Origin of the sequence: Ancylobacter vacuolatus (assembly GCF_030813595.1) — a bacterium.
Lineage (GTDB): Bacteria > Pseudomonadota > Alphaproteobacteria > Rhizobiales > Xanthobacteraceae > Ancylobacter > Ancylobacter vacuolatus.
This window is the reverse complement of the sequence record NZ_JAUSUH010000012.1, coordinates 1-57,136: the sequence shown is the minus strand read 5'-3', so window position 1 is coordinate 57,136 and position 57,136 is coordinate 1. Positions and strand designations below refer to the sequence as shown.

Below are 57,136 nucleotides of genomic sequence, written 5' to 3'. Positions count from 1 at the left end.
TGGGTCTCGCCCTCCGCATGGAGATCTGCGAAGCCGATGGCTACACGCCCAACAAGGCGCTGGTGGACCGCATGGTGGAGGTCGCGCTGGCGGGGGATCTGGTGGTCGGCGGCAAGCGCCAGGGCCTCGTGCTCGATATTGGCGGCTACCACAAGAATGTCCTCACCCTGGCGCCCTCGCTTCTCATCACGCGGGAGGAGATCGACCTCGCTATCAAACTGCTGGACGCGCTGCTCATTCGCGTGACCCGAGACTGAATCATGCGGCTGTGCGTCCTCGATCTCGACGGCTCCGTGGCCGCGCAGCCGCCCCTTCTCGCGCGCGTCGCCGCCGGCATGGCGTGCCACGCGGACCTGCGCGATCTCGCGCCACGCCTGCGCCTCGCCGCGTCCCGTTCCGCCATCCGGGCCTTCTTGGAGCGGCTGGAGCAGGTAATGGACAGCGGCCCCGGGCCGGAGGTGATATTCTATGGCTCCGGCGATTTTCATCATCTGACGGCAGCCTTCCTGCTGCGACGGAAAATGCCGGTAACCGTCATCCATTTGGACAATCACCCGGACTGGGTGACCTTCCCGGCCACCTTCAACTGCGGGGCCTGGGTGAACCGGGCGCTCGAAAACGCCAACGTCGCCAAGGTCATCACCATAGGTCCGTGCAGCGATGACCTCGCATGGCCGCAATTGAAGGGCGCCAATCTCGCCGCCATCGCCGCACGCCGGCTGGAGGTGTACCCGTGGCGCCATCCGCCGTCCCGGCTGGTGCCGGCGCTGCCGCGCCCGAAGGGGCTACCGGCTGTGGGGCATCGTCTGCACTGGCACACGGTTGGTGGCGCCGCCTGGACCGGCTTCGTGGCCGACCTCAGCCGCCGCATTCCCACCCGCGACGTCTGGATCACCATCGACAAGGACGTGTTCGCTCCCGACGAGGTGGTGACAAACTGGGACCAGGGCGAGATGCGCCTCGCGCATGCCATGGCCCTTGTGCGGGAGGTGGCCGAGAGACACGCCATCATTGGCGTTGATGTATGCGGCGACTACTCGCCGCCACGGCTCGGCGATCCCTGGCGGCGGGTGCTGGCGTTCCTCGACCGCTCCTGCCGCCCGCTCGTGACCCAGCCCCATGAGGCGCTGAACGCTGATGCCAATGCCCAGCTGCTGCGCCTGTTCGACGACGTGCTCGCCTGAGCGCTCTCCTGTTGCACGCCTCCGCCTTTCCCTCGCGCCTACAGGTCCCCCCCATGCAGAGCCTCCCCGCCCCATCGGAACATGACATTCTCTATGAAGGTGGCTCGACCGGGGTCCTGCTGATCCACGGACTGGGCGGCACCCCCATCGAGCTGAAGCGCGTGGCGCGGGCCGTGCACGCGGCAGGCCATACCGCCCTCTGCTGCACCCTTGCCGGCCATTGCGGCAGCGAGAGCGACCTGCTGGCGACGCGATGGCAGGATTGGTCCGCCAGTGTCGATGCCGCCTACCAGCGCCTGTCGCAGCGCTGTGACCGCATCGTCGTCGGCGGCCTCTCGCTCGGCGCCGTGCTGGCGCTGCATCTGGCGGCCGAGCGTCCCCGGCAGGTGCACGGGCTGGCGCTGTATGCTCCTACCCTGTGGTACGATGGCTGGTCCATTCCCTGGTACCGCTTCCTGCTGCGGCTCGCCGTCTACACGCCCTTCGGTGCCCGCTACCGCTTCATGGAGCGCGAGCCCTACGGCATCCGCGACGAGCGGATCCGGGCGCATCTCGTGGCTGCCATGAACAGCGGCGACAGCAGCGCAGCCGGCCTCGCGGGCACGCCGGGTCCGGCGGTGCGCGAACTCTTGCGCCTGGTGGCGAAGGTCGTCCCGGAATTGCCCGGCATCAGCGTGCCGACACTGCTGGTGCACGCGCGCAACGATGACGTGAGCAGCCTGCGCAACAGCACCTATATCGCCAGTCGGCTGGGTGGCGCGGTCGACCTCACCGTGCTGGAGGACAGCTACCACATCGTGACTCTCGACCGGCAGCGGAACATCGCCATCGCCCGCACGCTCGACCTTCTGGAGCGGGTGCGGGCGCCGCAGGGGGCGGACGTAATGCAGCGGCAATATCGGCAGGGCATGCCGGCGCCCAAGCCTGCCGGCCGGCTGGTGCGGCTGCGGGCGGGCGTTCATCGCATCGCGTCGCAGTCGCGGCTCTGACGTCTCCGGTATATCGGCAAGAGGAACGGGCGCTCATGTGGTCTGTGCCAACGCCCATCCGGCTCGGTCGAGGGCCTGCGGGAAGCGTGTGCTTGCGGTCGCCGCGCCGCGGGTTGGCGGCTGCCGGCGCTGTGCTTCTCGGAGGGCTTCTTCTGGCAGGCTGCGCTTCTTCCGGGTTCGACCCCTCCGATGTGACGGCCGATGTCTCTGCCTATGCAAACACCGGGGTGCCCGCTGTCCCGCGTGACCTCACCGCTTGGTGGCGGACCTTCCACGATCCCGTTCTCGACCATCTGGTGGAGCGGGCGGCGGCGGACAATCTCACGCTCGCCCAGGCGCGCGCCCGCCTTGTCGCCGGCCGCGCGCAGGCTTCGGCCGCGCATTCCCTGTTCCTGCCCACGCTTGGCGCTGGCGGCACCGCCGTGGCCGCGACGCCCAAGATCGACAACAGCGATCCGCTGCGCCGGCCCTTGATGGCGGGGTTCGACATGAGCTGGGACGTGGGGCTGTTCGGCCTCTCGGAAAACACGGCTCGCTCCGCCGATGCGGGGGAGGCGGTTCTCGCCGCGGATGTCGAGGCTGTACAGGTGGCGATGACGGCGGAAGTGGCCAGCGCCTATATCAGCCTGCGCGCGGTCCAGCAGCAGCAGGCCCTCGCGGCCGCGCTGGTTTCCGCGCAGCGCCGGCGCATGCAGGGGGGAGCCGCGCTGGTGCACTCGGGCCTCGCCACCTCCGCTGCCCAGATGGAGGTTGCTGCGACTGTGGCGGAAGCTGAAGCGGAGCAGGCAAGCCTTGAGGCCCGCGCCAGCGCGCTTCGCCAGCAGATCGCGACCTTGCTAGGCACCTCGACACCCGATCCAGCCTTGCTCCGTGCCGGGGACCAGCCGCAATCGACGCAGGCGCCAAACGCAAGCCGGCCCAATGATCTGCTTCGAGCAAGGCCGGACGTGCGCGCGGCGGAGCAGAAGGTGCTGGAGGCGGCGGCGGAGATAGGTATCGCGCAAGCTGGACTCTATCCACGTCTGCGGCTGGTGGGCACGATCGGTGTGGGTGCCCCCTTCACCAACTCGCCCTTCGGCGTGGCCGGGGGACCGGTGCTCGAAATTCCCCTGCTCGACTATGGCCGCCGGCTGGCGGCGGTGAGAGCGCGGCAGGCTCTCTATGACGAGGCGGTGGCGGCCTATCAGCAGAGCGTGCTGCTTGCCTATCAGGAGGCGGTGACCGCCCAGGCCCAGTGGCGCGCGAGCCGCGCCGCCACCGTCCAGCAGCGCAGCGCGCTGAAGGCTTCCGAGCGCAAGGCGCGCGAGATGCACGTGCTGAACGGGGAAGGGCTGGCGGATCGCGGCCAGGTGGCGGAGGCCGACGCCGGTGTGCTGGACCGCCGGCGTCGGCTGGTGCTGGCCCGCGAGACCGAGGCTCTCTCGCTTGCCGCCTTCTACAAGGCCATCGGCGGGGCGTCGGCTTCTGCCGCCGTTGCGGGGCCGCGCTGATGGCTGTGCCCCTGGCCCGCAGAATCCTTGTGTATGAATGGCGCCGGTTCCTGCCGGCCACCATTTCGGTGGCCTTTTCCGGCGTTCTCATGATCGTTCAGGGGGCGCTGCTGCTCGGCATTGTCAGCGCCAACGCGCTTTATGTCACCCAGTCCGGTGCCGACCTCTGGATCGGCTTTCCGGGGACGCAGAGCGCAGATCTCGGGCGCGCCATCGATCCCGGCATCGCCGCGAACCTGTACATGGACCCGCGCATCGCCCGGGTCGAAGCCCTGCTGCTCGGCGCTGGCGACTGGCGCGGCGCCCGGGGCGGCGGCACCAGCGTCACCCTGGTGGGCATCGACCCGCGCCCGGATGGGGTGGGCCTGAGCAAAGCGATGTCGCCGCCGGTGCGCGTTCTGCTCCAGGAGCCGGGTGCGGTGCTGGTGGACGAAACCGATCTCGACAAGCTGGCGACGGATATCGGCCAGAAGGCCGAGATCAATGGCCATCTGGTCCGCGTCGTGGGAACCACGCGCAACCTGCGCGCCATGGGCGGGGTCAATGTGGTGGCCTCCCTGGGTACGGCGCGGATGCTGGACAGCGCGATTTCCGCCTCTGACAGCGTGACCTATTATCTGGCGAAGGTGCCGGAGCCCCGGAACATTTCGGCGGTGCATGCCCATCTGTCGTCCATCCCGGGAAGCGCCGGCTTCGAGATCTGGACCGCCGGGGAACTGGCCGGCCTCTCGGTGCGCTACTGGCTGCTGGAATCCGGGGCGGGCATCGGCTTCGTCTTTGCCACCGTCATTGCGATGCTGGTAGGCACGCTCATCACGAGCCAGACGCTGATGGCGGCCGTGGCCGCCTCCATCACCCAATATGCCACCCTGCGGGCGCTGGGGGTCTCGTTTCCCGAGTTGCGCAAGATCGTGATCGAGCAATCCGGCTGGGTCGGTGCGGTGGGTCTCGGCATGGGGCTGGTGTGCAGTCTTCTGGCTGCCGCGCTGGCACGGCTGAACGACATCCCTTTCGAGCTGCGGGCGGGCATGATGCTGTTCTCCGCCGCCGTGGTCCTCTCGGTGGCGCTTGTCGCCGGCCTGCTGGCCCTGCGCCGGCTGCGCCACGCCGACCCCGCCGCCCTGTTGCGCTGAACCATGGAGGCGAATCTGAGCGCGCGGATGCTTTCCAAATCCTACACGGTGCAAAACATCCGCACCGATGCCCTGCGGGACGTCTCGCTGGACCTGTGGGCCGGAGAGCTTTCGCTCATCATCGGGCCATCCGGGTGCGGCAAGAGTACATTGCTCTCGCTGATGAGCGGGTTGAGCCGCCCGGACAGCGGCACCGTGTATGCCGCCGGCGTTGAGCTGAGCGCGCTCAGCGATGCCGAGCGCGACGCGTTTCGCCTCGCCCATTGTGGCTTCGTCTTCCAGGGGTTCAATCTGTTCCCGGCCCTGACCGCGCTGGAGCAGGTGCAGATCCCGCTCGACTATCTGAAGGTGCCGCAGGATCGGGCGGCCCGGCGGGCCGCCGAGGCTCTCGACATGGTGGGCCTGTGGCATCGTCGGCACCTGCGGCCGGCAGAACTCTCCGGTGGCGAGAAGCAGCGGGTGGCTATTGCGCGCGCGCTGGTCAAGCGACCGTCGCTCCTGTTCGCGGACGAGCCCACCAGCGCCCTCGACAGCACCAATGGCGGCACCGTCACCGACCTGTTGCGGCGGATCGCCCATGCCACCGGCGCGGTCGTCGCCTGCGTGTCGCATGACCCACGCCTGATCGCACGCGCGGACCGCGTGCTGGAAATGGAGGACGGGCGCCTGCTGCGGGACCGTCGCCCGGCTCATTCCGAACCCATGGAGCCCCTATGATGCGCAGTTGGTCTCTCATTGCTGCCGGAACGCTGGGCCTCCTGCTGTTCTTCTCCCTCGGGGCCGGACTGGCGGCCTTGCTGTCCCCCGCCGCCGGAGAATCGGACCCTGCGGCCATTCTGTCTCAGTCTCCGGTGATCGCGGTGGGGCGCGGGCGGGTGGAGGTGGACGGCGGCCTCTCCCGCGTCCTCGCAGCGCGTGACGGGATCGTGCGCGAGGTGCGGGTCACGGAAGGCCAGCCGGTCAAGGCTGGCGATGTACTGGCCGTGCTGGACGAACGCGCGGCCGACTTTGCCGTTCAGGCCGCCGTGGCGGAGCAAGCGGAAGCTCAGGCGCGTTTATCGGCCGCCCAGGCCCGGCGCGACGGACAGGCCCGTCAGGTGGAACGGTTGCGCCGCGCCGCGAAAGCCCAGGCCATCACCCCTCAGGCTCTGGACGAAGCCGAAGCCGCGCTGGCGGCGGGAACGGCTGACGTGCGATTGACCGAGGCGGCGGTTGCCGCTGCCACGACCAGACTGGGCATCGCGCGCTTCGAGCTCGACCAGCGCCAGATCCGCGCCGCTCTGGACGGCGAGGTGGTGCGCCGCGCGGTGAAGCGCGGGGATACGGTCTTGGCTGCGGCCCTCACCGAGATGTTCGTCATCCTGCCGGATGCGCCCTTGGTGGTGCGGGCGGAGATCCAGGAGCAGTTTGTCCGCCAGATCAGGGCCGGTCTTGAGGCCGAGATCGTGTCGGAGAGTGATGAACGCGTGACCACTGTTGGGCGGGTGCTGCGGGTGGGGCAGTTCCTCGATACCCGTCGCTCCAATGAGAATGTGGCCGAGCGGGTGGACGTGCGCGTGGCCGACTGCATCGTTTCCCTGGATGCCAGCGACGCGTTTCTGGTGGGGCAGCGTGTATATGTGCGGTTCAAGCGCCCCTCGTCGTGACGCGGCCGGGGGGGCAACCAGGCGCAGGAGCCAGCAGATCGCGTTCGACCGTTTGGAAGCGCCATCCGAACCGATGGCGGGCGCGATCCACGCGACCTCCACACAACCTGCACGCAGCCTCGATCTTCGATGGATAAGGTCTCACCGAAACGGGTGTCGGCAGGGAGCCGGCCGAACAAGGATAGCTGCATGACCGAAGTGCTCCGAATACGCCGCAGTGTCCGATATCCGGTGTCGATCCGCATCCTGCACTGGCTGCGAGCAGTTCTGATCCTGGGGTTGATCGCGTGTGGCTGGTATATGACCGGCCGCGCCGAATACGATCCCACCGCCGGCATCTTGTATCCCAACCATAAGCAATTCGGAATCCTGGTCTGGCTACTGGCGCTGCTGCATCTCACGCTGCGCTGGCGGTACCGTGCGGTGCTGCCACATGAGCCAGAGGCTCTGAAACCTTGGGAAAAATGGCTCTCCCACGGCATTCACCGGATGCTTGTCGCTTTGACGCTCCTCACTCCGCTGCTGGGCTACGCCATGTCGAGCAGCTTCCCGGACAGCGACGGCGTGCCGTTCTTCTTCCTCTCGCATGTGCCGGAGATCCTGCCGAAGAGCGATGCGGCCTTCGCGGTGTTTCAGGCGCTGCACGAGTACAGCGCCTATCTCCTGCTGGCCCTCATCGTTCTGCACGTAGCGGGCACCCTGAAGCACCGGCTTGAGGACAAGGGCGGAGAGACCGACGTTCTCCCACGCATGCTTTGAAATGCGCCGCGGTTCCCCGCAGCGCACCCGTTACGCATCGTGTGCTGCGGGAGAACGATTTGCCTTCACAAAAATCATCTCGAACAGCGCGCCGCCCCCCGGCGCGCCACGGTAGCGAAGTCGACCGCCATGCGCCTCCACGATCGCGCGCACCACTGACAGGCCGAGTCCGTTGCCGCTCATGTCCGGCGAGCGGGCCGGCTCGCCCCGCACGAAAGGATCGAAGACACGGGTCGTCATCCCGGGCGAAAGTCCCGGCCCCTCATCGGCGACACCCAACCGGATTTCCCCGTCCTCCTCAGCCAGCGAGATCGTTATCGTGCCCCGAACCGAATAGCGCCGCGCGTTGGTGACGAGAGCCAGCAGGGCCTGGCGGATGCGTGTTGCATCGGCGTCAACGACGACGTCGGCGAGATCGAGATCAAGTTGGAAGCCGCTGGTGCTCAGGTCGTGCGCCATCAGCTCGGCCATCTGCTCGATTTCCGGTGCGAGACGAATGGGCTGGATGCGCAGGTCCAGATGACCGCTGTCGGCGAGCGTCACGGTCCGCAGATCCTCCACCAGCCGGGCCAGCCCATCCACCTGCAGAACCAGTGCAGAAAGCGAGCTTTCGTCCGGCTCGAACACTCCATCGATCATGCCCTTCAGGCGCCCCTTCAGAATGGTGAGCGGCGTGCGCAACTCGTGTGCGATGGTCGCGTTCCACAGGGCCATGTCGGCGGCCATGTCCTGCAGGCGCTGCGCCATCGTGTTGAAGTCGTCGATCAGGGCGGCCGTCTCGCCAAGGGCGCGATCGCCGACCCGCGCGCGGGCGGTCAGGTCACCCGCCGTGATGCGTCGTGCGTTCTCGGCAAGCGACTCCAGGGGCTCCAGGATCCGGCGCGCGAGACGGAAGGAAATCAGGGCCGCGATGGGCAGTGTAATGATGATCACCCCGCCGACGATCAGGAGATCGGTCAGCGTCAGCGACCCGTCGGCGTCCGGCATAGGGTAGAACGCGACGATCGCCGTGTAAGCAAGATAGGTCCCAAAGAAGACCAGAAGTCCGGCCGTCACGGTGATCGCCGACATGGCGATGAGAATCTGCCGGCTCAATCCGGTACGGGGGGCCATCATGTCATGCCGTCAGCCGGTAGCCCACGCCGCGCACGCCGGGCAGCAAGCCCACAGCGCCAGCCTGCTCGAGCTTCTTGCGCAGCTTGCTGAGGTGGCTGTCCACAGTGCGGTCGAGCGCGTTTGAACCTGGCAGGCACGCATCGACCAGTTCGCTTCTGGTGAAGACCTTCGCCGGGTTTCGGGCCATGTGAGCGAGGATGCGGAACTCGGAGAGCGTCAAGACGAGCGGGATCGCCTCGGCGCCGGCGCCCAGGCTTGCCTGATAGGCATCGAGGTCGATCGTGAGATCGCCGACCCGCAGGACGCCCGCCGCCGTTGCAAGTCCCGAGCGGCGAAGGACGGCCTTCGCGCGTGCCACGACCTCGATCGGATTGAAGGGTTTCACGACATAGTCGTCCGCCCCGATGCGCAGCCCCTGAATACGGTCAATGTCCTGGTCGAGGGCGGTGATCATGATGGCGGGCGTGCTTCCGCGGCGTCGCAACTCGGCCAGCACCTCCCATCCGTCGAGGCGGGGCATCGTAACGTCGAGAAGGACAAGGTCCGGCTTCAGAGCGAGATGCAGGTCGAGTGCCGTGCGGCCATCTCGTGCCCGAACCGTCCGGAATCCTTCGCGCACGAGGTAGGCGTCGAGGATCGCGGCGATCTCGTCGTCGTCTTCAGCAATCAGAACGAGGGCTGTCATGGGTGTCTCCTAACACGATGGATGTCATCCGCAGCCACGTGCGTCGAGCGGTCTCGCTGCCTCTCCATCAAGTCGCAACATTGCCTCCACACGGCATCGACACGGCGGATCGATAGAGGCGGGGTCGCCCGGAGCGACAGGACCGCTTTGACGGATGACCGTGATGATGCGTCTTCGCCCATCCCTGATACTTGTTCTCATCGCCGCCACGGCGATGGTTCTCGTCGCCTGCTCGGATGGGGCCGTAAACCCGAGATCCGATGCCGCCGAAGGGCGCGTGGAAGCAAACGTCGGCGCCATCCGCGTCTCCGTCCTGAAGGTGCAGCCGCGTCAGGTGGTCGTCTACGACGAACTGCCCGGTCGGGTATCGGCTCGCCGAACAGCCGAGATACGTCCGCAAGTAAACGGTATCGTGCGGAAGGTGATCTTCACGGAAGGGGCGGAGGTTTCCGCGGACCAGCCCTTGTTCCAGATCGATCCCGCGCCGTTCGCGGCCGATGTCGAGGCCGCCTCGGCCGTGCTGGCGCGGGCTGAGGCCGATCTCGTCAATGCCACGGTCAAGCATGAACGGGTCACGGCGCTGGCGGCGTCACAGGCCACGAGCGCCGCAGCGCTCGGCGACGCGAAGGCGGCGCAGGCGCAAGCACGCGCAAGTGTCGCCGAGGCAAGGGCCAATGTGACCCGCCGCGAACTCGAACTGTCCTATGCGACAGTGCGAAGCCCTATCGCCGGTCGAATCGGTCAGGCCCTCACCACCGAAGGCAGCTTGGCTTCCGTCGGCGCCTCGACCGCCCTCGCCGTGGTCCAGCAGATCGACAGCGTCTATCTCGATGTCCGTCAGTCCTCCATCCGTCGGGAGCAACTGGAGGAAAGGCTCGATCCTGGCCGCAGCGAGCATGCCGACGTCCTTCCGGTCGGGATTCTGACGATCACGGGAAAGCCCTACGAGTTTCCGGGCAAGATATTGTTTTCCGACAGTACTGTGGATCCCGGCACGGGCAGTATTGCCATGCGCGTGGAGGTGCCGAACCCGCATCGGCAGTTGCTGCCGGGCATGTATCTGCGCGCCAGAGTGCCCAGCGCCATCTACCCCGATGCTTTGACGGTGCCGCAGCAGGCCGTGCGTCGCGACCCGTCGGGACAGGCCCAGCTCACGGTGATCGGGAGCGACAACGCCGCCGGCATCCGCGATGTCGAACTGGGGCCGCTTGTGGAACGGCAATATGTCGTGCTGTCAGGCCTGAGGCCAGGCGAGACCGTAGTGGTCGAGGGGCAGGATCGCACAGCGGCCGGCCAGCCGCTGGAGCTCGTTCCCTACCAGCGCCCCTCGCCCAAGTCCGAAAGCTGAGGAGCCCGGTCCATGCCCCAGTTCTTCATAGCGCGCCCCGTCTTCGCCTGGGTCATCGCGATCTTCATCGTGATGGCCGGCCTCGCCGCGATCCCTCAGCTTCCGGTCTCGCGCTTTCCGGTGATCGCGCCGCCGAGCATCAGCATTAGCGTCACCTATACCGGCGCCAGCTCCCAGACGATCAACGACAGCGTGACGGCGCCGATCGAGCGCGAACTGACAGCCCTGAAGAACGTCCTCTATTTCGAATCGTCCTCCGACTCGACCGGCAACGCCAGCATCACGGTCACGTTCAAGCCCGGCACTGACCCCGAGCTCGCCCAGATCGATGTCCAGAACCGCCTCAAGGCCGTCGAGCAGCGCCTGCCCGAGCCTGTCCGGCGCGCGGGCCTCTCCGTGGAGGGCGTCACGTCGGGCTTCCTGATGATCGTATCCCTGCGTTCCGAGCGCGGCAGCGCCGCTTCGCTGGTGCTTGACGACTATCTCGCCCGCCGCCTCGTCCCGGAGCTGAAGCGCGTGGCCGGCGTCGGCCGCGTGCAGTCCTTCGGCTCGGAGGCGGCCATGCGTGTGTGGATCGATCCGGCACGGCTGATCTCCTATTCGATCTCGATGGCCGAGATCGTGCAGGCCATCCAGTCCCAGAACGTTCAGGTGGCGCCGGGCCGGCTCGGCGAGGCACCCAGGGTCCCCGGTCAGTCGATCAGCGTGCCGCTCGGGCTCGACGGGCAGTTGAAAACGCCCGAGGAATTCTCCGCCATCGTGCTGCGCTCCAACCCCGATGGCTCGAAGCTGACGCTCGGCGACGTGGCCAAGGTCGAGATCGGCGCCCAGACTATGGGCTTCTCGATCTTCGAGGGCGGAAAGCCGGCCACTGCCGCGGCCATTCAGCTCGCGCCCGGCGCCAATGCCGTCAGCACGTCGGAAGCTGTCCGCGCGCGCCTTGCGGAACTCGCCGTATCGATGCCGGAAGGCGTCGCCTATGCCGTCTCCTACGATACGGCGCCCTTCGTGAAGCTCTCGATCGCAAAGGTGGTGCAGACTCTCGCCGAGGCCATGGTCCTCGTGTTCCTGATAATGCTGCTTTTCCTTCAGAACATCCGCTACACGCTGATCCCCGCGATCGTCGCGCCGATCGCGCTCCTCGGCACCTTTGCCGTGATGTGGGTGATCGGCTACTCGATCAATGTATTGACGATGTTCGGCATGGTGCTGGCGATCGGCATCATCGTCGACGACGCGATCGTCGTCGTCGAGAACGTCGAGCGGCTGATGGTGACCGAAGGCCTGTCGCCGCGCGCGGCAACCCGCCGCGCCATGCGCGAGATCACGGGCGCGGTCATCGGCATCACTCTGGTTCTCACGGCCGTTTTCCTGCCGATGGGCCTCGCCGACGGCTCGGTCGGCGCGATCTACCGCCAGTTCACGGTCTCGCTCGTGGTCTCGATCCTGCTCTCGGCCTTCCTGGCCCTCAGCCTGACGCCCGCGCTCTGTGCCACGATCCTGAGGCCGGCCGCGCCTCATCACGAGCGCAAGGGTTTCTTTGCCTGGTTCAATCGCAGCTTCGAAAGGCTGACCGGGAGGTACACGTCTTGGACGGCATGGCTCGTGAGGCGGACCGGCCGCGTCATGCTGGTCTACGGCGTCCTCGTTGGCGCACTGGCGCTCGGCTACAGCACGCTGCCGACCGCTTTCGTTCCGTCGGAAGACCAGGGAACGTTCATGACCTCTTTTACACTGCCGGCCGACGCGTCGGCCGAGCGCACCCAGGCCCTCGTCGAACGCTTCGACCGTCACGCCGCGACGCGCCCGGACATCACCAGCAATCTCTCCATCATCGGCTTCGGCTTCTCCGGCTCCGGCTCCAACATGGCGATGTCCTTCACCACGCTGCGGGATTTCGAGGCGCGGAGCGGCAGCACCGACATTGAAATCGCTGCGGCCGAAAAGGCGATGCAGGAGGCGACGGAAGGCGAGATCGTGGTCACGAAGCCGCCGGCCATCGACGAGCTGGGCACCACGTCCGGCCTCGCGCTGCGTCTGGTGGACCGCGCGGGCCGCGACGCTGAGGCATTGCGGGATGCAGCAGAGAAACTCGTTACCCTTGCCGGGCAGAGCCGGCTTCTCCGGAACGTCCGTGTCGATGGGCTGCCGAACGGGCCCGCCGTGAACCTGCGCGTCGACCGGCAGAAGGCCGGCGCGCTCGGTGTCTCCTTTTCGGCGATCAGCGACATGCTCGCCTCCGCCATGGGCTCGACCTATGTCAACGACTTTCCCCGCGCCGGCGGCCTTCAGCAGGTTATTCTGCAGGCGCAGGCGAAGGACCGCATGCAGGTCGAAGACGTCCTGAAGCTGCATGTGCGCAACGACAAGGGCGGCATGGTTTCCCTGTCCGAGATGGTGACGCCCGAATGGTCTGTCGGCCCGCTGCAGCTCAATCGCTACAATGGATATCCCTCGCTCAGCATTTCTGGAGACGTTGCGCCCGGCGTGTCGACCGGCAAGGCGATGGACGAGATCGAGCAGTTGGCCGCGCAGCTTCCTGCCGGCTTCGCCGTCGAATGGACGGGCCAGTCCTTCCAGGAGCGCGAGTCCGGCGCGCAGGCGCCGCTTCTGGCCGCGCTCTCTTTCGTCGTCGTGTTCCTCGTGCTCGCCGCCCTCTACGAGAGCTGGGCCATTCCGCTCTCGGTGATGCTCGTCGTTCCGCTCGGGATTCTGGGCGCCGTCGCGGCGGTGCATCTCCGGGGCCTGGAGAACGACGTGTTCTTCAAGGTCGGCCTGATCACCCTGATCGGCCTCTCGGCCAAGAATGCGGTGCTGATCGTGGAGTTCGCCCGCAAGCTGGTGGCGGAGGGGCGGTCGATCGGCGACGCGGCCGTCGAGGCGGCGCGCCTGCGGCTTCGGCCCATCATCATGACATCGCTCGCCTTCACGCTCGGCATCGTGCCTCTGGTCATCGCCAAAGGACCGAGCTCCGAGACCCAGAACGCGCTCGGCACAGGCCTTTTCGGCGGCATGATTTCGGCCACCGTCCTCGCCGTGCTCTTCGTGCCCGTCTTCTTCGTCCTCATCATGGGGCTCGCCGGCCGCAGGGCGCGGGCTGAAGGCGAGGCGAACCCCGCGGGCGCTCAAGCCTAGCTGACAGTCCCCCCTGGTGAACTGAACAGCCGAGCCGGATCGGGCTGGCCCGGCCGTCACCCCCTTCCATTGGAATTGACCGATGACTGCCGAACTCAACAAGAGCCGGGTCACCCTCGATATCGCAACTGAGGCCGACCTTCCCCGCTTCCGCAAAGATCTTCAGGACGCCTTCGCGATCGCAGTGGTTGAAGATTTGGGATCGGTCGGCGAGGGGCCCATTCCTTCCGACGACGATGTGAATGCGTCCTTCGAGGCGCCAAACGCCGTGGTGCTCCGTGTCCTCGAGGACGGACGATGGGTCGGCGGTGCGGTCGTTTCCATCGACGCCGCGACGCAGATCAATTCACTCGACTTCTTCTTCATCCAAGCCGGCGAGATCGGCCGGGGCCTCGGCCGGAAGGCGTGGACGGCGATCGAGCAGTATTATCCCGATACGAAGGTCTGGATCACCCACACGCCGTATTTCGAAAAGCGCAACATCCACTTCTACGTCAATGTCTGCGGTTTCAGCATCGTCGAATACTTCAACAATCGCCACCCTGATCTGAACCATCCCTCGGGCCCGGACCTGCCCGAGGACGGTGGAATGTTCCGCTTCGAAAAGCGCGTCTGACCTCCCGGCGCGGTTCAGCCCTCCAGCGTGGCCCTGCCGGCCAGCCACGCTGGAGTGGGCGACAGGCGTGATCGCCTGCCGCTCAGGCCTCGCTGCGTATCTGCCGGCGCAGCTCATCCGCCAGCGGATGCAGCCGGTCCGGGGCCACCGCTCCGATGAGGCTGTAGCCCAGGCCGTCATCGGCCCAGGCGAAGCCGTTGAGGGCGCCTTCGGCGTGAGGCGACATCGGCAGGGCCGGATCGGCCTTCATCGGGCGCGCCAGCATCACGAGGCGCGTTCCGCGATCATCGTCAAACATGAACAGCGCAGCAGGACCGTGCTCGGTCGGCACCACGCGCCCGCCCATCAGGCGATAGCCCGCCGCCGTCAGGTCCGGAATGCCGATCGGACGACCGATGCGCTTGGCGGTCCAGGCCGCAAGCACGTCGCGATCGCTGGCACGGATTTCGACCGGCCGCACCTGGTCGGGCACATAGGTCGCATAGCTCGCCGCCGCCTCGCGGGCGAGCGCCTGGACACCTTCGGAGGTCGGGGGCCTCATGTCGCGCAGCGACCAGCCGCCGGCGGCGCCCACCGACAGAAGCAGCACCGCCGCGGCGGCTATCGCCCAGCGCGGCGCCTGCCGGGGAAGGCGGCGTTCCGCGATCATGCGCGAGAGGTCGAGCTCCGTCGGCACCGGCTCGTCCATGACAGGCGCGAAGGCGTCGCGCAGCATGTCGCGCTGCTCGCCATAGACCGCGATGCGTCGGGCAATGTGCGGATGTGCGTCGAGATAGGTGCTCACCTCGGCGCGGCGTTCGGGAGTGAGCGTGCCGTCGACGAAACCGTTCAGGTCGTCTTCGGTGATCGGAAGAGGGTTCATTTCACGCTCCGGAGATGGGGCGACGGACGGGATGCCCGGGGCTCGGCGGACATCAGCTTCGCAAGGCGTTCGCGGGCACGCGACAGGCGCGACATGACCGTGCCGATCGGCACGCCTAGCACCTGCGCCGCGTCGGCATAGGAGAGTTCCTCGACCGTGACCAGCAGAAGCACGGTCCGCTGTTCATCCGGCAATTGCGCCAGCGCGGTAACGAGGTCTCGATGGCGTAGCCCGTCCTCCTGTCGCGCCTCGGAGGCGAAGCTCGCCGGATCGGCGTCGTCGAGCCCGATATGGATCGGGCGCTGCGTGGTCCGGCGCAGCCGCGTCATGGCGAGATTGTGCAGGATGGTGAAGATCCAGGCTCGAGGGTCTTCGCCCGGCCGCCGCTGATGCCAGCGGCTGATGGTACGCTCCAGACAATCCTGCACCAGATCGTCCGCCGCCGTCCGCTCGCGCATCAGCGCGCGCGCATATCGCCGCAATGCGGGGATCAGCGGCTCGATAAGGCGCACCATCTCGTGGTTCACGGTGTCTCCTTTCGAGGAGAGGCAGGCCTCCCCCATGAGCGACTGTCCTGGCGGAGGCGGTGGCGCGTCAATCCAGCGTCTGGCGCTGGACGACGGCGCCCGGCTGCGCGACCGTGCCCTCCGCGATGACGAGATAGCGGCGCTGGGCCTCGGCCTCGTTCTGCACGATCTGGCGGATCGGCCCGGCGGCGTTGACGATCGCCGAGCCGGCGGGATTGGTCATGAATGCCGAGAGCGGCTCGATCGTGCCGGTGCCGTCGGGCTGGCTGGCCAGCGCCAATATATGCGGCGTCTTCGGCGCAAGGCCGGTCACTGACGCCTGCAGGACCTGGATCAGCCCCTGGTCGAACAGCGTGATGCTGGTCGGGGGCGTGTCGGCGGCCTTGCCATCCTTGGTCAGGCTGAGATGGGCCGCCTGTCCGGCGACGCCGAGCGGCTGGAGGTTCTGCGTGCCCTCGCCCTCCGGCACGGCGCCGGGCACATAGTTGACCGCCTGCGGCGCCTGACCGATGGGAATGGTGGCAATCACCTTGTTGGTCAGTGTGTCGATCGCGGCCAGCGCATCGGCGTTCTCCAGCCCGACATAGACGCGCGAACCGTCGCCGGACGGCCAGAGGCCGTGCGGCAGCTTGCCGACAGGAATGGTCGCGACCAGCGAGAAGTCGTCGGTGCGGAACACCTTGACCGCGTTGAGCCCGCCCACCGTGACATAGGCGAAGGTGCCATTGGCGTTCCGCGCGAAATTGACGTGGTTGGTGAGGGGGCCGGTGTCGATCGTCTTGATCACCTCGAAGGGCGGCTGCGCATTGAACACCTGCGTCTTGCCGATGTCCTTCAGCGTGAGCCAGACCTGCTTGCCGTCCGGCGTCGCGGCGATGTTCGGACAGAACGGGCTCGCCTGCTTCACATGGCCGACAATCGCGTGGTCGGCGACCGAGATGACCACCGTCTCGGGCATGAAGGAGGAGCAGACATAGCCGTATGAGCCGTCAGGCGAGAAGATCTGCATGCCCGGGCCGTTCGGCACCTTGATGCGCGTCTTCTCCTCATAGGTGGCGCTGTCGAGCACGGCGATATAGTCCTCGCCGCGCACCGTTACCCATATCTCCTTGCCGTCCGGGGTGAAGAACACCTCGTGCGGCGAGCGGCCGACATAGGTCGTGTGCTTCACCGCATTGGTGGCGGTGTCGATGAAGGTGACGGCGTTCGAGCCGATCGACACCACCGCGAGCGTCTTCGCGTCCGGCGCGAAGCCCATGCCGTGCACCAGCACCTGCCCCTTGTAGAGCGGGCTGAAATTCATCGGCTGCGGCTCGCCCAGCCGGATGATGCCGAGCAGCTTGTTGGAGGCGGGATCGGTGACGGAGATGGTGTTCGAGAACTGCTCGGCGGCATAGACGCGGTCGCGGCTGCTCAGCGGGATGTCCGGGGCGGCGGCGGCGAACGGCGCCTGTCCGGCAAAGGCAGGCACCGCACAGGAGAGCATGGCGCTGGCGAGCAGGCCACTCAGGAAGGAATTGTTCATGGAACGGCTCCTACTTCACCGGGGCCGGCATGGCCGGCATCGTCATGTGGCGGGCGGATAGCGGGCTGGGCGACAAGGTGCTTTGGGGCATGGCGGAATGGTCATGGGCCGCGCCGGTCTCTGGTTGGGTCGGAGCCGGCGCGGAAGGCGGCAAGGGCTGGCCGAGCGCAAGCCGCATCGCGGCGATCTCCTGCTGTTGCTCGATGACGATCTCCTGCGCGAGGCGGCGCAGCTGGGGGTTCTGGCCGTAGCGCAGATAGGCGACGGCCATGTCGATGGCGCCCTGATGGTGCGGGATCATCATCGCCGTGAAGTCGGCGTCGATGTCGCCGGTCGGCGTCACCTCCATGTCCGCCATCATCTTGTCCATGGCGGCGGCATTCTCGGCGAGAAACGGCGATTCGGCGCTGGTTGTGGAAGGCTTAGCGGCGCCATGGCTGTGGTCGCCCGCCCCGGCCGCGCTGCCAGCCAGGCAGAGCGCGACCAGCACGCCGAAACGGGACAGGTGTCGTTGTCGCATGGGCTCTGCTCCTTTGCGTAGGATGACGCCTTCGGAAGGTGGGACTCGCAGCCGGCGCGATTATTCCGCCCGGGCGCGAATTTTCTCCGGCCCTTCGCCCTCGCCCCCGACGCCACCCCATCCGACGCGAAAATCGGAACGTGAGCCCTGTCCGGCGGAATAAAGCGGCGCGGCACGAGTCTCCCGGTGCAGGCCCCATTGGAGATCGAGGCACATGCGCCTTTCAACCCTCGCCGCAACATTCGTCTTTATCGCCGCTTCCGGCTCGGCTGCGCTGGCGGGATCTGCCGAAGATCTCGCCAGGTCGCGCATCGCCGCCATTGCCGGCGGCGACCTCGCGGCCGTGTCTGCGGCCTACGGGCCCGGCGCGACCCTGCACTGGGTCGGCGGCCCGCTCGACGGCACCTATAGCCAGCCGGCCAAGATCAAGGAGGTCTGGTCGAAGTTCTTCGCCGTCCAGGGCGCCCAGAAGGCGACCATCGCCGCGGCGGGGGAGGCAGCCAATCCCAAGGGCGGCACGGTCACGGCCGACATCACCTTCGCCGGCAAGAACACGGTCAAGGTGCGCTACGTGCTGCTCTATCGCGCCGACAGGCTGGTCGACGAAATCTGGCAGGTCAATCCAGCCGCGACGTATTGAGCGGGCTGATCGCGCAGGGGTGGCGATCATGGCCCCCCTGCGCGGACGTGCATCCATCCGTTTCTCTCGAAGAAGCCCCGGGATCCCTGCCCGCAGCGTCGCCACGACGATCGGTAGCCACAACCACTATTGCGACGACGGCTGAGCCGACAGCGCTCGCGCCAGCCTGTCCACCATCCCCGCGCGATGCCGATGGTCTTGCCCCCGCTCGGCACAGGGAAGGCTTGGCCCGACTGCCGCGCTGCATTGGCTTGGCTGGCAAGAACGAGAAGCGTTGCCGATCCCGGACAGAGGCCGCCCTGCGGACCTGCCCGCAAACCATCCAACCCAACCAAAGGAACTACGTCATGGCACTGACCCAGCTCTCGCTTTCGCTCGCCGGCACTCTGCTGATCGCCCTGGCCGCCACCGTGCCGGCCCGTGCCGCCAACCCGGTCAAGAACGTCGTCATCGTTCATGGCGCCCTGGCCGACGGCTCGGGCTGGCGCAAGGTTCACGACCTGCTGATCGGCAAGGGGTTCAACGTCACCATCGTGCAGCCCCCGATGACGACGCTCGACGCTGACGTGACGGCGGCAAAGCGGATCCTCGATCTCCAGGACGGCCCCTCGATTCTCGTCGGTCACAGCTATGGCGGAATGATCATCACCGAGGCCGGCAATGCCGATAACGTTGCCGGCCTGGTCTATATCGCCGCCTTCCAGCCGGATGCCGGCGAGACCCTTCTGGACCTCGCGGGGCAGACGCCCGCTGCGACGACGGGCATCAAGGCGACGGCCGACGCGTTCCTTTATCTCGACCCCAAGGTCTACGCCGCCGATTTCGCCGCCGATGTGCCCGCGGCGGAGGCCAAGTTCATGGCGCATTCGCAGGTCTTCCCGTCCAAGGTGGCGTTCGAGACCAGGATCACGCAGCCGGCGTGGAAGACCAAGAAGAGCTGGGCCCTCATCGCGACCGCCGATCGCGCGATCAATCCTGAGCTGATGCGTACGATGGCCAATCGCGCCGGCAGCACCGCGGTCGAGGTCGAGGGCAGCCATGCGGTGTTCATGTCGCGGCCTCAGGCCGTGGCGGATCTAATCGAGAAGGCCGCCAAGGCGTCCGCCATGTGAGAGCCTGCTGCCCCCGGTGCTGTCGGGGGCAGCACGTTCGGCGCAGAGACAGGCCAACGCGCAGCCATTGCAGGCAGCTTGGATCGTATCTCGGTGATCAATGGCGCGGCCGGCCTGCTGATCAGTCGCAATCACGCCGATGGCGGCCTTCCCCGCTCTCCGGGGCCAACGCTGGCACGCACTGACAGGGTGGACCGGCAAGGCACACGCCCAGGCCGAACGGCCGAGAATTCGACACCACAGCCGGCGTGAGCCGCGCCTGGCCACAGGCCGGGCGATGGCGGCGCACGGGCCGGCGCGGTCACGAGCGGGCCTCCGTCGTCAAGGCAGCGACGCCTTGTGGCCTCGCTTCGCGGCCGGCCGGGCCGATGTAGCACAAAGGCTATATTTGATTGATTTGATAAATTTGATACCACGTCGCTGTTCAAAGGAGTTTGCGACATGAGCGAGATGGACAGGGACGACGCGCTGGACTTCGCCAGACGGGCCGCCGAGAACCAGCACCGGCTGCGGGAACGACCTCCGGCGCAGTACAATTTCATCGTCTGCGGCGCCGGCTCTTCCGGCTCGGTCGTGGCGAGGCGCCTGGCCGAGAACCCCGATGTGGACGTGCTCCTCGTCGAGGCGGGGGGAGATGACGACGCGGAGACGGTGCTCGACCCGTCGCAGTGGCCGCTCAATCTCGGCAGCGCGCGTGACTGGGGCTTTCAGGCGACGCCCAATCCCCATCTCGACGGCCGAACTCTGTCGATGTCGATGGGCAAGGGTCTGGGCGGCGGGTCCAGCATCAATGTGATGGTGTGGGCGCGTGGGCATCGCAGCGACTGGGATTTCTTTGCCAAGGAGAGCGGCGATCCCGCCTGGGGCTACCCGGCGGTGCTCGATATCTATCGTGGAATCGAGAACTGGCAGGGCAAACCCGATCCGCATTATCGCGGCACATCGGGCCCGGTGTGGGTGCAGCCGGCGCGCGATCCCAGCCCGGTCGCGCTCGCCCTGCTCGATGCCGCGACAGAAATCGGCATCCCGCGCTTCGATCATCCCAATGGTGCGATGATGGAAGGCGCTGGAGGCGTCGCCCTCTCCGACATGCTGGTGCGGGATGGGCGACGCCACTCCCTCTTCCGCGCCTATGCGCGGCCCTGGATGGACCGGCCCAACCTGACGGTGCTTACGGGAACGACGGTGCGCCGGGTGATCTTCGAAGGCCGGCGCGCCGTCGGGATCGAAGTGGTTCGCGACGGACAGGTCTCGCGAATCTGCGCCAGCGCGGAGGTGATCCTTTCGCTCGGCGCCATCCATACGCCGAAGGTTCTGATGTATTCGGGTATCGGCGATGCCTCGGAGCTCGGGCGACATGGCATCACCGTCCGCCAGCATCTGCCCGGCGTCGGTGCGAACCTGCAGGATCACACGGCTTTCTGCTGCATCTGGGAGTACCGCGACGCCATTGCCCCGCGCAATAATGGGAGCGAGGCGAAACTTTACTGGAAAACACGTCCCGAGCTTGAATCGCCCGACCTGCTGTTCTGCCAGGCCGAGTTCCCGGTGCCGAGCGAGCGGACGGCGGCACGGGGTGTGCCCGCGCAGGGGTGGACGATGTTCGCCGGCCTGGCGCGGCCAAGCAGCCGTGGCCGGATTCGCCTCACCGGTGCAGATCCGCTTTCCGCGCTCGAGATCGACGCGAACATGTTGTCGGACCCCGCCGACATGGAATCGGCACTCGCCTGTATCGAGCTCTGTCGCGAGCTTGGCAATGCCCGGGCCTTCCAGCCCTTGGTGACGGGCGAGGCGCTGCCGGGTCCGCTCAAGGGCGAGGCGATGAAGCAGTTCGTGCGCGATTCCGCCGTCACCTACTGGCACCAGAGCTGCACGGCGAAGATGGGGCGCGACGAGATGTCGGTCGTGGACGCCTCTCTCAGTGTGTACGGGGTCGAGGGTCTGCGCATCGCCGATGCTTCCATCATGCCACGCGTCACCACCGGAAACACGCAGGCGCCCTGCGCCGTCATCGGCGAGCGTGCCGCCGGGATGATCCGCCAGACCTACGACCTCTGACGTCCTCGCGCGGGGCCGGCCACGAGGCGATGGCCCTGGCGCCCATTGTGGGATTGCCCATGAATCACACCCCTTCCACCGACTGGACGGCGGCAGCGCCGTCCGGTTCGGCCGCTCCTGCGCTGAACGTGCTGGTCGTGACCAGGGATCGCGATCTGCGCGAGCGCTTCACCACCTATCTTCGCACCCATGGTTGCGGTGCCGTCGGCAGGGCCGCCATGCCCACGGCCTCCCGGCTGCAGGCCGACGGTTTGAACCTCCTCGTGCTGGACGTGCAGCTTGAGCCCCTTGACGGCCTTGAGGTTCTGCGCCGGGTCCGCATGGAAACCGATATTCCCGTCATCATGATCACGCGCGCCGGCGGCGGCGGCGGCGGCGACTGTGTCACCGGGCTTGAACTCGGCGCCGACGACTATCTGAGAGAACCGCTGGACCCGCGCGAACTTCTGGCGCGCGCACGCGCCATCCTTCGGCGCCATGGCAGGGCGCACGCTTTTCCCCTGGAGTACCCGCGCGCCGGGTGGCGCTTCATGGGCTGGGAACTGCGGCGCCGGATACGGACCTTGAAGGATCCCTCCGGACAGATCGTCAAACTCTCCCGAAACGAATTCGCTCTGCTCAACATGTTTCTGCAGTCGCCACGCCGCCCGCTGTCCCGGCTGCAGCTCATGCGCGCGAGCCGGCCGCACGACGACATATTCGACCGAAGCATTGACGGCCAGATTCTCCGGTTGAGGCGGAAGCTGCAGTCCCCGCTCTCACCGCCGCAGATGATCAAGACCCATCGCGGCATCGGCTACGTGCTCGATGCCGATGTGGACCCGCTTTTCTGACCGGGGCTCCGCGATGTTCGCGGAAGTGCTCCAGCGCCCCTGGGCGAGATGAGAGTGAGACAATGAACGCCACGACTTTCGAGACCGACCTCCTTCACCTGCCGATCGACGCGATCGATGTGGCGCAGCCCGAACTGTTCAGACAGGGCTTGGCGCCACGCTATTTCGAGCGCCTCCGCCGGGAGGCTCCCGTGCATTACTGTGCGAATGGACTGTTCGGCGCCTACTGGTCGATCACGCAACACCGCGACATCGAGGCCATCGAGCTCGATTCGGAGACGTTTTCATCCGACCACCTCAATGGCGGCATAACGATCACGTCCAGCCCTGCCGATCCGCAGTTCTTTCCGTCCTTCATCGCCATGGATCCGCCGCGGCATGGGGAGCAACGCAAAGTGGTTGCCCCGGCATTTGCGCCGGATCGCCGGCGGTTTCTCGCGGATCAACTTCGCCTGTGGTCGGAGGAAATCCTGGATCAACTGCCGACCGGCGAGACGTTCGACTGGGTGGACCGGGTGTCGATCGAGCTCACGGCCCGCACGCTCGCCCTGCTGCTCGGTTATCCGCAGGAGCGCTGCCGCGATCTGATCCGATGGTCGGAAGCGATGGTCGCACTTCCCGGCAGTCCCGCCTTCCCGACCCTCGCGGACAAGATGCGCGTCATGCAGGAGTGCTTTGCCGCGTTTGACGCGATCTGGGAAGAACGGTTGAAAGACCCGTCCGGCGATGACCTGATCTCCAGGCTCGCGTCCGGGGCGCAAACGCGGGGCATGTCGCGCGCCGAGCTGCATGGCACTCTTCTGCTGCTGATAGCCGGCGGCAACGAGTCGAGCAGGAGCGCCATCACCGCCAGCATTGTCGCCTTTGACCGGTTCCCCGAGGAACTAACGAAGCTGCGCAAGCGCCCTGAGCTGATCTCCGGCCTCACCCCCGAAATACTGCGCTGGCAGACGCCGATTGCGCATATGCGCCGGACTGCCATGCGCGACGTGACCCTGGGCGACAGGACCATCAGGAAGGGCGACAAGGTGGTCTTGTGGTATCTCTCCGGCAATCGGGACGAGGGGGTTTTCGAGCGCGCCGAGAGGTTCGACCTCGGCCGCCCGAACGCGCGCCGGCACCTCTCCTTCGGTGCTGGCATCCATCGCTGCGTCGGCGCGCGCGTGGCCGATCTGCAGATAAAGATCCTCTGGGAAGAACTTCTGAAGCGTTTCGAGAGAATAGAGGTCTGCCATCCCCCTGTAAGATCGGCCTCGACCTTCATCCACGGCTATACCGAACTCGTGGTCAAGATACCGGGATGAGGCAGATCCGGATGGTCTTCCACCTCTCGCGAGGTCGCGACCACACGCCGGTAATGACCTGATCCTCGACCGGCAGCCAAACGCCGTCACCTCAATGCCCATCCGCAGCCGGATTACCCCGCTCTCGCCGGCGCATAGCGCTGTTTTCGAGGACGGCTGGATGAAACACGCGAAGGACGAACACATGAACGAGACGATGATGCGACTTCTTGATCGACCGGCGGTGAGCCTGCTCGCGCGCCTGTTGCTGACGGCGCCGTTCTGGTTGAGCGGGATCTCCAAGTCCCTCGATTTCAGTGGCGGCGTCGCCGAGATGGCGCGGGCCGGACTTGAGCCGGCCATCGGCTTCAACATGGCCACCATCGCCGTGCAACTGGCGGCCTCGCTGCTCATCATCAGCGGTCGCTATGTGTGGCTCGGCGCCGCCATGCTCGTCATCTTCACCGGGCTGACGATCCCGCTGGTCCATCACTTCTGGGCCATGACCGCAGAGCCCTTCCGGACGATCGCTTTTCACACAGCGACCGAGCATATCGGGCTTATTGGCGGCCTGCTCGCGGTGGCGGTTCTGTCCGCGCGCAATGAAGCGGATCACGCGAAGGGCCGCCGCTGAATCGGCGGGATGAAGGTCGGGCGGGTCGGAGCCGGGACAGCGGGTCGGAAGGGTATCGTGCGTTTTCCCGACCTCCGGGCGAAGCCGGCTTTGGGAGGTTCTAAGCCCTGCTGGGTGAAGGAAGCTCAGACCTGAACCTGGAGACGCGCAGGCCCGGCTGGGTCGACCGACACGCTGTGGCCCTGGCCAGGTGTCTGCCGCTCTGCCTTGCGAAGCGCGTCCCGCAACTGCCGCTCGATGGAGCGAAGCCGCACCTCGTCGGATGCCAGCGCCGCAAGCGCCAAGAGGGTCCGCCTCTCGCCGTCGTCCAGCTTGCGCGGCCGCCGGTCGATGATGCACAGCGACCCCACGGTGAAGCCCTCACTGTCGTGGACGGGGGCGCCGGCGTAGAAGCGGAAGCCGAGATCACCAGCGACGGCCGGATTGGCGGCAAAGCGCGGATCGCTCGGCAGGTTCTCCACCGAGAAGACACCCTTCTGCAGGATCGTATGATTGCAGAAGGCCCAGCTTCGCGGGGTTTCCGGCGTGTCGAGGCCGATGCGCGACTTGAACCATTGCCGCGTGGGTGTGAGCAGGGTCAACAGCGCGATCGGCGCGTCGAGATTGCGAGAGGCCAGCCAGGTCAGGCGGTCGAACGCTTCCTCGGGAAGGGTGTCCAACAGTCCCGAACGCTCGAGCGCCACCAGTCTCTGGCTCTCATTGAGCGCGATCGGAAACAGCGTCTCGGCGGGCGGCGGGGCCTGCGTGCCCGCATCGATCACGGACACACGCATCGCGGCGGCCGCCTGTTCGGCGGTTTCGACATGCACGACGCGGCTGGGCAGATCGGCGCTGGCGATCTTGCCTGCGACCGCGAGAATCCGGCTGTGGCCCAGCGATGGGTTGGCAGAGAGACTGTGCAGCAGCCTCTCCCGCTCGGCATCGGGCGGCTCAAGATCGACGATGATGGCGTGCGGCCGGACGGAGCCGATGGCAAACAGGGCCCGGTGGACATTGTCGAAGGCCTCCACCGTGCATTCGGCAATGCCGGCAAACAGGCGATCATAGTGGGCAAGGCGTTCGGACGAAGCGACAATGATGACGGTGGCGGACGGGAGCGGCGCGCCGGGTGCGCCCGGTGCGGGCCGTTCAATCAGTCCCATCACGTCCGCGCGGTAAACCCGGCGGTGCCCGCCCGGTGTCTTCCACGACGGCACGGAGCCGCCCTCGATGAGCAGCTGTGCGGTGCGGACCGACACACCAAGTATCCTGGCGGTTTCAGCCGTGGTCAGGATGTCCTTGTCCGTCTTTCCCATCGCTTCCCCACCCGCGGAGATCGGCGCACCACCCCGGCAGAGGCGTCGGGAAGGGGCGCGAATGTCGCAATATAGGGTGTGCAGCGAAAAAATGGGAGAGTCGCTGGATTTGATTGAAACGATAGCCGCCTGCGCGGTTGCCCGCCAAGGGAACGCCCCCGCCTTGTCGGGAGGGCGCCCGCTGAGGGTGCCGATCCCGACAAGGCGGCATCATCGACCGGTCACGGCTGCTTGGAAACCGTCCGCGCCGCCTTGTCGATCGTGTCGGCGACCACCTTGGGCTGGGTCATGAAGAGGGCGTGACTGGCGGAGACCATGGTGATGTCGGCACCGATCCGCTTGGCCATGTGCAGAAGCATCGCCTGGTCGAACGCCTTGTCCTCCGTCGCGATCACCGCCCAGCTCGGCTTGGAGCGCCAGGCCGCCGTCGTCAGCTTCGTGCCGAACGCTGAGATGTTGATGGGCACCTGCGAGTCCCGCATGAAAGCGACGTCCTGATCGCTGACGTCATGGGCGAAGCCCGCCTTGAACTTCTCGCGATCGACAAAGCCGAAGCCGTCTTCCGCCTTGTCGATCACGAAGTCCGGGGCCGGCGGGAAGCCTTCATACTGCTGGCCGGCCGTTTCTCCGGCATCGGGCGAGAACGCGGAGACATAGACCAGCCCCGCCACCTTCGGGTTGTCACCGGCCTCGGTAATGACCGTGCCGCCCCAGGAGTGGCCGACGAGAATGGCCGGGCCGCTCTGCCGTTCCAGTGCGCGCCTGGTGGCGGCGACATCGTCTTCCAGCGAGGTCAGCGGGTTCTGGACGATGGTGACGCGGTAGCCGCGCTTGGTCAGCTCGTCATAGACGCCGCGCCAGCCCGAGCCGTCGGCAAAGGCACCGTGAACGAGCACGACGTTCCTGACCGCCTGGCTCTGCGGGATGGGATCGGCCGCGTGCGCCGGCTCCATGCCGATGATGGCGGCGGCCGCAGCGGTGGCGGCAAGTATATTTCTTGTCTTGGTATTCATTGGTCTTCTCCTTGTCTTGCGCGATACCATTATCGGCAATTTCTGCTTGAAATTCAGACATAGAGAGCGCGCACCACCGCACTCGTGGAAATTATTGTCCACGATGACATTGCGTTATTTGGCGCTGTTGATCTCTATGGCTGATCGACGGCACAGGCCGCGCCGAAGGGGCCCGTTCTCCCCCGCTTCGTGCGCGCCCCGCGCCTAGGCGGTGGGAACCGTGCCGCCGTCTATGATGTATTCGGTGCCGGTGATCGCTGCGGCGCGGTCGGAGGCGAGAAAGGCAATCAGGCTGGCAACTTCGTCCGGCTTGGCCGGGCGGCCGAGCGGAATGCCGCCCAGACCGTCCATGATGATCTTCTTCCCGCCCTCATAGTCCGTGCCGGCCTGCTCGGCGAGGCGCTGAACGAGCCGTTCGGCGGCTTCCGTCTCGATCCATCCCGGCGCGACGCGAACCACGCGCACGCCCTTCGGGGATACTTCCTTCGACAGGGCCTTGCTGTAGGTCGACAGCGCCGCTTTTGCGGCGGCATAGGCCGTTGTCGATTCCGGGAGCGGCAATACGCGCTGGATCGACGAGACATGGATGATGACGCCGCTTCCGCGCTCGACCATGCCCGGGACGAGCTGCCGATCGAGGCGAACGCTGGGCAGAAGGTTGAGATCGAACTCCTTCTGCCATTGGGCGTCGGTCAACGCCGCAAAGCCACCTCCCGGCGCCGAGGACCCTCCCAGCATGTGGACGATGATGTCCACGCCGCCCAGGCGCCGGCGGGTCTCTTCGGCCACCCGCGCGCAGCCCTCCTCGGTGGTCAGGTCAGCCGCAACGAAGAGGTCTTCGGGCAAGTCCTCGGGGCGCACGCGGGCCGTCGTCAGCACCTGCGCACCCAGTTCGCGGAACAACGCGACGGTGGCCGCGCCGGCGCCCTTGGTTCCCGCCGTGATCAGGGCGCGCTTGCCGTCCAGGTTCAGGAAATCGGTCATCATCCGATTTCCAGCTCGACGATCTTGCCCTGCTCGATGGTGAACGCGAAATCGAGCGTCGCCGGGCTGTTGGGGAAATCGCCGGATACCAGCGCGCAGACGGAAACCTTGTCGCCACTTCCCGCCAGCTCGATAGGCGCGGTCACGTGGTGGGTCTTTTCCTTTGCCGCGATCCACCAGCGGCGGATGGCGGGGATCCCCTCATGGACGGCGCCCTCATCCCGCACGACCGCGCCGGCGGCAAATGCCGCCGCCAGCGCATCGGGGTCGTTGCGACGCTCGGCGTCGAAATAGGCCTTCACACTCTCTGGCATATCCATCGTTCGGCTCCTCACTGGGAATGTCTGATCGTGAGAATAGGGCTCGACGATTGCTCGCATAAGTGGGACAAAGCGGCATCTCGTATGGCGATTTTCGGGACAATGAACCGCGCGGGCCTGAGTGAACTGGACGCCATCATCGCGATTGCCCGGCGCGGGACCTTCCGGGCCGCCGCGATCGATCTCGCCATGTCGACCACCGCGCTCAGCCACACCGTCGGCAAGCTCGAGGCGAGCCTCGGCGTCCGCCTGTTCAACCGCACCACCCGCAGCGTCGCCTTGACCGAAGCCGGCAAGCTGTTCGTGGAACAGGTGGGGCCGGCACTGCAGGACATTCACGGCGCGCTGGAGGCGGTGCGCGCGAAACGCGAGACCCTGTCGGGAACGATCCGGATCAACGCGGCGCCCTTTGCCGCCCGCGCCATTCTCTCACCCCTGGTTCTGGAATTTGTTCGTCGCTACCCCGACATGAACGTGGATCTCGTCACCGAGGGGCGCTTGATCGATGTCGTCGCCGAGGGGTTCGACCTCGGCGTGCGCGTCGCCGGGCTGGTTCCCACGGACATGATCGCCTTGCCGCTCGGGCGCCCGCAGCGGCACGCCATTGTCGGGTCGGCCGACTATTTCGCCCGGCATGAGAGGCCGCGCGTTCCCCCGGATCTGTTCAACCACCGATGCATCCGCGTGCGCCTGCCGGACGGTTCGCTTTTTCGCTGGCGCTTCGAGAAGGACGGGGAGGCCGTCCAGATCGACGTGCAAGGCCCCCTCATCCTCGACGAAGCCAGCCTCGCCCGAACGGCGGTGCTGGAGACGATCGGCATTGGCTACTTCATGGAGCAAAGCGTTCTTGCCGACATAGAGGCCGGCCATCTGATCCGGGTGCTGGAAGACTGGACGCCCCCCTATCCCGGTCTCAGCCTCTATTACCCCGGCCGCCGGAATCTCTCGGCGGGCGTGAAGGCGTTCCTTGCCTTGGCGCGTGAGATGGCGGGCCGCCAGGGCACTGATACTGTTCCGCCGGTCTGACGCCGTGGATAGAGTCCGCGCGGTGGATGAAGACGCCGAATCCCTTGGCGCGACCGTACCGTTCTGTCGCGCAGAGGCGAGCGGCTGAGGGGCCGGGTCGCGCCGGCAGCGGGCGGTCGGCTGAAGGCCGAGAGCGAGCACCCCACCGGCCGGGCTCGACAGACACGATCTCTGCCGCGCAATACTCGCGCCGACGACGTCAGCGCAGGTGGTCGGCGAGATAGTCCACGAAGACGCGCACGCGTGCCGGCATGTTGGCGCCGCCCACGAAGACGGCATGGATCGGCTCGACATCACCGGGATTAAACGCCTCCAGCAGCGGCACCAGACGGCCGGCCGCCAGATCGTCGACGACCCCGAAATTGCCGACACGGGCAATTCCGACCGCATCCGCCGCGAGTTGGCCCAGCGTCTCGCCATTATTGGCCTCGATGTTGCCGGTGACGGTCAGCGCATAGTCGCGCCCCTCCCGGCGAAAGGGCCATACCGGCTCGGCGCGGCGGAAATTGAAGTTCAGGCAATTGTGGTGGAGCAGGTCCTCCGGCACCTCGGGCGTGCCGTGCCGCTGGAGATAGACGGGTGAGGCGACGATGGAGCGGCCGGTCTCGCCGAGCCGCCGTGCGGTCAAGGCGCTGTCCGCCAGCGGTCCGAACCTGATCGCCACATCCGCCTGCCCTGCGGCTATGTCGACGACGGCGTCGGTCAGGCTGATATCGACGAGAATATGCGGGTAAAGGCGGGCGAAATCGCCCAGCAACGGTACGATGCAGAGCCGCCCGTGAGAGAAGGCGGCGCTCACCCGCAGCCGCCCGCGCGGCGCGCCCTGGTCGGCGATCACCCGCTCGGCCTCGTCGAGATCGGCCAGGATGCGCCGGGCGGCGGCGAGATAGCTCTGCCCCTCCGCCGTGAGTGTGAGGGCTCGCGTGGTGCGGATCAACAGCCTTACGCCGAGACGTGCCTCGATCCGGTCGATCGTCCGGCTCACCGCCGAGGGGGTAAGGCCGAGCACGCGGCCGGCGGCGGAGAAGCTGCCGGTGCGCGCAATCGCTGAGAACACCTCCATCTCGCGCGCGCGATCGGACCCTTCGTTTCCCATCTTTGCGCTCCATTCAAGAATGCTTGGCCTGCAACAGGCCTACTCCCGCACTTCGCGATCGTCCATCTGTGCGGGGAAACATATTCTCGCCTTTGGAGGCCATCTTGGAATACAGGCAGTTGGGATCGTCGGGCCTGCGTGTGCCCGCCCTCAGTTTCGGTGCGGGGACGTTTGGCGGCACCGGGCCGCTGTTCGGCGCCTGGGGCCAGAGCGACGCCAATGAGGCGCGCCGGCTGGTCGACATCTGCCTTGAGGCGGGCGTCAATCTGTTCGACACGGCGGATGTCTACTCCGACGGCGCCTCGGAAAGGGTGCTGGGCGAGGCCATCCGGGGACGGCGCGACGCCGTGCTGATCTCGACCAAGACCGGCCTGCCGACCGGCGACGGGCCGGCCGACTGGGGCGTGTCGCGCAGCCGGCTGATCCGCCAGGTCGAGGCGGCGCTGCGCCGGCTCGGCACGGATTACATCGACCTGCTGCAGTTGCACGCTTTCGACGCCTCGACACCGGTCGAGGAGTTGCTCGCCACGCTTGAAACGCTCGTCGCTGCCGGCAAGGTCCGCTACACCGGCGTCTCCAACTATCCCGGCTGGCAGCTGATGAAGGCGCTGGGTGTCGCCGCGCGCGACAGCCGCCCGCGCTTCGTCGCCCATCAGGTCTATTACTCGCTGATCGGCCGCGCCTATGAGGCCGATCTGATGCCGCTCGGGGCGGATCAGGGCGTCGGTGCGCTGGTGTGGAGCCCGCTGGGCTGGGGCCGGCTGACCGGCAAGATCCGACGCGGCGCGCCGATCCCCGCGGGCAGCCGCCTGCACGAGACCGCGATTTTCGCCCCACCCGTCGAGGAGGAGCATCTCTTCCGTATTGTCGACGCTCTCGACGCCATCGCCGAGGAAACCGGGAAGACCGTGCCGCAGATCGCGATCAACTGGCTGCTGCAACGCCCGACGGTCGCCTCCGTCATCATCGGCGCGCGCAACGAGGAGCAGTTGCGCCAGAACCTCGGCGCGGTCGGCTGGTCGCTCACGCCGGCGCAGATGGCGGCGCTGGATTCCGCCAGCGCTGTGCTGCCGCCCTATCCCCACACGCCCTATCGCCAGCAGGAAGGGTTCGCCCGCCTGAACCCGCCGCTGGTCTGAACCGGAAGCCTTGCCATGAAACTGAATCCTCCGCTTCTCGCGCTGGCGGCCGGCGCCTTCGGCATCGGCGTAACCGAGTTCGCGCCGATGGGGCTTCTGCCGGTGATCGCCAGTGATCTCGGCGTCTCCATCCCGAGCGCCGGACTGCTGATCAGCGCCTATGCCGTCGGCGTCATGCTGGGGGCGCCGCTGATGACGCTCACCACCGGCCGTGTGCCGCGCCGCACCCTGCTGATCGGCCTGATGGCGATCTTCACCCTCGGCAATCTCATGGCGGCGCTGTCGACCAGCTATGAGATGCTGCTAGCGGCACGGCTGATCACCTCGCTGAATCATGGCGCCTTCTTCGGCGTCGGCTCGATCGTCGCCGCCAATCTGGTGCCGGAGAACCGGCGCGCCGGTGCGGTGGCCGCCATGTTCATGGGACTGACCATCGCCAATGTCGTCGGCGTGCCACTGGCGACCTGGGCCGGAGACCTGATCGGCTGGCGATCCGCCTTCTGGGGCATTGCCGTGCTCGGTGTGGTCGCGATGGCGTCGCTGCGCCTCACGCTGCCCGATATGCCCGCCGAGGCCGGCGGCGACATGATGTCCGAGCTGAAGGTGCTTGGCCGCGCCCCTGTGTTGCTGGCGCTCACACTCACCGTGCTGAGTTCCACCGCCATGTTCACGGTCTTCACCTACATCGCGCCGATCCTGCAGCAGGAGACGCAGGCCTCCATCGGCTTCGTCACCGCGATGCTGGTGACTTATGGCGTCGGCCTCACTGTCGGCAACTGGCTGGGCGGCCGGTTCGCCGACCGCTCGGTGGACCGGACGCTCATCGTCACGCTCGCATCGCTGGTCGTGCTGCTGGTTGCCTTCGCCTTTGCCATGCCGTTCGCCGCGGCCAGCGCCGTGCTGATCTTCCTGTGGGGCATCGCCAGCTTCGCGCTGGTGCCGCCGCTGCAGATGCGGGTGATGGAAGCCGCCTCGGACGCGCCGAACCTCGCCTCATCGGTGAATATCGGCGCCTTCAACCTGGGCAATGCCATCGGCGCGGCGCTGGGGGGCGCGGTGATCAGTGGCGGGCTGGGCTATCCCGCCGTCTCGCTCGCCGGCGCCGCGGCGGCCGCTTCCGGCCTGGCGCTGGTGTTGACGATGGCCCGGCGCCGTCGGCCTGTCATGGTCTGCGGTCTGCCCTGACCTTTAGGACGCGCCAAGGGGACGAAGCCGCTGGCCCGGCAACCGCGCTGCATGACGGGTGTTCGGTTGTTTTCGATGGGGCGCCCGGCATAGGCCGACGGACGATCATGGGGTTTCTCAATCGTAGGAGAGCCCCATGGACGCTTGCGCGCCTTCCACCAGCGCCGGCCAGCCATCAGCCCGCTGCGGCTGCGGATGATCGAGGACATGACCATCCGCCGGTGTGGCGACCACACCTAGCGGGATGCGGACCGCCAGGTCGCCCGTTCTCCGCCGGCCTCGGCTGGGCGCGGGACCAAGCCGAGCCCGAGGATCTGCGGCGCTGCGCCGCGTGGGAGGTCGACGCCAGGCGCCCCTTCGCGCGCCCCACGGCCCATCCCGAATGGCCGTGCGCGGCGTGACTTCGGCCAATTCGCTCCGATGTCAGGTTGCCGTCAGTTACCGCTGCGAGGATTGCGGCGCGGACGACGGCTGATCGGCCGCGGTTCCCGTGTTCGGTCAAGGCTGCCCCTCGTGCTTTTATCCCTTCAACAGCCTGTTCTCGTCTCCGTCATCGTGCCCACCCTCAACGAAATCGACAATATCGACCTGGTCCTGGCGGCCATTCTCGCGGAAGCCGGCGATAGCATCGCCTTTGACATTCTCGTCGCCGATGGTGGCTCGACCGACGGCACCATCGGGCGGGTGCGTGAATGGGAGGCCGTCGCCAAGGTGCGGCTCGTGGCGGGAGGTGGCGGTAAAGGCCTTGCCTGCGACGTGCTGACGGCCGCACGGGCCGCCAAGGCGGACATTGTCGTGGTGCTTGACGCCGACCTCAGCCATCCCCCCGCGCGGATTCGCGACCTGATCAAGCCGGTTATCGACGGCACCAGCGACATGGCGGTCGGAAGCCGCTACGTGCCCGGCGGCGCGACGCCGGGCTTGCCGTGGCAACGGCGGCTGCTCTCGCGGCTCGGCGGCCTGCTCGCCTGGCCGCTCACCGAGCTGAAGGACCCGATGTCCGGCTTCTTCGCCGTCCGCCGGCAGCGCCTGCTGGAGCTCGACCCGGCAGTGGCCGGATTCAAGCTTGGCCTGGAAGTCATCGCCCAAGGCGGCGGGGCACTTCGGGTGACGGAAGTTCCCATCGTTTCCCGCGACCGCCTTCACGGCCAGTCGAAGATCGGCATCGGGCAGATGGTGGCCTATATGCGCCGGCTGCTGGTTCTGGCCGGTGGGGCGATCTCGCCCGGGAGCGCGGGGCGCTTCGCCGCCGTCGGCATGATCGGCATGCTGGTCGACCTCGCTGCGTTCGAAGTGTTCTTCGGCATGGGCGCGGCGCTGCTGGCCGCCCATATCGGCAGCTTCTGCATCGCTGCCGTCTGCAATTACGGCCTCAATTCGCGCTGGGCCTTCGCGCCCGGTTGCGGCGCGGGTCAGGAGCGGTCCCCCGCGTATTTTGGGCGCTTCCTCACCGTATGCCTGCTGGCGTTGGCGATCCGCGGCGGGGTGCTCGCCGGCGCGATAAGCCTGTTCGCGCTGCCGCCGCAGATCGCCATCCTGTTCGCCATCGGCGCGGCGGCGATCGTGAGCTATCTGGGCTCGGCCTTCTTCGTGTTCCCCTCGATCAACCCCCGCGTCCCCCAGCACATTCGCTGGCGCGTCGCCGCGATCGGCGTGGTCGCCTATGTCCTCGTGCTGCGGCTGCTCTTCCTCGGCCTCGCCGACCTGCTGCCGCAGGAGGCGTATTACTGGAACTACGCGCATCATCTGGATATCGGCTATCTCGATCACCCGCCCATGGTCGCGTGGCTGATCTGGGCTGGTACCGGCGTGTTCGGCGACAATGAGGTGGGCGTGCGGATCGGGGCCTATCTCGGCTGGTTCGCCACGGCATTCTTCAGCTTCAAACTGGCCCAAAACATGTGCGGCAAGTCGGCGGCGTTTGTGAGCCTGCTGCTTGTCGCCACGCTACCCTTCTTCTTCGCCTCGGGGCTGGTCATCACGCCGGATGCCCCGCTGACCGCGGCCTGGGCCGGCGCGCTTTTCTTCCTGGAGCGCGCGCTGGTGGCGAACAAGCGGCATGCGTGGTGGGGCGTGGGCATCTGCATCGGGCTGGGGATGCTGTCCAAATACACCATCAGCCTGCTCGGGCCGGCCACGCTGGTCTTCATCCTCGCCGATACCCGCGCCCGGGCATGGCTGGCGCGGCCTGAGCCTTATCTGGCGGCGGTGCTCGCTTTGCTGATATTCTCCCCGGTCATCTACTGGAACCTGGAGCACGACTGGTCCTCTTTCGCCTTCCAGAGTTCCCGCCGCGTCGCGGCGCCGGCCAACTTCTCGTTTCCCGCCCTCGTGCTGGGTGTGGCCGCGCTGCTGACCCCGCTGGGGCTCACGGCGGCGGCGATGGCGCTGGGCAAGCGCGGTTCACCCCGGCGGGAGGGCGGCCTGCCCTCGCCCCTTCGCCGCCACCGGCGCTTCATCGCGATCTTCACCCTTGTACCGCTGTCGGTCTTCGTTCTGTTCAGCCTGTCGCACACCGTCAAGCTGAACTGGACCGGCCCGCTCTGGCTCGCCGTGCTGCCGGCGATATCCGCGAGCATCCTCGCGCTCGCGGAGAGCCGGTCCAGCCTCGAGCTGCGCGTCCGGCGGCTCTGGATGCCCACCGTCGCGGTCACGCTGGTGATGTACGGGCTTGGCCTGAACTATCTGGTGCTGGGCTTCCCCGGCCTGGGCTATCTCACCCCCTTGCCGGACGTGCCGATCGCCTGGCGCGAATTCGGCCGCGAGGCCATGTCCATCGAGCGGGACGTCGAGCTGGAGGCCGGGGCGGAGCCGATGCTGATCGGCATGGACACTTACAATCTCGCCAGCCAGCTTGCCTTCTACGGCAATCAGACGGGCGAAGGCGTCGCCAATTCCGTCGGGCGTGGCGTGCTGGGAAAGGCGAGCCTGATGTATGACTACTGGTTCAAGCCCGACGCCATGCTGGGCCGGCCGGCCATTCTGTTCGCCTTCAAGCGACAGCAGATCGACGATGGCGCGCTTGACGCCCAGTTCGCGTCGCTCAGCCCCGTGGCGGAGCGCGTCATCACCAAGAACGGGCGCCCGGCCGGACACTTCTATTACCGTATCGGGCATCGCTTTCAGGGCTTGAAGGGCGAGTCGGCGCCGCAGAACCAGGCGTCAGCCGATTTGCAGCCGGGGCCGCAACGGGTCTCGAACCAATGAAGCCGGGATCGTACCACGACGCAGACAGGCGGGGTCAGAGGCCCCGGTGGCTGGTCGGCAGATAGACCCGGACGCGGGTGACCGTCGTCCCCGACACAAAGGCGGCCTCACCGCCGTGATTGCGCGCGACCTGACGGACGATGGCGAGGCCAAGGCCCGTGCCGCTTGAAGAAGAATTGCCTTTTCGGAAGCGGGTGAACAGCTCGTCGTCGAGCGCGGCCACGCCTTCATCCTCGACCTCGATGACAAAGCCATGCCCGGGGTTGTCGACCGGCCAGGCGCTGACCTTGATCCGGCCGCGCCCGTGGAACAGCGCGTTCTCGATGAGGTTGCGCATCATGTCGCGCAGATCGTCCGGCTGACCGCGCATCTGCGCGCTGTCGGGGACGCCGATTTCGATCGTCCGGCTGGCTTCTTCCGCAAGCGGAAGAAGCATGGCCGCGGCCTCGCGAACCAGGCGCGAAAGGTTGACGAGAGCCATGCTCGACGCATCGCGATCGTGTTCGGCGCTTTCCTTGCGGGCGAGGTCGAGCAGCTGGGTCACCAGCTTGTTGAGCGTGGCGATCTCCCGCTCCACGGTCGGCCAGTCCACCATGTTCTTCATCTTCGCCTGCTGCAGCCGCAGGTTCAGGACGGACAGCGGGGTCCGCAGCTCATGGGCAGCATCGGCGGTCAGGCGTTTTTCCACCGCATAGGCCTTGGCGAGCCGTTCGACCGCGCCGTTCGCCGCATCGGCCAGCGGGCGGATTTCCGTCGGCAGCCACTCGGTCGCAATGCGCCCGGCGGGGTTGCCCGGCCCGATCGCCCGCGCCTGCTCACACGCCCGCGCCACCGGGCGCAGGCTCCACTCGGTAATGAGCCAGATGATCATCAGCGAGATGAGCACGAACGGCACGAGCACGTAGAAAAGCCCCTCCAGTTCCTCCTCGATGACCGTGAAGGCCAGGGCATCCTCATCCGGCCTGCTGCGGCCGACGACGAGTGTGTGGCGGTCGCCTGTCAGGGTCGACAGCACGATGATGTAACCGGGCTCGGCATTGATGAAGCTCATAGGGCCGAAGCGTCCCGAAGCCGGGGCCTCGATCAGCGGCAGTTCTTTAGCGAGGTTCGGGGATCGGGCGACCGGCCTCCCCTCCTTGTCGTACAGCGAGTAGAACGAGGTGCCCTCGGGGCCGGTGTATAATGTCGCCAGATCCTCCGGCAGCGAGACCGTGATGGCGCCCGTCTCAGCGATGGTCAGCGCGCTGATCAGCTCGCGCGCCTGGCTTTGCAGCGTGCGCTCCTCCAAGTGTTCGCCGACCGCAAAGGCCTCGCGATAGTAATAGATCATCGCCCCGCCGAGGCCGAGCACGAAGGTGAGCGACATCGCCACCAGAAGCCGGCGGCGCAGGCTGTATTCACCCTTCATCATCGCCGCCCAGCGCCATGCAGTAGCCAATGCCGCGCATCGTCGTGATGGTCACGCCGGCCTTGGCTGCCGCAAGCTTCTTTCGAAGCCGCGAGACCGCCGCCTCTATGGCATTGCTGCTGACCTCCTGCTCGATCGAGTACAGCCGATCCTCCAGGGCATCCTTCACCACGACCCGCCCGGCTGCCCGCAGCAGTTCCTCCAGCAAAGCCAGTTCGCGACGTGCAAGCTCAATGGGTATGTCATCGACAAGGGCCTGACGCGACATCGAGTCGAAGGACAGCCGGCCGCAGGCATAGCGGACGGAACCGCGCTGTCCGGGCCGGCGCAGCACGACACGCAGCCGCGCCTCGAGCTCAACCAGCTCGAATGGCTTCACGATGTAGTCGTCGGCACCGGAATTGAGCCCGCTCAACCGGCTCTGCAAACTGTCGCGCGCGGTCACGATCAAGGCCGGAAGCCTGTCGCCCGTGCGCGCCCGCACCTGCCGGAGCACGTCCATGCCGTCAATATCCGGCAGCCCGAGATCGAGCACCATGGCGTCGTAGGGCACGGTGGCCACCGCCGCGAGCGCCTCATTCCCGGTCCTGACCGCATCCACCACGAAGCCGCTCCTGGTCAGGTGATCGGCAACGATCTCGCGCATCGACGGATTATCTTCCAGCAGAAGGATCTTCATCAGACTTCATCGGTGGTTGGGCGCCATAGCCAACGGGGGCGCCGTCGGCTTTGGGTACGCGTGACCCGTCCGTTTCCGGCCATGTCTGGCGTGTCCGGGATGCGGGTGGAGGACATGAAATGAGAACATTGCTCGACATCGCGTCGAGCGCTGCAAGGGCCATGATGACGCGCACGCTAACGCCCTCCTGGCTGAGGCGCTAGGCAGGATCAGGCGTTGACGGCGCCGCCGCAGGCGGCAGCCGCAACAGCGCTTTCGTGCCCCGCGGCTCGTTTGCCGTGAGCGTGAAGTCGCCGCCGTGCAGCGCTGCGATGCGGCTCACAATCTCCAGACCTATGCCAACCCCGCCCTCCGGCGCATAATAGCCTTCGGTTCCGGCGAGACGGTACCCTTTGCCGTCGTCCATCACGGTCACGCATGGCCCCGGCTCTGTGCCGACAAGGACCGCGACACCCGGACCACCATGGCGGACGGCATTCTCGACGAGGTTGCGGACGGCATCCTTCAGCAGCCCGACATGCGCGATCACCCGCGCGTTTCCAGAGGGCTCGAAGGCGATGGTGGCGCCATGCGCATAGACCCATGGCGCAAGCGAACCCACGACCTCGCCCAGCATATCGTCCAGCCCCATGGGCGTGAACGTGGCACGGTCCGTCGCCTCCAGCCGCGCCAGCGTCACCAATTGCTGCAGCAGCCGGGTGAGTTCGTCCACCTCGCCCATCGCCCGGCGCGCGCGTACATCGTCGATGCCCTCCAGCTCCAGCCGGATCACCGCAAGCGGCGTGCGTATCTCGTGCGCGATCGCCGAAGTGAACAGCTTCTGCGCCGCCATCAGCTCCCGGATACGGTCGAAGCTCCGGTTCACCGCGCCGGTGAGCTGGGCGATCTCCCGCGGCATGCCGGCATCGTCAAGCCGCGCATCGCTGCGCAACGGGTCGAGCGTCTCCGCCTTGTGAGCGGCGCGCACAACGGGGCGCAGCGCCGCTCGTATCGACAGCAGGGTGGCGCCGAGGACGAAGATCACCGTCAGGCTCATTGGAACGAGCATGTGCTCCAGCGCCTCGTCGAACAGAACTCCCCAGACGGCCGCGCGCGGATCACCGGCGATCGCGATTTCGATGAAGACCGCGCGGTCGCCGATTTGAACCGTGCGGCCGCCGGCGATCGACATCGGGTAACCGGGCGCGATGTGGCGCAACCAGAACGACGGCGGGTTTACGTCGAGGGGGAGGAAATGATCGGCGCACGCCGCATCGCAGTGCGAGAACAGCACAACGCCGTTCGCCGTGCGAACCCGCGCCACATAGCCGGAGCCGGCAACGTCATAGCGGCTGGCGAGGCCCGTTGGCAGTTCGTAGGCGAGACGGGTTCCGTTCTCCCTCAGTCCGCCCGCCAGCGCCGTGGTTTCCTGCTCCAGCATCAGCCGGCCAAGATTTTCCGGATCCCGGCCATATTCCCAGAGCACCGCGACCAGCTGCGCCAGCATGGCGAGGCCGGCGAACAAGACGATGCGCACGCCCACAATGCGCCCGAGCGGGCGCGCCGAGCGGGCCGGGCGGGCTCCTGGAAAATCCTTCACGCTTCGGTCTCGCGCAGCAGATAGCCGACGCCGCGCACGGTCTCGATGGCAACCTGCGTGGGATAAGGCGCGAGCTTCCGGCGCAAACGCGAGAGCAAGACCTCGATGGCGTTGGCGCTGGCTTCGGCGTCGTATTCCGACAGTCTTTCCTCCAGCCCGCGCTTGAGTGTGACGCGGCCGACATTGCGCATCAGGATTTCCAGCATGGCGCGCTCGCGCGGCGCAAGTCGCAGGACGGCGCCGGCGCAGCCGAACTCCTGCGTCGCCGGATCGAAGCTCAGCGCGCCGGCAACGAGCACGGGATCGCTGGAGAGCGGGGCGCGGCGCAGCAGGGCGCGAACGCGCGCAAGCAGTTCGCCATTGTTGAACGGCTTGGTCAGGTAGTCGTCGGCACCGGCATCGAGCCCGGCGATGCGCTCGTCAATGGCGGCCCGCGCCGTGAGCATGAGAACCGGCGTCGGGTCTTTGCGCCGCCGCAACTGCCGCACTATGTCGGTGCCGTCTCCATCGGGCAGGCCAAGGTCGAGCAGCACCAGGTCATACTGCTGGTTGGCGAGCGCTTCCTCGGCATCGAGCCGGGTCGCCACCGCGTCGAGCCGCCAGCCGGCGCCACGGATGGTTTCGCCGACCAGATCGCGCAGCCGGGCGCTGTCCTCGACGAGAAGCAGTCTCATGCCAGCGTTCTCATGCGCGCTTTCGCCCCGTCACCATGGACCAGACAAGATTCTCGCTGTGCCGCCAGCTCTCGAATAAAGCGGCCGCCGCATGGAGCAAGGCAAGCACCAGGATACTGTTCGCAACAAGGCCGTGCAGCTCCTCCACCCATTCTTCACCCCAGAAGGCATCGAGCCCCATCATCCACCCGGTGACGCAAACCCCGGCCAGCAGCACCATCAAGGCCAGCATCATCAGCGCCCCGGCCGGGTTGTGGCCGAGAGTGCGTGGCTCTCGGCCCTTGACCAACTCCGACATATAGGACGCGAGGCGCTTCGGCGTCGGGATAAAATCGGCAAAGCGCGCATGGCGCGTGCCAATAAAGCCCCAGACCACCCGGATTGAAAGCGCCACGGCGACGGCATAGCCAACCACCTCATGGGGAAGTTCGCCATCGTCGAGAATGAACAGGTTGAGGACGCAGCCGGTCACAACAGTCCAGTGGAACACCCTGACCAGGAGGTCCCACACATGGACGGTTGCGCCTGCCACTGGCGCGTTAGCGGCCGAGGGAACGACGCCCTCGGCCTCCATTGTCTGGCGCGACATCAGTCGATCTCGGACTTCACGACAGCGCCGGTCACCGGGTTGAAATAGACCTCGGCCTTCCTGTTGTCCTTGGTATAGCCGTAGATCTCGTAGCAGCTTCCAGAGACCTTGAACGTCTTGATCTTCTGGTAGCCCATTTCGGTGACCTTGGCCTTCATGGCATCTTCGGTCATCCACTTGTCTTTGGCCTCGGTGGTGCAGACCGGACCGGCGAAGGCGGCGACAGGAGCGAGGATGGCGGCAGCCGTCAGCGTGGCGATAAGGTAGCGCATGGGAGATCCTTCCGTTGAGATCAGCGGTGTGTTGCGATCGAGCGGAACCTAGCGGCGCCGACCTGTCGGGAACCTGTCGGCTGAGCCGCCGCCTATAGGGAGAGTGCCCATGCACAGCTCTGCGCTCTCTTGGCGCCATTTTGTCGAAAACAGGCAAGGTCCAGCCCATTCCGCAGACGTGACCTTTCGCTAAACTCGCCATTCAGCGACAGGGCAAAAATCGGCCGCGAGACGCGAAGAGACGTCGAGATTTGCAGGGCACGGGTAGAAAAATATGGCTGTCCCCACGAACAAAGACGAACTGCTCAACGCGATAAATACAAATTTCGATAAGCTCATTGCCGAGTTAAGCAGCTTCCCGCTGTTGGTCGTCGATCAATGCAGCCTGGAGGGTCACGCCAAGAAAACCCAGATGAGCGTTGCTAATCTCGTCGCCTATCTGGTCGGGTGGAATGAGCTGGTGGTGAAATGGCTCGACCGAGACGCGGCAGGCGAGCCGATCGATTTCCCCGACACCGGCTTCAAGTGGAACGAGCTGGGCCGCCTCGCTCAGCGATTCTATCGCGATTATGAAGGCGTCCCCTATCTCCAGCTCATCGAGCGTCTGGCCGCAGCAAAGGCCCGGATCGTGTCGCTGATCGAAGCCCGCAGCGACGGGGATCTATATGGCCGTCCTTGGTATGAGAAATGGACGATGGGCCGGATGATACAGTTCAACACGGCATCGCCTTACGCCAATGCACGCGGGCGGTTGCGGAAATGGCGGAAAACGAAAAGCCTGTCGCACTGACATGCTGCCTCCTCTCCTGCCGGCCATGCTTTATGTGCGACGACGGACCGAAAGCGCGGACCATGTCCGCGATCGTGTGGTGACCCGGCGAACAGCCTTCTCGCGCATCCGGGCTTTCGCCGATCGTCGTCGAGCTCACACGCTGATGCGCCCGGTTGCCAGGCCGAAGATCGCCAGGGCCGCCCCCGCGACGGCGAAGGCGAACAGCAGACGTTCGACGGGTGTGAAAATGGGCTGGCCGCGCTCGCGCTGCGCCAGGATGAAGAGGGCAGTTCCCGGCGCATAGATCACCAGCGACAGCAGCAGGAACTTCAGTCCGCCGGCATAGATCAGCCCGACGGTGTAGAGCGTGGCGAGACCGGCGCGCACCAGATCGCCCGCGCGGCCCTTGGGCTTCTCAGCATAGGTGGCGCCGCTCCACGCCAGTTTCAGCGCATAGGCCGCGACCAGAAGATAGGGCAGCAGGATCATCGACGAGGTGAGCTTGAGCGCCAGCAGGAAGGCCTGCTCGGCGAACAGCGTCAGGATGAGAAAGACCTGCACCAGAAGATTGGTCAGCCACAGCGCCGCGAAGGGCACCTTGTTGCGGTTCTCGGCCCCGAGAAAGGCCGGCATGGTTTCCATCCGTGCGGCCGAGAACAGCACTTCGGCAGCCAGCAGGGACCATGAGAGATAGGCGCCGAGCACCGAGACGATGAGCCCGACGGAGATGAACACCGCCCCCCAGGGGCCGACAACGGCCTGCAGCACGCCCGCCATGGAGGGGTTGCGCAGGGCCGCGAGATCGGGGCGCAGCAGCACGCCATAGGACAGCATCGTCACCAGAACGAGCAGGCACAACACGCCGACAAAGCCCAGCAGCGTGGCGAGGCCGACATCCGAGCGCCGGCGCGCATAACGTGAATAGACGCTGGCGCCTTCAATGCCGACGAAGACGAAGACCGTGACCAGCATCGTGCCCCGCACCTGGTCGAACAGGCTGCCGGCGTCCGGACCGCCCCAGAAGTTCGCGGCGAAGATGTCGGCCTTGAAACCGAAGCCGACGAAAACGAGGAACATCAAGATCGGAATGATCTTGGCGACGGTGACGAGGGTGTTGAGTGCCGCCGCCTCGCGCACGCCGCGCAGGATGAGAAAATGCACGGTCCACACGCCGACCGAAGAGACCGCCACGGCGATGACGGTGTTGCCATCGCCGAAGATCGGGAACAGCGCGCCGAGCGTCGACTTGATCAGCACCCAATAGGACACGTTGCCGAGGCAGCACACCGTCCAGTAGCCGAGCGCCGAGGCGAAGCCGAGATAATTCCCGAAGCCGTCCTTGGCATAGGCGAATACGCCGGCATCGAGATCGGGCTTGCGACGCGACAGGGTCTGGAACACGAAGGCGAGCATCAGCATGCCGCCGCCGGCGATGGCCCAGGCGATAAGCGCACCGAGGCCGCCAGTGACACGCCCGAAGGTCTGCGGCAGCGAGAAGATGCCGGCACCGACCATGGAACCCACGACCATGGCGGTCAGCGTCGGCAAGGCGAAGGTCTGCGGCGTGGGCGAGGTCATGGGTGCGCCTGGAGTCGTGTGGGTGCGCCCTGCCCTCACCCCATCGGCAACGGCCTGCGCCTGCGGGCACGGAAGGATGCGCGGCTGCCGAGCGTCGAGGGGCCCTCGTCGCGGCCCTCTCGCCGCCGGGACGAGCGCGGTGCGCCGCGATCAGTAGTCCACCGCGTCGCGAATGATCGGGCACGTCATGCAATGCCCGCCGCCACGCCCGCGCCCGAGTTCGGAACCGTCAATGGTGATGACCTCGATGCCGGCCTTGCGCAGCAGCGTATTGGCGTAGGTGTTGCGATCATAGGCGAATACGACGCCCGGCGAGGCGCAGACAAGGTTGGCGCCGGAATCCCACTGCGTGCGCTCGCGCATATAGTCATTGCCGCCGGTCTGGACGACCCGCATGTCCTTCAGGCCAAGCGCCTCGCGCACCGTCTCGACAAGGCCACCCTTGTCCTTGTGCAGCTCGACGCCGCCCTTGCCGTCCGGGCGATAGGAGAAGCAGTCGATCTTGTCGACAATGTCAGGATAGAGCAGCACGCAGTCGCGGTCGGCGAAGGTGAACACCGTGTCGAGATGCATCGCCGCGCGCAGCTTCGGCATGGCGGCGATGATCACACGCTCGGCGGCGCCCTGCGCGAACAGCGCGGCGGCCAGCTGACTGATGGCCTGGCGCGAGGTCCGCTCGCTCATGCCGATCAGCACGTTGCCCTTGCCGATCGGCATCACGTCGCCGCCTTCCAGCGTGGCAAGGCCCCAATCCTTGGTCGGGTCGCCCCACCACACCTTCACCTTGCCGGCGAAGTCCGGGTGAAACTTGTAGATCGAGGTGGTGAGGATGGTTTCCTCATGCCGCGCCGGCCAGTAGAGCGGGTTCTGCGTCACGCCGCCATAAATCCAGCAGGTGGTGTCGCGGGTGTAGAGCGTGTTCGGCAGCGGCGGCAGCAGATATTCGTTCACGCCGGCCGCGTCGCGGATCAGCGCCAGCGTTTCGCCGCCGATGGTCTCGGGAAATTCATAGGTGGAGAGACCGCCGATCAGGGTCTCGGCCAGCTGGCGGTTGGGCAGGCCGTCGAGATAGGAACGCACCTCGTCGACAAAGCCGACCCCGATCGTGTTCGGCACCACCTGATGGTCGAGAATCCAGGCCCGTGCCTCGGGGATGGCGACTGTCTCGGTCAGCAGATTGTGCATTTCGACGACCTCGATGCCGCGGTCGCGCATCTTGGTGATGAAGTCGAAATGGTCGCGCTTGGCGACGTCGACCCACAGCACATCGTCGAACAGCAACTGGTCGCAATTGCTGGGCGTCAGCCTTTGATGGGCGCGGCCGGGCGCGCACACCATGACCTTGCGCAGCTGGCCGACCTCGGAATGCACACCGAAGGGGGATTCCATCATGAGGCTCCTATGTCTGGTCGATCAGTGGGTGATGGTGCCGGTGAGAAGGCCATAGGTGCCGATGGCGGCGGCCACGAGCGTGATGGCGAAGACCAGCATCTCGGCCCTGGTGAACACGCGCGCCTTCTGCTCGCGCCGGGCCCAGAAGTAGAGAAGAAGGGTGCCGGGCACGAACAGCACGGCCACCAGCAGCACGTATTTCAGGCCGGCGGCGACGAACATGAACAGGGTGTAGATCACGGCGATCCAGGCGATGATCTGGTCGCGGCCGCGCTCCTGCGGGGTGGTCTCGTAGCCGACCCCGCTGCGCGCCAGCAGCACGCCGTAGCCCGCGACCAGCAGATAGGGCAGCAGCGCCGTCACGCTGGTCATGTCGAGCATGAAGTTGAAGGCGTCGCGCGACCAGTAGGTCGAGACGACGAAGGCCGAGACGACGCCATTGGTCAGCCACAGCGCGTTGGCGGGCACGCGGTTGCCGTTCTGCGCCGCGAACAGCTTCGGCATGTCCTGCGACTTGGCAGCCGCGAACAGCACCTCCGCGCAGATCAGCGACCAGGCAAGATAGGCCCCGAGGACGGAGACCAGCACGCCGATGGAGATGAACACCGCTCCCCAGTGCCCGACGACGAGTTCCAGCGCTCCCGCGAGCGACGGGTTGGCGACCCCGGCAATCGCCGCGCGCGGCGCGGTGGCATAGGGCAGCAGCGTCACCGCCACCATCAGGCCGGTAACGGCGACAAAGCCGAGGATGGTGGCGGTGCCGACATCCGAGCGTTTCTTGGCGTAGCGCGAATAGACGCTCGCGCCTTCGATGCCAAGGAACACGAAGACGGTGATCAGCATGGTGTCGCGCACCTGCGCCAGCAGCGTCTTTTCCGGCATGTCCACGCCGCCGAAGAAGTTCTCCGAGAACTGCGCGTAGTTGAAGAAGAACACGAAGGCGAGGATCGCCACGATCAGCGGCACGATCTTGGCGATGGTGACGATGGTGTTGATCACCGTCGCCTGCTCGATGCCGCGCAGGATCATGAAATGAAAGGCCCAGATGCCAACCAGCGAGACGATGATCGCGGTCGCGGTACTGCCGTCGCCGAAGATATCGGGAAAGAAACGCCCGAGCGTCGAGCCGATCAGCACCCAGTAGAACACGTTGCCAAGACAGCTTCCGAGCCAGTAACCGAACGCCGACAGGAAGCCCATATAGTCGCCGAAGCCCGCCTTGGCGTAAGCGAAGACGCCGGCGTCGATGTCGGGCCGCTTCTCCGCCAAGGCCTGGAACACCCGCGCCAGCATATACATGCCGGTTCCGGCAATCGCCCAGGCGATGATGGCGCCAAAAGGGCCTGTCGCGGTGGCGAAGCGGCCCGGCAGGTTGAAGATGCCGGCGCCGACCATGGAGCCCACCACCACCGCGGTCAGGGCGGGAAGCGAGAGCTTGCCAGCGGAGCTGTTAGCCATGTTGCGCCTCTTGGAAAAGGAGGAAGCGTGGTGCGTTCAACCCTATAGACCAGCAGTCATTCCCATAAATGGGCCAGACGTCCCAATTGTTGGCCTGCAATCCCAATCTTACGGCTTTTACCGCAAAGAGCCAGATCCCCAACATGCTGCACATGCGAAGGAAAAACGAGCTCAACTGGCAAATAAAGCCTGGGTTTTGTTCGCAAGTGCCACATGAACTCTGTGTCGGGTGAGGCGGAGATGCTGAGCCTGGACAGCCGATTTTTCCGCGCACGTGCAAGCGGATCGCAACAACGACGCTCAGGCGCTCACGGGCGATGAACAACTTCCCCGAAAACCACGGCTAGGCGGCGAGCCAGCGGAGCAGTTCGGCGAGGCTCGGCATATTGCCGGAGACCATGCCGCTCCCCTCGAAGCCGCCTGTTCCCCGCAGGCCGATCCGGCCGGTCTCGCGCGCCTGCTTGGGCGAGATCCCGAACTCCTTGCGGAAGGCACGGCTGAACACGGACGCATCGGTGAAGGACCATTGCTCGGCGATGAGCGTGATGGGGCGGACATCCAGCGGGTCCAGCAGCGCGTGCCGCGCCGCCAGCAGCCGCTGCCGTCGCACATAGGCCGATATGCCGCCGATCGGTTCGAACAGACGGTAGAGGCGCGAGCGCGATACGCCGAGATCCTTGCAGATTGCCTCAGGGCTCAGTTGCGGCTCGGTCAGCCGGCGCCGGATCCGCCGCCGTGCCCGTTCAAGCAGGGCAAGGTCGATCGGCGCCTGCGCCTGCGCCAAGCGGTCGCGGGAGGGTCGTGCGCAGGCGTCGAGGAAGCAGCGCGCCGCCTCGGTAATGTGATCGAGTTCGTAAGGCTCGACCAGCGGAAGCCGACGGTCGAGCGCCAGCATCAGGTCGGCCAGCAGCGCCCCGAGGCCAGTGTCGAGCGGCACGTCAAGGAGGTTGTCGAGACAGGAGCCGGCCAGCAGGTCGCGCGGGACGAACAAGGTCAGCGCGCCGTCATCCTCGATCTCAGTGGTGAGTGGCCGCGCCAGCGAGTGAATGAGAGGCCGTGCTTCCGGCCGCTGATGCGCCGGCTGCCCCTCGTCGAAGCTGCACGGCAGCACGACGTACCAGTGATCGAGCACGCCCTTCCGCCAATGCGTCCAGCGCACGGGATGGCCTTTGCGCGGCAGGCTCGTGCTGGTGAGCACGAGGCGGCCGAGCGGCCAGATGCGCTGCGACATGGCGAAGGAGGCCTGCCCGTCCACGTCCGACCATATGTCCACAATCGCCTCATGGGCGGCACGGAACGCCTCGAACTGCTCGCGCGGCGGCAGGTCGGCGGTGGTAAACAGGATCGGGTGCACGCGGGTCGTTCGGTTGGACAACAGCTTCTGGATGACGCTCGCTCGCACGTTGCGATGCCGCCTCACAGGCGGGCGTGACGACTCGACATAGCCCGTGAAAGGACGCGATAGTCTTCGACGCTGGCAAAGCCCGCGACGAAGGTCGCCCTCTTTGCCGACTGCCGCCTGATACCGCTGGAAAGAACGCAGGCCATGCCCGCGCGACACAAGCTGGAGCTGGATTTTCGCGCGGTGCAATCCGGCCTCGGCATCGGCGAGTTCGTGCCCTCCGGCAAAGTGCTGGGAAATGTCGATGGGGTGTTCCGCGCCAAGGAGCATGGCTATCGCCGCATCGACGCGTTCACCCTGCTCCACGTGATGAACTTCGAGGTCGGGGATCCCTACAGCCTGAAGATGGCGCGGGCCGACCTCGTGTGCATCCAGGCCACCCTTGTCGGCCGCTACAGCCGATGGATCGGCCAGCGCATGGACCTCATCAGTCCGCACATGCTGCAGGTCAGCAATGTCCCCTTGTCGGTGTCCGGCAGCGATGCCGGCGCACGGCTGCGCGGCGTCCTCATCGTCTGCGATCGGCGGCATTTCATCGACCGTTACGGGCTCGACATCGCGCGGGTGCCGCCGGTCTACCGGCCGATCTTCCTTTCACGGGAAGGGACACCGGACGTGCTGTCGTTGCCGCTGTCGCAGGCCGGTATCGGCCTGGTGGACCAGATCGTCTCCTGCCGCTATCCCGAGCCGCTGCGCGGCATTTTCGTCGGGGCGAAAACCGTCGAGATCATCTGCGATGTCGTCTCCCAACTGCACGGTCTGCGCCTGCGCGCCGCGCCGCGGCTCATCACCGAGCACGCGAAGCTGAAGGCGATCGAGATGGCGGCGGAAATCTACCGACGCGAACTCGGCGATCCCCCGACCATCGAGCAACTCGTACGTCGCGTCGGGCTGAACCGCAATGAGCTGACCCGGGGCTTCCGCGATGTCTTCGGCGTCACGCCCCACGCCTATGCGCAAACCCTTCGCATGGAGCGGGCGCAGGACCTGCTGCGCGGCGGCGAGCTCTCGATCAGCGAGGTCGCCCGACGCATCGGCTATGAAGGCTATTCAAGCTTTGCGCGGGCCTATCATGCCCATTATGGCCGTGCGCCTTCACCCGCCGACCCAGGCGGGTAGACATTTTCGAGCCAAGCGAGCTCCGGTTCGCGCGAAGGAAATGGTTAAGAACAAGACCCTGGAGCACATCAGGTGAACCGGCTTCCACCGGACGTGCTCTGGCGTCGCGAAGGATGCGTCTCAGGAGATCGGCATGTGCGCTGTCTCGGGCATGCGCCAGACCACCAGCAAGCTCGTCGCGCCGGCGGCAATGACATAGCCGGCGGGCGCTAGCGGATTGTCCACCATCGCGGTCAGCCACACGGCGATGAAGGGAGCAAAGCCGCCGAAGATGGCCGCCGCCATCGCATAGGACACCGACGACCAGCGGGAGCGGTCGGGGGTCAGGAACAGTTCGGCCACTACCGCTGGAGCCGGCCCCGAATAGAGGGCAATGGTGACGCCGAACAGCACTTGCACCCCGACCACCAGCGGGAAGCTCTGAAACGCGACGATGGCCCACATCGCCGGGACCACCAGCGCCAGAACGAGGAGGCAGGAGCAGAGCAGGAACGGCCGGCGGCCATATCGGTCAGACAGCCGGCCGATGAGGGGAACGAGCAGGATGATGGAGGCAATGCAGATCGTGTTTGACCACGTCGCCTGTGCAGCGCTCAGCCCGGCGTGCCTCTGGGTGAAAAGCGGCATGTAGATGAGAAAAACATAGTAGCAGACCGTCCAGTGCATGGTGAACCCGAGCACGGTCAGGCCTGGGCGGCGTATCCGCCGCAGCACCGTGCCGGCGGAGGCACGTGCCGCCTGCACCCGGCGGTAGACCGGCGTCTCGTCGATGCCGCTGCGCAGCCACAGCGCCACGATCCCGAGGGTCCCGCCAAGGAGGAAGGGCATCCGCCATCCCCAGTCTTCCATGTTCTCGGGCGACAGTGCGGTGACGAGCAGCGCGGCAACAGCGCTGGCGAGGCCACTGCCCAAGGCCACGGTGACCGAGAGAAAGCTGGTGGAGAATCCCCGCCGGCCCTCGGGCGACGTTTCGAGCAGGAAGGCATTGGCGATGCCCCATTCCCCGCCGGCGGAGAAGCCCTGAACCAGCCGGGCCACGAGCAGCAGCACCGGGGCGAATACGCCGATCGCCTCGAAGGTCGGCAGGAGGCCGATGGCAAAGGTGCCGGCCGCCATCAGAATGGCGGCGATCATGAGGGCGGGTTTGCGACCCTGGCTGTCGCCAAGGCCCCCGAGCAGCAGCCCGCCGAGCGGGCGCATCACGAAGCTGACGCCGAACACCGCGAGCGTTGCCAGCAGCGCGACCGTGTCGCTTTCCTGCGGGAAGAAGGCACGCGACAGGTGGACGGCGAGCAGGCCGTAAATGACAAAGTCATACCATTCGAGGACGTTGCACAGCAGGACACCGATGAAAGCGCGCCGCCCCGAGCGAGCCGTTGGCCCGGATGCCGCCGGCTTCATCTCGAAACGGCCCTGACCGGGCGGAGCGGGCGGGGGTGCGGACATGCCACCTCGGGGGAAATCGACGCGCGAGCGCGGTACAGAAGCACGGCCGGCGCCCGTGGAGAAGCAACACTGTTTCACGGGCTTGGACGGTTGCGTCCGGCATACGATGCCCCGATTGGGAAAGGCGGCCTCGCTGGGCTCGCTCGTCGCGCGTCGGCCATCTCGGATGTCAGGCAAGCCCGGTCACGGAGCGCCGCTGTGCCGCTCAATCCACTTTGCGCACGTCATTGCGCAGATTGAAGACACAGCCTTCGCCGGCAATCCTTGTGTCGAGAATGAACCGTTGCGGCGTCAGTAGCCGGGCCTTGTAGGAAGTCACCATGCCGTCGCCGCCGCCCGCGCCGGCAACGGTATGGCGATCGAGCTGCGTCCATTTCGGGTGGTCGTCCTCGGGTCCCGGCTTGGTCGCCGCCTGGAATGCGTTCATGTCGAACGCGCCCTTCCAGGCGACCCGCACCTTCATGCCTTTGCCGTTCATCATGGTGACGACCATGGCCCCGATCTGCCGGCATTCGGCCGCGCCGGAAACCCCGCGCAGCAAGGTCGTTCCATCCCAGGTCCCGTCTTCCGGGCTCCAGTCCTGGAACAGCTCGAGGTCGCAGCTGCCGTCGCCGCCAAGGGCGATTTCCGCGTCGCGAATGCTGACCTTGGACCAGCCGATCTCGTCGCCATGGATCATCACGAAGCTCTCGGGATCGGTGGGGACGTCGGTGCCGAGCAGGATGGCCATGTCGTTCAGGGTCAGGTCGGAGAGGCGGCAGCGGCATTCCTTGCCGCTGCAGTCCGCAACCATGGCCTTCTTCCCGGCGTCAGCCTGCGCAAGCGCGGGGCGGGGAAACCCCGCGCCGAACACCAGGAGGAGGACGGCAATGATCGCGAAGCCAGAGTCTTTCATCGATAAACCTCGTCTGTCGCGCGCCAGCGCGTCACTTGCCCACCCGCGTGAAGTCATAGACCGCCGTGGTCCGGCAGTTGGCCATGCCCAGCGAGCCGAGCGCGGCCGCGTTGGCGCCCTCGCCCGCGCCGATGCGCAGATGCATCGTGGCCGTTGCGCGCTCCGGCGTGAGCAGCGTCGCTGTCAGGGAGATAGCGACCTTCAGCATCCCGTTGTTCGGGATGCTGATCAGGCCCTTGAAGCGACCCGGCGCGGTTTCGGTCCACTCGACCACGCGGGTCACCCCGCCGCCATCCAGCTTTGCGGGGTCGAAACGCCCGTTCCAGCGGACCGGCACGCTGGCGCCCATGTTGGCGACGATGGGCGGGACCCTCTCCGCGACCTGCGGAAGGCAGCCGGACATGGAATGGACGCGGACCGAGCTGCGCCACATGCCGTCAAGCGGCAGCATGGGTTCGAACAGCCGGACCTCGCACCGTCCCGTCCCGCCGGCCGCGCGATGCACCTCGTCGGCGGAGCGCGGCGACAAATAGGTCTTGCCCCCCACCGACACCAGCGTCATGCGCGTCGCTTTGGCGGGAATGTTGGGCCCGAGCAGGAACGCAAGATCCTCCTGGCTGGTGTCGACCAGGGCGCAGCGACAGCCACCCGCTGCGCAGCGGGCGACCATCAGCTCCTCGCCGCCATTCTGCTGCGCCTGTGCGGCCACGGGAGTGAGGGCGGTCACGGCCGCGAGGAGAAGATGCCGGATCACGCGGGTCACTCCGTCACGGAAAGCTGGGGGGCGAGGATGTCGACGGGGTCGAGCCCGTCGGGACCCCTCACCTCGATCCCGCCGATGGCCTTGACCATGCCGGCGGGCGCCGTGCCTCCCGTGACGGCGCGGGTGCCGGAGGCACGGGATGTCGGCCCGGCGACATCCAGCGTGGCCGCGAGGATGCGATAGGCCTGCCGGTCGGCGTCGCTCATGGGCTCGGTGCGGCAGAGCCGGCCGATCGCGATGTCCTCGCAAGGGCCGAGCATCGCGTCCCACTGGCGGGTGTTGAGCGCGATCATGGTCTCGTTGCGGTCCGGCCGCAGGGGCAGGAACACGGTAGAGGGATGGCGGGCGGCGACGCCGGCCGCGGTTTCCATCACTAGCGCGGCCTCCATGCCCCAGCCGCTGGGCAGCAGCAGGCTGAGACCGGTTGCCGCGTCGCGATGGAGGCAGGGCTGCGGGGCGTCGCAGGCGCTGTCGAGACCGTCGATCTCCGGCGTCTTGCGGGTCGCGTGGGCGGGCGCGTGGACCGTGAGGTCGAGCGGTGACGGCGAAGCGGAGAACGGCTCCAGCACCATGTGGGCGATGGCGCCGCCGCCGGCCGGCGTGCCGGTGATCAGCCAGAGGCCTGGCTCGATCCGCGTCTCCCACGGCCCAGTGACGGCATCGCCACTGGCGACGGCAAGCGCGTCCTGGCCACCGACGGGAGCCGCGAACCAGCGGACCGCCCCGCTCTCCGGCCCCCCGGCGAGCCGGAGCGTCACCAGCCCATCATCGGCGCGGGGCGCGTCCTCTCCGGCGGGGCTGCGCGCGCGCGAATGCGGAATGATGAAGTGGTTCCGCCCTCCCGCGACGACCGTGATCCGGCGGGCGAAGACATTGTCGCCCGCATCGCCGACGACATCATACTGGCCGGGGAAGAAGTCGGTTTCGACCGGATCCGCCGTTCCCTCATCCATCGCCCAGGCCTCGGGTGGCAGATTCTGGCCGGGAACGGGCGTTGCCGACCACACCACGTTGAACCCCATGGTTCCCATGTCCGCCTGAAGGGTGATCGGAACGAGATCGCGCGCTGTCAGCGACGAGCCGTCACCGCTTGTCGACGCTGAAGCGGCTTCGGCCCGGCCGGGCGGAACGGCGGGAGCGGCGTCGACCTTCTCCAGCACCACGGTGATCGGGCGGCGCGCGATCACCTCCGTGTCCCCAAAGACATAGAGAAACTCGTGCCCGCCCGGCTCGTCCGGCATGCGGAAGGTGAGCGGCTGGTCCTTTACGTACTCGTAGGTGATGCGCTCGCCATCGCTCTGGCGCACCAGCTGGATGTTGTCATAGGCGGCCGCCGGCCCTTCCCACGCGACGACGACCTCGGCGCCGACCTGCGCCCGGTCCGGGGCGGTCAGCGTGACCTTGGCCTCGGTCAGGCGGATCGGCCGCGAGAAGATGGTCTCCGCGTTATTGAACGAATAGACCAGCGTGAAACCCCCGGGCGTGAACGGCAGGCGCAGGCGGACCGGGTTGTCGCCGCCGATCGCGGCTTCGGCCACGCGCTCGCCCTTCGCGTCGAGCAGCTTGATATAGTCATGCTGCGCGGCAGGTCCGGTCCAGCCGATCTCGATCAGCGAGCCGGCGGGGGCGCTGTCGGGCGCGTTCAACATGACCGCCGCCTCGGTCACGGTGAGCGGCCGGCGGGCGATGATGCCGGCCGCGTGGCTGGAATAGGCGAGCTCGTATTTTCCAACGTCGAAGGGCAGCCGGAGCGAGACTGGGTTGGCGTTGCCGACAGCGGCCTCTGCGACGCGCTCGCCTTTGGCGTTGAGCAGATGGATGTAGTCGAACGGTCCCGTCGGCGCCGTGAAACCGACCGCCAGCACGGATCCCGCGGGGGCGCTGTCCGGCGCGCTCAACGTGGCGGTGGGAGCGACGGGTTTTGGAGCGGGGGGCGGTGCCGGCGCGGCCACGGTCGTGGCCAGCGCGTCGCGCAGGGCGTTGGCGTTCGAAGCCTCGATATAACGGCCGCCGGTGTTCTCGGCGAGGCATGCGACCTGCGCCCCTTCCGCCTTGGTGAGGCCGAACCCGATGACGTGGGTGGTGAAGTTGAGGCCAGCCGCCTCCAACTCACGCCCCAGGGCACAGGGGTCGGCCTTGCAGGTCTCCAGCCCGTCGGTGATGAGCACGACAGTGGCCGCCTCCTCGCCATAGCGCAACGCCTCGGCAGCCTGCCGCACGGCCTCGGAGAGCGGGGTCTTGCCGAGGAAGCGCATGGTGGCGACCCGCTCGCTGATCTCGGCGGCCGTGCCCCTGGCCGGCGCGACCATGAGTTCGATGTCGCGGCAATCGCCCTTGGAGCGGTGGCCATAGGCCAAGAGCCCGAGTTCCTGATCGGCCGGCAGCGTGCCCAGAACCTTGGCCACGGTCTCGCGGGCGATGTCGAGCTTGGTCCGCCCGTCGATCTGGCCCCACATCGAGCCCGACCCGTCCATCACGATGATAGTGCGCGGCGCCTCCGCCTGCGCCAGCCCGACCGACAGCAGCATGGCAGCCGCTGCGCCGGTGAAGGGACGCCTCATGTCGGTTCTCCTTGTGCCGAATAGCCCATGCGCCCGCCCACCCACGTGCCGGCGCGCTGGCCGAGGGCCTTGAACCTGTCGGAAGTGGCATCGAGCTTCGCCTCCCATTCGGGATCAAGCGTCTGGCCGGCGGTTACGTTGAAATAGGCCTGCAGCATGCAGGCGACGGCGAAGGGCTCGATAAGGGCGGCCTTGATCGACCATGCGAACAGGGCGGCGAAGATGAGGCCGCCCGCCGACAGCTGGCCCGGCATCAGCCATACGAGGGCTCCCGCCGGCCCCAGCATCACCAGAAAGACGAGAAGGGAGAGCAGCCAGACTCCGGCCGTCACCCAGGCCGCGCTGATCATGAGCCGGCGCGCGTTCTGGGCGTAAAGTACCAAGGCCGTGCGCGAGGCGGTGTATGGGTCCCGCCCGCGATCGTCGAAGCATTGGGCGAGCATCACCTCGTCCATCAGCCCGACAGCGATTTTCAGATAAGCGCGCAGGAGCGAGGCAAGCCCGTCCACACCGGGAAGAGGCAGGATCGACAACAGCCCCTCCAGCAGCCCGGTGACGGCACTGATCACCCCCTTGACCAGTTGATCGATGCCGAACAGCACGTTGGAGGCACCGAAGCGTTCCGTCACCAGGACGCGTGCATGGGCGATCTGGCTTTGGCCGTCCGCAACCGCGCGTCCCCGCAGCAGCTCGACCATCACCGCGATGTGGCCGGCCTTGACGATGTAGAGGATGTATTCGCGCAGGAAGTACAACACCGCGGCGACCAGCCCAAAACCGGCGGCCGCACCGACAAATCCGGCCGATAGCCGGCTCTCATCCTCCCACAAAGCGCCCACGCCATAGCCAATGCCGGCCCCGACACCCGTTGCCAGCACATAGGCCGCAGCAATGCCCGCATAAACCAGCAGGCGGAAGAACAGGAAGGGCGCCGTTCGACACATCAGTGCAAACGAGGTGGAGACCTTGAAGGCTGACACTGTCGAGTTTCCCGCTGTGGCCGCGCGGGTAACCCTATGGTCAAGAGGGGACCGGGCAAAACTACCAAATGGTAATCGAACTTACCTTTCGGCAGCATCGCCCCCTGATCAGTGGTCGAGCGTGTCGAATCCCAGCCCTGCCTTGTGAGCCGCTGCCAGCACATGGCGCAGGATGAAAGCGGTATGGCTCAGCGGGAGGCTGTGGCCGCCATCCTCGATCGCCCGGAACCGGCCATGCGGCATCTCGGCCGCAAGTTCCCTGACGGCCTGGCCGGAGACGGTGAGATTATGCGTCCCGTGCAGGCAGTGAAACGGCACGCAGACCTGGAGGGCTTCCTGGCGCCAGTCTTCATTGGTCAGCCGCATGTCGCTGCGAAATCCCGCCCCCTGCTGCGACCATGCGAGATGGAACCCCTCCTGCAGGGCGGCCTGGCAGTCCGGCCGACGCAGTACGGCCTGATCGAAATCGCAGCCGTCGAAGACCAGTTTCGGCAGCACGTCGACGCCCTGGCGGGCAATCTGCGACAGGCCGAGGCCAACGATCTTATCCATCAGGCCCGGAAGCTTCTGTGCCGCCCATGCATTCACCCGGTGACGGGTGGGCATGCCGGCGGTCTGGGCCCAGGTCTGCATCGGCGGTGTCGTCGAGGCGGCGACAACGGCCGCGACACGCTCAGGTGCGAGGCGGGCGAGGCGGGCGGCGAAGCGCGTTCCGATATCGTGGGCCAGCACGACGACACGCGGTTTGCCAAGCGATTCAAGAACATCCAGAGCCTGCGCGCAGGCCAGTTCCACCGGGTCGGCGTCGTCAGGCAATTGCGTATGCCCGAAGCCGGGCCGCTCGGGGGCGATGATGCAAAGCCCCAGCATCTCGGCGGCTCGCCGGAACTCGCCATGGCCGGCGATGCCGAAGATCGCACCATGGAACAGAAAAACCGGTACGCCGTCCATGGCTCCGAAACAGTGGAGGCCCAGCGGGCCGTGCCGGCTGTCGAACAGCGTCGCCCCAGGAATATCCACGCGCGTCCCAGCGCCCGCGACGCCGCGAGAAGGCGACTGGGTGCGCTCGAACATCAGCGAGAGCGCGTAAGCCGTCGAGATGAGTTGGGTCTGGGAGTTGACCCCCATCTTGGTCATGATCGACTTAACCTGCTGGCGCGCCGTTCCCTCCTTGCGCGACAGGGCGGCGGCGATCTGGTCGATGGACTTGCCGTCCATCAATCCCGCCAGCACCTCGGTCTCCGAGGGTATCAGGCTCACAGCATCGGCCAACTGGTTCAGCACATGCCGGCCGATCCCGCGGCGGACCTCCGCCAGCGAAATGGTGCCGCCGGCCTCGGGCTGCGAGCCCAGCAGAAAAAGCGAATGCCCGGCACGCGTTGCCACAGCGAGAGGAACTGGCCCCTCCCCGCCCCCCAGCCGATCCAGAAAGGCTGGCAGAGCCTGCGGCGTGAGGGCGGCTTCGGCGATCGTGCTGCCGATCGACAGGCCTAGCGCCTTGGCCGCCACGGCGTTCTGGCTCATGACGAGCCCCGTCGGGTCGATCGTCAGGAGTATACGGCCGCCATCAGGCAGGGGGCGGTCGAGGTTGCGCAGTATCTCCGGCACACCTTCGAGATGGGAGGCCAGCTTCTCGATGCCGGCGGGATCGTCCAGCGAAGCTTCTATGTCGTCGATCAGCCGGATGTAATGCGCTTCGCCCCTGCTGCTTCGCATCTATCCATCCTAGGCTGCTTCCGCAGAGCGAATGGGATTTATCCGGGCGCCCTGCCGCTAGGTCAAGGCGGAAAGCGACATAAGGCAAGGCAAAGATCACGTCCCGCAGTGCCGGCGCCCCTCCACCGCGAAGACCCCTACACCCCGTTTCCCTGCATCCGAGCACGGCGAAGAACAAGAGCGTGTGCACTGCAGAGCCGGAACAGAGGCCAGAGCACTTTCGAGCGAAGTGGTTTCCGGTTCGCTGGAAGAAAATGCGTAAAAATAAAAACCTGGAGCACTTCCGGTGAACCGGCTTTCACCGGAAGTGCTCCAGGGTGATCGTTGCACTCCGCTGAGGCTGAACAGAGATCGTCCCCGACCCAGGCCGGGGACGATGGGTATCGTTCAGGCTTTCCTCAGCCGACCCGCGTCAGTTTTTCTTCGGCGGGGTGGCGGGCCAGGAGCCGATGAGCGTGTCGTAGTCGACGGTCTCGCCCTGCGGCTTCTCGTT

General features: G+C 66.6%; 50 protein-coding genes (1 of these 50 cut by a window edge). 23 read left to right on the top strand and 27 right to left on the bottom strand.

Annotation, left to right across the window (positions count from 1 at the left end; all coding sequences use genetic code 11):
• From J2S76_RS20495 to J2S76_RS20460, 8 genes are all read left to right on the top strand, one after another.
• Nucleotides 1-257, top strand: partial view of an aspartate aminotransferase family protein gene (locus J2S76_RS20495; RefSeq protein WP_307063572.1) — the final stretch only. It extends 1,156 nt beyond the left edge of the window; only the last 257 of its 1,413 coding nucleotides appear in the window; its start codon lies beyond the left edge, outside the window; the stop codon is at nucleotides 255-257.
• Nucleotides 258-260: 3 nt separating this feature from the next.
• The gene (locus J2S76_RS20490; protein WP_307063570.1) at nucleotides 261-1,184 is read left to right on the top strand and encodes an arginase; all 924 of its coding nucleotides are present in this window, start codon (nucleotides 261-263) and stop codon (nucleotides 1,182-1,184) included.
• A 53-nt stretch (nucleotides 1,185-1,237) separates the two neighbouring features.
• Nucleotides 1,238-2,173 carry an alpha/beta hydrolase gene (locus tag J2S76_RS20485; RefSeq protein WP_307063568.1) on the top strand — a complete coding sequence of 312 codons (936 nt, stop codon included), beginning with the start codon at nucleotides 1,238-1,240 and terminating at the stop codon, nucleotides 2,171-2,173.
• Between the two features lie 227 nt (nucleotides 2,174-2,400).
• Nucleotides 2,401-3,663, top strand: coding sequence for a TolC family protein (locus J2S76_RS20480; RefSeq protein WP_307063566.1), 1,263 nt, complete (start codon nucleotides 2,401-2,403; stop codon nucleotides 3,661-3,663).
• The gene (locus tag J2S76_RS20475; RefSeq protein WP_307063564.1) at nucleotides 3,663-4,796 is read left to right on the top strand and encodes an ABC transporter permease; all 1,134 of its coding nucleotides are present in this window, start codon (nucleotides 3,663-3,665) and stop codon (nucleotides 4,794-4,796) included. Before J2S76_RS20480 ends, J2S76_RS20475 begins: the two co-directional genes overlap by 1 nt.
• Nucleotides 4,797-4,799: 3 nt before the next feature.
• Entirely contained in the window at nucleotides 4,800-5,513 is a 714-nt protein-coding gene (locus tag J2S76_RS20470) for an ABC transporter ATP-binding protein (protein ID WP_307063561.1), read from the top strand.
• The gene (locus tag J2S76_RS20465; RefSeq protein WP_307063559.1) at nucleotides 5,513-6,442 is read left to right on the top strand and encodes an efflux RND transporter periplasmic adaptor subunit; all 930 of its coding nucleotides are present in this window, start codon (nucleotides 5,513-5,515) and stop codon (nucleotides 6,440-6,442) included. The genes J2S76_RS20470 and J2S76_RS20465 overlap by 1 nt, the downstream gene beginning before the upstream one ends.
• Before the next feature lie 189 nt (nucleotides 6,443-6,631).
• Nucleotides 6,632-7,201, top strand: a complete 570-nt coding sequence (locus J2S76_RS20460) for a cytochrome b (RefSeq protein WP_307063557.1) — start codon at nucleotides 6,632-6,634, stop codon at nucleotides 7,199-7,201.
• A 30-nt stretch (nucleotides 7,202-7,231) separates the two neighbouring features.
• Here the strand turns inward: J2S76_RS20460 and J2S76_RS20455 are convergent, their stop codons facing one another.
• Nucleotides 7,232-8,317: an ATP-binding protein gene (locus J2S76_RS20455; RefSeq protein ID WP_307063555.1), complete on the bottom strand. Its 1,086-nt coding sequence runs from the start codon at nucleotides 8,315-8,317 to the stop codon at nucleotides 7,232-7,234.
• 1 nt (nucleotide 8,318) lies between these two features.
• A complete protein-coding gene (locus J2S76_RS20450) occupies nucleotides 8,319-9,002 on the bottom strand; it encodes a response regulator (RefSeq protein WP_307063553.1) in 684 nt (227 codons plus the stop codon).
• Between the two features lie 154 nt (nucleotides 9,003-9,156).
• On the opposite strand from J2S76_RS20450, the gene J2S76_RS20445 reads away from it, so the two are divergent.
• From J2S76_RS20445 to J2S76_RS20435, 3 genes are all read left to right on the top strand, one after another.
• Nucleotides 9,157-10,350: an efflux RND transporter periplasmic adaptor subunit gene (locus J2S76_RS20445; protein WP_307063551.1), complete on the top strand. Its 1,194-nt coding sequence runs from the start codon at nucleotides 9,157-9,159 to the stop codon at nucleotides 10,348-10,350.
• 12 nt (nucleotides 10,351-10,362) lie between these two features.
• Nucleotides 10,363-13,485, top strand: a complete 3,123-nt coding sequence (locus J2S76_RS20440) for a multidrug efflux RND transporter permease subunit (RefSeq protein WP_307063549.1) — start codon at nucleotides 10,363-10,365, stop codon at nucleotides 13,483-13,485.
• 82 nt (nucleotides 13,486-13,567) lie between these two features.
• Nucleotides 13,568-14,101: a GNAT family N-acetyltransferase gene (locus tag J2S76_RS20435; RefSeq protein ID WP_307063547.1), complete on the top strand. Its 534-nt coding sequence runs from the start codon at nucleotides 13,568-13,570 to the stop codon at nucleotides 14,099-14,101.
• An 82-nt stretch (nucleotides 14,102-14,183) separates the two neighbouring features.
• Here the strand turns inward: J2S76_RS20435 and J2S76_RS20430 are convergent, their stop codons facing one another.
• The 4 genes from J2S76_RS20430 to J2S76_RS20415 form a co-directional block, all read right to left on the bottom strand.
• Nucleotides 14,184-14,963 carry an anti-sigma factor family protein gene (locus tag J2S76_RS20430; protein ID WP_307063545.1) on the bottom strand — a complete coding sequence of 260 codons (780 nt, stop codon included), beginning with the start codon at nucleotides 14,961-14,963 and terminating at the stop codon, nucleotides 14,184-14,186.
• A complete protein-coding gene (locus tag J2S76_RS20425) occupies nucleotides 14,960-15,478 on the bottom strand; it encodes an RNA polymerase sigma factor (protein WP_307063543.1) in 519 nt (172 codons plus the stop codon). Before J2S76_RS20425 ends, J2S76_RS20430 begins: the two co-directional genes overlap by 4 nt.
• A 79-nt stretch (nucleotides 15,479-15,557) precedes the next feature.
• Entirely contained in the window at nucleotides 15,558-17,015 is a 1,458-nt protein-coding gene (locus J2S76_RS20420) for a YncE family protein (RefSeq protein ID WP_307063541.1), read from the bottom strand.
• A gap of 10 nt (nucleotides 17,016-17,025) precedes the next feature.
• A complete protein-coding gene (locus J2S76_RS20415; protein ID WP_307063539.1) occupies nucleotides 17,026-17,535 on the bottom strand; it encodes a DUF305 domain-containing protein in 510 nt (169 codons plus the stop codon).
• Nucleotides 17,536-17,749: 214 nt separating this feature from the next.
• Here J2S76_RS20415 and J2S76_RS20410 point away from each other — a divergent pair, with 214 nt between their 5' ends.
• The 6 genes from J2S76_RS20410 to J2S76_RS20385 all read left to right on the top strand — a co-directional run bounded on the left by J2S76_RS20410 (nucleotide 17,750) and on the right by J2S76_RS20385 (nucleotide 24,095).
• Complete coding sequence (locus tag J2S76_RS20410; RefSeq protein ID WP_307063536.1) at nucleotides 17,750-18,175, top strand: nuclear transport factor 2-like protein; 426 nt, start codon at nucleotides 17,750-17,752, stop codon at nucleotides 18,173-18,175.
• A gap of 347 nt (nucleotides 18,176-18,522) precedes the next feature.
• Complete coding sequence (locus J2S76_RS20405; RefSeq protein WP_307063839.1) at nucleotides 18,523-19,287, top strand: alpha/beta fold hydrolase; 765 nt, start codon at nucleotides 18,523-18,525, stop codon at nucleotides 19,285-19,287.
• A gap of 441 nt (nucleotides 19,288-19,728) precedes the next feature.
• A complete protein-coding gene (locus tag J2S76_RS20400) occupies nucleotides 19,729-21,345 on the top strand; it encodes a GMC family oxidoreductase (RefSeq protein ID WP_307063534.1) in 1,617 nt (538 codons plus the stop codon).
• 59 nt (nucleotides 21,346-21,404) lie between these two features.
• Complete coding sequence (locus tag J2S76_RS20395; RefSeq protein ID WP_307063532.1) at nucleotides 21,405-22,178, top strand: response regulator transcription factor; 774 nt, start codon at nucleotides 21,405-21,407, stop codon at nucleotides 22,176-22,178.
• Nucleotides 22,179-22,240: 62 nt separating this feature from the next.
• Nucleotides 22,241-23,482, top strand: coding sequence for a cytochrome P450 (locus tag J2S76_RS20390; protein ID WP_307063530.1), 1,242 nt, complete (start codon nucleotides 22,241-22,243; stop codon nucleotides 23,480-23,482).
• A 184-nt stretch (nucleotides 23,483-23,666) separates the two neighbouring features.
• Nucleotides 23,667-24,095, top strand: a complete 429-nt coding sequence (locus J2S76_RS20385; RefSeq protein ID WP_307063528.1) for a DoxX family protein — start codon at nucleotides 23,667-23,669, stop codon at nucleotides 24,093-24,095.
• A 125-nt stretch (nucleotides 24,096-24,220) separates the two neighbouring features.
• Here the strand turns inward: J2S76_RS20385 and J2S76_RS20380 are convergent, their stop codons facing one another.
• The 4 genes from J2S76_RS20380 to J2S76_RS20365 form a co-directional block, all read right to left on the bottom strand.
• Complete coding sequence (locus J2S76_RS20380; RefSeq protein ID WP_307063527.1) at nucleotides 24,221-25,390, bottom strand: GAF domain-containing protein; 1,170 nt, start codon at nucleotides 25,388-25,390, stop codon at nucleotides 24,221-24,223.
• Nucleotides 25,391-25,611: 221 nt separating this feature from the next.
• The gene (locus J2S76_RS20375) at nucleotides 25,612-26,403 is read right to left on the bottom strand and encodes an alpha/beta fold hydrolase (RefSeq protein ID WP_370874804.1); all 792 of its coding nucleotides are present in this window, start codon (nucleotides 26,401-26,403) and stop codon (nucleotides 25,612-25,614) included.
• Nucleotides 26,404-26,607: 204 nt separating this feature from the next.
• On the bottom strand, nucleotides 26,608-27,387 hold the full coding sequence (locus J2S76_RS20370; protein ID WP_307063525.1) for an SDR family oxidoreductase: 780 nt from the start codon (nucleotides 27,385-27,387) through the stop codon (nucleotides 26,608-26,610).
• Nucleotides 27,387-27,701, bottom strand: coding sequence for a nuclear transport factor 2 family protein (locus tag J2S76_RS20365; protein WP_370874816.1), 315 nt, complete (start codon nucleotides 27,699-27,701; stop codon nucleotides 27,387-27,389). Before J2S76_RS20365 ends, J2S76_RS20370 begins: the two co-directional genes overlap by 1 nt.
• Before the next feature lie 108 nt (nucleotides 27,702-27,809).
• Between J2S76_RS20365 and J2S76_RS20360 the strand changes: the two genes are divergently transcribed.
• On the top strand, nucleotides 27,810-28,733 hold the full coding sequence (locus tag J2S76_RS20360) for a LysR family transcriptional regulator (RefSeq protein WP_307063520.1): 924 nt from the start codon (nucleotides 27,810-27,812) through the stop codon (nucleotides 28,731-28,733).
• 199 nt (nucleotides 28,734-28,932) lie between these two features.
• Here the strand turns inward: J2S76_RS20360 and J2S76_RS20355 are convergent, their stop codons facing one another.
• Complete coding sequence (locus J2S76_RS20355) at nucleotides 28,933-29,829, bottom strand: LysR family transcriptional regulator (RefSeq protein WP_307063518.1); 897 nt, start codon at nucleotides 29,827-29,829, stop codon at nucleotides 28,933-28,935.
• Between the two features lie 104 nt (nucleotides 29,830-29,933).
• On the opposite strand from J2S76_RS20355, the gene J2S76_RS20350 reads away from it, so the two are divergent.
• The 3 genes from J2S76_RS20350 to J2S76_RS20340 all read left to right on the top strand — a co-directional run bounded on the left by J2S76_RS20350 (nucleotide 29,934) and on the right by J2S76_RS20340 (nucleotide 35,360).
• A complete protein-coding gene (locus J2S76_RS20350) occupies nucleotides 29,934-30,968 on the top strand; it encodes an aldo/keto reductase (RefSeq protein ID WP_307063516.1) in 1,035 nt (344 codons plus the stop codon).
• Nucleotides 30,969-30,983: 15 nt separating this feature from the next.
• A complete protein-coding gene (locus J2S76_RS20345) occupies nucleotides 30,984-32,153 on the top strand; it encodes an MFS transporter (protein WP_307063514.1) in 1,170 nt (389 codons plus the stop codon).
• A 513-nt stretch (nucleotides 32,154-32,666) separates the two neighbouring features.
• Entirely contained in the window at nucleotides 32,667-35,360 is a 2,694-nt protein-coding gene (locus J2S76_RS20340) for a glycosyltransferase family 39 protein (RefSeq protein ID WP_307063511.1), read from the top strand.
• A 34-nt stretch (nucleotides 35,361-35,394) separates the two neighbouring features.
• Here the strand turns inward: J2S76_RS20340 and J2S76_RS20335 are convergent, their stop codons facing one another.
• From J2S76_RS20335 to J2S76_RS20310, 6 genes are all read right to left on the bottom strand, one after another.
• Complete coding sequence (locus tag J2S76_RS20335; protein WP_307063509.1) at nucleotides 35,395-36,711, bottom strand: sensor histidine kinase; 1,317 nt, start codon at nucleotides 36,709-36,711, stop codon at nucleotides 35,395-35,397.
• Nucleotides 36,712-36,757: 46 nt separating this feature from the next.
• The gene (locus tag J2S76_RS20330; protein WP_307063507.1) at nucleotides 36,758-37,447 is read right to left on the bottom strand and encodes a response regulator transcription factor; all 690 of its coding nucleotides are present in this window, start codon (nucleotides 37,445-37,447) and stop codon (nucleotides 36,758-36,760) included.
• A 199-nt stretch (nucleotides 37,448-37,646) separates the two neighbouring features.
• Nucleotides 37,647-38,969, bottom strand: a complete 1,323-nt coding sequence (locus J2S76_RS20325; RefSeq protein ID WP_307063504.1) for a sensor histidine kinase — start codon at nucleotides 38,967-38,969, stop codon at nucleotides 37,647-37,649.
• A 53-nt stretch (nucleotides 38,970-39,022) separates the two neighbouring features.
• The gene (locus J2S76_RS20320) at nucleotides 39,023-39,700 is read right to left on the bottom strand and encodes a response regulator transcription factor (protein WP_307063502.1); all 678 of its coding nucleotides are present in this window, start codon (nucleotides 39,698-39,700) and stop codon (nucleotides 39,023-39,025) included.
• Nucleotides 39,701-39,710: 10 nt separating this feature from the next.
• Nucleotides 39,711-40,289 (bottom strand): cytochrome b/b6 domain-containing protein, encoded by a 579-nt coding sequence (locus tag J2S76_RS20315; RefSeq protein ID WP_307063500.1) that lies wholly within the window; start codon nucleotides 40,287-40,289, stop codon nucleotides 39,711-39,713.
• Entirely contained in the window at nucleotides 40,289-40,561 is a 273-nt protein-coding gene (locus tag J2S76_RS20310; protein ID WP_307063498.1) for a PepSY domain-containing protein, read from the bottom strand. The genes J2S76_RS20315 and J2S76_RS20310 overlap by 1 nt, the downstream gene beginning before the upstream one ends.
• 274 nt (nucleotides 40,562-40,835) lie before the next feature.
• Between J2S76_RS20310 and J2S76_RS20305 the strand changes: the two genes are divergently transcribed.
• Entirely contained in the window at nucleotides 40,836-41,351 is a 516-nt protein-coding gene (locus J2S76_RS20305) for a ClbS/DfsB family four-helix bundle protein (protein ID WP_307063496.1), read from the top strand.
• Between the two features lie 135 nt (nucleotides 41,352-41,486).
• Here the strand turns inward: J2S76_RS20305 and J2S76_RS20300 are convergent, their stop codons facing one another.
• The 4 genes from J2S76_RS20300 to J2S76_RS20285 all read right to left on the bottom strand — a co-directional run bounded on the left by J2S76_RS20300 (nucleotide 41,487) and on the right by J2S76_RS20285 (nucleotide 47,163).
• Nucleotides 41,487-42,911, bottom strand: coding sequence for a basic amino acid/polyamine antiporter (locus tag J2S76_RS20300; protein ID WP_307063493.1), 1,425 nt, complete (start codon nucleotides 42,909-42,911; stop codon nucleotides 41,487-41,489).
• A gap of 150 nt (nucleotides 42,912-43,061) precedes the next feature.
• Nucleotides 43,062-44,300, bottom strand: a complete 1,239-nt coding sequence (locus J2S76_RS20295; protein ID WP_307063492.1) for an arginine deiminase — start codon at nucleotides 44,298-44,300, stop codon at nucleotides 43,062-43,064.
• Between the two features lie 24 nt (nucleotides 44,301-44,324).
• Nucleotides 44,325-45,761: a basic amino acid/polyamine antiporter gene (locus J2S76_RS20290; protein WP_307063490.1), complete on the bottom strand. Its 1,437-nt coding sequence runs from the start codon at nucleotides 45,759-45,761 to the stop codon at nucleotides 44,325-44,327.
• A gap of 343 nt (nucleotides 45,762-46,104) precedes the next feature.
• The gene (locus J2S76_RS20285) at nucleotides 46,105-47,163 is read right to left on the bottom strand and encodes a helix-turn-helix domain-containing protein (protein ID WP_307063486.1); all 1,059 of its coding nucleotides are present in this window, start codon (nucleotides 47,161-47,163) and stop codon (nucleotides 46,105-46,107) included.
• Nucleotides 47,164-47,307: 144 nt separating this feature from the next.
• Here J2S76_RS20285 and J2S76_RS20280 point away from each other — a divergent pair, with 144 nt between their 5' ends.
• Nucleotides 47,308-48,282 (top strand): helix-turn-helix domain-containing protein, encoded by a 975-nt coding sequence (locus J2S76_RS20280; RefSeq protein ID WP_307063484.1) that lies wholly within the window; start codon nucleotides 47,308-47,310, stop codon nucleotides 48,280-48,282.
• Nucleotides 48,283-48,402: 120 nt separating this feature from the next.
• Here the strand turns inward: J2S76_RS20280 and J2S76_RS20275 are convergent, their stop codons facing one another.
• From J2S76_RS20275 to J2S76_RS20250, 6 genes are all read right to left on the bottom strand, one after another.
• Entirely contained in the window at nucleotides 48,403-49,728 is a 1,326-nt protein-coding gene (locus tag J2S76_RS20275) for an MFS transporter (protein ID WP_307063482.1), read from the bottom strand.
• Between the two features lie 205 nt (nucleotides 49,729-49,933).
• The gene (locus tag J2S76_RS20270) at nucleotides 49,934-50,623 is read right to left on the bottom strand and encodes a hypothetical protein (RefSeq protein WP_307063480.1); all 690 of its coding nucleotides are present in this window, start codon (nucleotides 50,621-50,623) and stop codon (nucleotides 49,934-49,936) included.
• A 31-nt stretch (nucleotides 50,624-50,654) separates the two neighbouring features.
• Nucleotides 50,655-51,386 (bottom strand): hypothetical protein, encoded by a 732-nt coding sequence (locus J2S76_RS20265; protein ID WP_307063478.1) that lies wholly within the window; start codon nucleotides 51,384-51,386, stop codon nucleotides 50,655-50,657.
• A complete protein-coding gene (locus tag J2S76_RS20260; RefSeq protein ID WP_307063476.1) occupies nucleotides 51,383-53,947 on the bottom strand; it encodes a VWA domain-containing protein in 2,565 nt (854 codons plus the stop codon). Before J2S76_RS20260 ends, J2S76_RS20265 begins: the two co-directional genes overlap by 4 nt.
• Nucleotides 53,944-54,927, bottom strand: a complete 984-nt coding sequence (locus J2S76_RS20255; RefSeq protein WP_307063475.1) for a hypothetical protein — start codon at nucleotides 54,925-54,927, stop codon at nucleotides 53,944-53,946. Before J2S76_RS20255 ends, J2S76_RS20260 begins: the two co-directional genes overlap by 4 nt.
• A 108-nt stretch (nucleotides 54,928-55,035) precedes the next feature.
• Nucleotides 55,036-56,643: an alpha/beta fold hydrolase gene (locus J2S76_RS20250; RefSeq protein ID WP_307063473.1), complete on the bottom strand. Its 1,608-nt coding sequence runs from the start codon at nucleotides 56,641-56,643 to the stop codon at nucleotides 55,036-55,038.
• Nucleotides 56,644-57,136: the final 493 nt, after the last annotated feature.

Coding starts and splice junctions, on each gene's coding strand:
- J2S76_RS20490 (WP_307063570.1), top strand. CDS start 261: ATGCGGCTGTGCGTCCTCGATCTCGACGGCTCCGTGGCCGCGCAGCCG.
- J2S76_RS20485 (WP_307063568.1), top strand. CDS start 1,238: ATGCAGAGCCTCCCCGCCCCATCGGAACATGACATTCTCTATGAAGGT.
- J2S76_RS20475 (WP_307063564.1), top strand. CDS start 3,663: ATGGCTGTGCCCCTGGCCCGCAGAATCCTTGTGTATGAATGGCGCCGG.
- J2S76_RS20470 (WP_307063561.1), top strand. CDS start 4,800: ATGGAGGCGAATCTGAGCGCGCGGATGCTTTCCAAATCCTACACGGTG.
- J2S76_RS20465 (WP_307063559.1), top strand. CDS start 5,513: ATGCGCAGTTGGTCTCTCATTGCTGCCGGAACGCTGGGCCTCCTGCTG.
- J2S76_RS20460 (WP_307063557.1), top strand. CDS start 6,632: ATGACCGAAGTGCTCCGAATACGCCGCAGTGTCCGATATCCGGTGTCG.
- J2S76_RS20455 (WP_307063555.1), bottom strand. CDS start 8,317: ATGATGGCCCCCCGTACCGGATTGAGCCGGCAGATTCTCATCGCCATG.
- J2S76_RS20450 (WP_307063553.1), bottom strand. CDS start 9,002: ATGACAGCCCTCGTTCTGATTGCTGAAGACGACGACGAGATCGCCGCG.
- J2S76_RS20445 (WP_307063551.1), top strand. CDS start 9,157: ATGACCGTGATGATGCGTCTTCGCCCATCCCTGATACTTGTTCTCATC.
- J2S76_RS20440 (WP_307063549.1), top strand. CDS start 10,363: ATGCCCCAGTTCTTCATAGCGCGCCCCGTCTTCGCCTGGGTCATCGCG.
- J2S76_RS20435 (WP_307063547.1), top strand. CDS start 13,568: ATGACTGCCGAACTCAACAAGAGCCGGGTCACCCTCGATATCGCAACT.
- J2S76_RS20430 (WP_307063545.1), bottom strand. CDS start 14,963: ATGAACCCTCTTCCGATCACCGAAGACGACCTGAACGGTTTCGTCGAC.
- J2S76_RS20425 (WP_307063543.1), bottom strand. CDS start 15,478: ATGGTGCGCCTTATCGAGCCGCTGATCCCCGCATTGCGGCGATATGCG.
- J2S76_RS20420 (WP_307063541.1), bottom strand. CDS start 17,015: ATGAACAATTCCTTCCTGAGTGGCCTGCTCGCCAGCGCCATGCTCTCC.
- J2S76_RS20415 (WP_307063539.1), bottom strand. CDS start 17,535: ATGCGACAACGACACCTGTCCCGTTTCGGCGTGCTGGTCGCGCTCTGC.
- J2S76_RS20410 (WP_307063536.1), top strand. CDS start 17,750: ATGCGCCTTTCAACCCTCGCCGCAACATTCGTCTTTATCGCCGCTTCC.
- J2S76_RS20405 (WP_307063839.1), top strand. CDS start 18,523: ATGGCACTGACCCAGCTCTCGCTTTCGCTCGCCGGCACTCTGCTGATC.
- J2S76_RS20400 (WP_307063534.1), top strand. CDS start 19,729: ATGAGCGAGATGGACAGGGACGACGCGCTGGACTTCGCCAGACGGGCC.
- J2S76_RS20395 (WP_307063532.1), top strand. CDS start 21,405: ATGAATCACACCCCTTCCACCGACTGGACGGCGGCAGCGCCGTCCGGT.
- J2S76_RS20390 (WP_307063530.1), top strand. CDS start 22,241: ATGAACGCCACGACTTTCGAGACCGACCTCCTTCACCTGCCGATCGAC.
- J2S76_RS20385 (WP_307063528.1), top strand. CDS start 23,667: ATGAACGAGACGATGATGCGACTTCTTGATCGACCGGCGGTGAGCCTG.
- J2S76_RS20380 (WP_307063527.1), bottom strand. CDS start 25,390: ATGGGAAAGACGGACAAGGACATCCTGACCACGGCTGAAACCGCCAGG.
- J2S76_RS20375 (WP_370874804.1), bottom strand. CDS start 26,403: ATGAATACCAAGACAAGAAATATACTTGCCGCCACCGCTGCGGCCGCC.
- J2S76_RS20370 (WP_307063525.1), bottom strand. CDS start 27,387: ATGACCGATTTCCTGAACCTGGACGGCAAGCGCGCCCTGATCACGGCG.
- J2S76_RS20365 (WP_370874816.1), bottom strand. CDS start 27,701: ATGCCAGAGAGTGTGAAGGCCTATTTCGACGCCGAGCGTCGCAACGAC.
- J2S76_RS20360 (WP_307063520.1), top strand. CDS start 27,810: ATGAACCGCGCGGGCCTGAGTGAACTGGACGCCATCATCGCGATTGCC.
- J2S76_RS20355 (WP_307063518.1), bottom strand. CDS start 29,829: ATGGGAAACGAAGGGTCCGATCGCGCGCGCGAGATGGAGGTGTTCTCA.
- J2S76_RS20345 (WP_307063514.1), top strand. CDS start 30,984: ATGAAACTGAATCCTCCGCTTCTCGCGCTGGCGGCCGGCGCCTTCGGC.
- J2S76_RS20330 (WP_307063507.1), bottom strand. CDS start 37,447: ATGAAGATCCTTCTGCTGGAAGATAATCCGTCGATGCGCGAGATCGTT.
- J2S76_RS20320 (WP_307063502.1), bottom strand. CDS start 39,700: ATGAGACTGCTTCTCGTCGAGGACAGCGCCCGGCTGCGCGATCTGGTC.
- J2S76_RS20315 (WP_307063500.1), bottom strand. CDS start 40,289: ATGTCGCGCCAGACAATGGAGGCCGAGGGCGTCGTTCCCTCGGCCGCT.
- J2S76_RS20310 (WP_307063498.1), bottom strand. CDS start 40,561: ATGCGCTACCTTATCGCCACGCTGACGGCTGCCGCCATCCTCGCTCCT.
- J2S76_RS20305 (WP_307063496.1), top strand. CDS start 40,836: ATGGCTGTCCCCACGAACAAAGACGAACTGCTCAACGCGATAAATACA.
- J2S76_RS20300 (WP_307063493.1), bottom strand. CDS start 42,911: ATGACCTCGCCCACGCCGCAGACCTTCGCCTTGCCGACGCTGACCGCC.
- J2S76_RS20295 (WP_307063492.1), bottom strand. CDS start 44,300: ATGGAATCCCCCTTCGGTGTGCATTCCGAGGTCGGCCAGCTGCGCAAG.
- J2S76_RS20290 (WP_307063490.1), bottom strand. CDS start 45,761: ATGGCTAACAGCTCCGCTGGCAAGCTCTCGCTTCCCGCCCTGACCGCG.
- J2S76_RS20280 (WP_307063484.1), top strand. CDS start 47,308: ATGCCCGCGCGACACAAGCTGGAGCTGGATTTTCGCGCGGTGCAATCC.
- J2S76_RS20275 (WP_307063482.1), bottom strand. CDS start 49,728: ATGTCCGCACCCCCGCCCGCTCCGCCCGGTCAGGGCCGTTTCGAGATG.
- J2S76_RS20270 (WP_307063480.1), bottom strand. CDS start 50,623: ATGAAAGACTCTGGCTTCGCGATCATTGCCGTCCTCCTCCTGGTGTTC.
- J2S76_RS20260 (WP_307063476.1), bottom strand. CDS start 53,947: ATGAGGCGTCCCTTCACCGGCGCAGCGGCTGCCATGCTGCTGTCGGTC.
- J2S76_RS20250 (WP_307063473.1), bottom strand. CDS start 56,643: ATGCGAAGCAGCAGGGGCGAAGCGCATTACATCCGGCTGATCGACGAC.